This window comes from Pseudomonas sp. GL-B-12, assembly GCF_019955895.1.
GTDB lineage: Bacteria > Pseudomonadota > Gammaproteobacteria > Pseudomonadales > Pseudomonadaceae > Aquipseudomonas.
In genome coordinates, this window is sequence record NZ_JAHBCX010000015.1 from 1 (window position 1) to 57319 (window position 57319).

General features: G+C 60.8%; 54 protein-coding genes (1 of these 54 cut by a window edge). 35 read left to right on the top strand and 19 right to left on the bottom strand.

Annotated elements, in window-relative coordinates; all coding sequences use genetic code 11:
* The first annotated feature begins 149 nt into the window (after positions 1–149).
* The gene (locus KGA85_RS09680) at positions 150–1502 is read left to right on the top strand and encodes a 3-oxoacyl-ACP reductase (protein ID WP_223461720.1); all 1353 of its coding nucleotides are present in this window, start codon (positions 150–152) and stop codon (positions 1500–1502) included.
* 2 nt (positions 1503–1504) lie between these two features.
* Positions 1505–2359, top strand: coding sequence for a MaoC family dehydratase (locus KGA85_RS09685; protein ID WP_223461718.1), 855 nt, complete (start codon positions 1505–1507; stop codon positions 2357–2359).
* A gap of 61 nt (positions 2360–2420) precedes the next feature.
* Here KGA85_RS09685 and KGA85_RS09690 read toward each other — a convergent pair whose 3' ends face one another.
* The 5 genes from KGA85_RS09690 to KGA85_RS09710 all read right to left on the bottom strand — a co-directional run bounded on the left by KGA85_RS09690 (position 2421) and on the right by KGA85_RS09710 (position 5836).
* Positions 2421–2777 (bottom strand): DUF6124 family protein, encoded by a 357-nt coding sequence (locus tag KGA85_RS09690; RefSeq protein WP_223461716.1) that lies wholly within the window; start codon positions 2775–2777, stop codon positions 2421–2423.
* 767 nt (positions 2778–3544) lie between these two features.
* Complete coding sequence (locus KGA85_RS09695; protein ID WP_056725261.1) at positions 3545–4108, bottom strand: DUF4136 domain-containing protein; 564 nt, start codon at positions 4106–4108, stop codon at positions 3545–3547.
* Between the two features lie 55 nt (positions 4109–4163).
* On the bottom strand, positions 4164–4772 hold the full coding sequence (locus tag KGA85_RS09700) for a DUF4136 domain-containing protein (RefSeq protein WP_223533116.1): 609 nt from the start codon (positions 4770–4772) through the stop codon (positions 4164–4166).
* A 12-nt stretch (positions 4773–4784) separates the two neighbouring features.
* Positions 4785–5534, bottom strand: coding sequence for a methyltransferase domain-containing protein (locus tag KGA85_RS09705; RefSeq protein WP_223461712.1), 750 nt, complete (start codon positions 5532–5534; stop codon positions 4785–4787).
* Positions 5534–5836 carry a MazG-like family protein gene (locus KGA85_RS09710; protein WP_223461710.1) on the bottom strand — a complete coding sequence of 101 codons (303 nt, stop codon included), beginning with the start codon at positions 5834–5836 and terminating at the stop codon, positions 5534–5536. Before KGA85_RS09710 ends, KGA85_RS09705 begins: the two co-directional genes overlap by 1 nt.
* A gap of 157 nt (positions 5837–5993) precedes the next feature.
* Here KGA85_RS09710 and KGA85_RS09715 point away from each other — a divergent pair, with 157 nt between their 5' ends.
* Positions 5994–6287 (top strand): hypothetical protein, encoded by a 294-nt coding sequence (locus KGA85_RS09715; protein ID WP_110659980.1) that lies wholly within the window; start codon positions 5994–5996, stop codon positions 6285–6287.
* 177 nt (positions 6288–6464) lie between these two features.
* The gene (locus KGA85_RS09720) at positions 6465–7814 is read left to right on the top strand and encodes an MATE family efflux transporter (protein ID WP_223543080.1); all 1350 of its coding nucleotides are present in this window, start codon (positions 6465–6467) and stop codon (positions 7812–7814) included.
* Positions 7815–7850: 36 nt separating this feature from the next.
* Here the strand turns inward: KGA85_RS09720 and KGA85_RS09725 are convergent, their stop codons facing one another.
* The 6 genes from KGA85_RS09725 to KGA85_RS09750 form a co-directional block, all read right to left on the bottom strand.
* Positions 7851–8663 carry a DUF4123 domain-containing protein gene (locus KGA85_RS09725; protein WP_223533112.1) on the bottom strand — a complete coding sequence of 271 codons (813 nt, stop codon included), beginning with the start codon at positions 8661–8663 and terminating at the stop codon, positions 7851–7853.
* Complete coding sequence (locus KGA85_RS09730; protein WP_223533110.1) at positions 8660–9979, bottom strand: contractile injection system protein, VgrG/Pvc8 family; 1320 nt, start codon at positions 9977–9979, stop codon at positions 8660–8662. Before KGA85_RS09730 ends, KGA85_RS09725 begins: the two co-directional genes overlap by 4 nt.
* Before the next feature lie 233 nt (positions 9980–10212).
* Complete coding sequence (gene speA / locus KGA85_RS09735) at positions 10213–12126, bottom strand: arginine decarboxylase (RefSeq protein WP_223461702.1); 1914 nt, start codon at positions 12124–12126, stop codon at positions 10213–10215.
* 219 nt (positions 12127–12345) lie between these two features.
* The gene (locus KGA85_RS09740; protein ID WP_008016777.1) at positions 12346–12717 is read right to left on the bottom strand and encodes a translation initiation factor Sui1; all 372 of its coding nucleotides are present in this window, start codon (positions 12715–12717) and stop codon (positions 12346–12348) included.
* 189 nt (positions 12718–12906) lie between these two features.
* A complete protein-coding gene (locus KGA85_RS09745; protein WP_223461700.1) occupies positions 12907–13464 on the bottom strand; it encodes an NUDIX hydrolase in 558 nt (185 codons plus the stop codon).
* 3 nt (positions 13465–13467) lie between these two features.
* On the bottom strand, positions 13468–14535 hold the full coding sequence (locus tag KGA85_RS09750; protein ID WP_007991285.1) for a DUF2333 family protein: 1068 nt from the start codon (positions 14533–14535) through the stop codon (positions 13468–13470).
* Positions 14536–15020: 485 nt separating this feature from the next.
* On the opposite strand from KGA85_RS09750, the gene gcbA reads away from it, so the two are divergent.
* The 14 genes from gcbA (at position 15021) to KGA85_RS09820 (ending at position 33708) form a co-directional block, all read left to right on the top strand.
* Positions 15021–16691, top strand: a complete 1671-nt coding sequence (gcbA, locus tag KGA85_RS09755; protein WP_223461699.1) for a diguanylate cyclase GcbA — start codon at positions 15021–15023, stop codon at positions 16689–16691.
* Positions 16692–17646: 955 nt separating this feature from the next.
* Complete coding sequence (locus tag KGA85_RS31400) at positions 17647–18690, top strand: methyl-accepting chemotaxis protein (protein ID WP_411741742.1); 1044 nt, start codon at positions 17647–17649, stop codon at positions 18688–18690.
* Positions 18691–18853: 163 nt separating this feature from the next.
* Positions 18854–20599, top strand: a complete 1746-nt coding sequence (locus KGA85_RS09765; protein ID WP_223461695.1) for a protein-disulfide reductase DsbD — start codon at positions 18854–18856, stop codon at positions 20597–20599.
* A gap of 132 nt (positions 20600–20731) precedes the next feature.
* Positions 20732–21187 (top strand): type II 3-dehydroquinate dehydratase, encoded by a 456-nt coding sequence (gene aroQ, locus KGA85_RS09770; RefSeq protein ID WP_007971361.1) that lies wholly within the window; start codon positions 20732–20734, stop codon positions 21185–21187.
* A gap of 24 nt (positions 21188–21211) precedes the next feature.
* Positions 21212–21676: an acetyl-CoA carboxylase biotin carboxyl carrier protein gene (accB, locus tag KGA85_RS09775; protein ID WP_223461693.1), complete on the top strand. Its 465-nt coding sequence runs from the start codon at positions 21212–21214 to the stop codon at positions 21674–21676.
* 17 nt (positions 21677–21693) lie between these two features.
* Positions 21694–23052, top strand: coding sequence for an acetyl-CoA carboxylase biotin carboxylase subunit (accC, locus tag KGA85_RS09780; RefSeq protein ID WP_223461691.1), 1359 nt, complete (start codon positions 21694–21696; stop codon positions 23050–23052).
* A 283-nt stretch (positions 23053–23335) separates the two neighbouring features.
* The gene (gene prmA / locus KGA85_RS09785; RefSeq protein WP_223461689.1) at positions 23336–24214 is read left to right on the top strand and encodes a 50S ribosomal protein L11 methyltransferase; all 879 of its coding nucleotides are present in this window, start codon (positions 23336–23338) and stop codon (positions 24212–24214) included.
* A gap of 30 nt (positions 24215–24244) precedes the next feature.
* Positions 24245–25498 (top strand): DUF3426 domain-containing protein, encoded by a 1254-nt coding sequence (locus KGA85_RS09790; protein WP_223461688.1) that lies wholly within the window; start codon positions 24245–24247, stop codon positions 25496–25498.
* A gap of 184 nt (positions 25499–25682) precedes the next feature.
* On the top strand, positions 25683–26693 hold the full coding sequence (dusB, locus tag KGA85_RS09795) for a tRNA dihydrouridine synthase DusB (RefSeq protein WP_223461686.1): 1011 nt from the start codon (positions 25683–25685) through the stop codon (positions 26691–26693).
* Complete coding sequence (gene fis, locus KGA85_RS09800) at positions 26690–27010, top strand: DNA-binding transcriptional regulator Fis (RefSeq protein ID WP_007907419.1); 321 nt, start codon at positions 26690–26692, stop codon at positions 27008–27010. Before dusB ends, fis begins: the two co-directional genes overlap by 4 nt.
* Before the next feature lie 81 nt (positions 27011–27091).
* On the top strand, positions 27092–28699 hold the full coding sequence (gene purH / locus KGA85_RS09805) for a bifunctional phosphoribosylaminoimidazolecarboxamide formyltransferase/IMP cyclohydrolase (RefSeq protein ID WP_223461684.1): 1608 nt from the start codon (positions 27092–27094) through the stop codon (positions 28697–28699).
* 173 nt (positions 28700–28872) lie between these two features.
* Positions 28873–30168 (top strand): phosphoribosylamine--glycine ligase, encoded by a 1296-nt coding sequence (gene purD, locus KGA85_RS09810; protein WP_223461683.1) that lies wholly within the window; start codon positions 28873–28875, stop codon positions 30166–30168.
* 100 nt (positions 30169–30268) lie between these two features.
* On the top strand, positions 30269–33046 hold the full coding sequence (locus KGA85_RS09815; RefSeq protein WP_223543081.1) for a hybrid sensor histidine kinase/response regulator: 2778 nt from the start codon (positions 30269–30271) through the stop codon (positions 33044–33046).
* Between the two features lie 65 nt (positions 33047–33111).
* On the top strand, positions 33112–33708 hold the full coding sequence (locus KGA85_RS09820; RefSeq protein WP_223533104.1) for a MarC family protein: 597 nt from the start codon (positions 33112–33114) through the stop codon (positions 33706–33708).
* A gap of 18 nt (positions 33709–33726) precedes the next feature.
* Here the strand turns inward: KGA85_RS09820 and KGA85_RS09825 are convergent, their stop codons facing one another.
* The 8 genes from KGA85_RS09825 to cobG form a co-directional block, all read right to left on the bottom strand.
* Positions 33727–33930, bottom strand: a complete 204-nt coding sequence (locus KGA85_RS09825) for a hypothetical protein (protein WP_223543082.1) — start codon at positions 33928–33930, stop codon at positions 33727–33729.
* Between the two features lie 64 nt (positions 33931–33994).
* Positions 33995–34411 carry a hypothetical protein gene (locus tag KGA85_RS09830; RefSeq protein WP_223543083.1) on the bottom strand — a complete coding sequence of 139 codons (417 nt, stop codon included), beginning with the start codon at positions 34409–34411 and terminating at the stop codon, positions 33995–33997.
* Between the two features lie 51 nt (positions 34412–34462).
* Positions 34463–35269: a hypothetical protein gene (locus tag KGA85_RS09835; protein WP_223533102.1), complete on the bottom strand. Its 807-nt coding sequence runs from the start codon at positions 35267–35269 to the stop codon at positions 34463–34465.
* Between the two features lie 151 nt (positions 35270–35420).
* Positions 35421–36188, bottom strand: coding sequence for a hypothetical protein (locus KGA85_RS09840; protein WP_223461675.1), 768 nt, complete (start codon positions 36186–36188; stop codon positions 35421–35423).
* 237 nt (positions 36189–36425) lie between these two features.
* On the bottom strand, positions 36426–38129 hold the full coding sequence (gene cobJ, locus KGA85_RS09845; RefSeq protein WP_223461673.1) for a precorrin-3B C(17)-methyltransferase: 1704 nt from the start codon (positions 38127–38129) through the stop codon (positions 36426–36428).
* Positions 38129–38860 (bottom strand): precorrin-2 C(20)-methyltransferase, encoded by a 732-nt coding sequence (locus tag KGA85_RS09850; protein WP_223461728.1) that lies wholly within the window; start codon positions 38858–38860, stop codon positions 38129–38131. Before KGA85_RS09850 ends, cobJ begins: the two co-directional genes overlap by 1 nt.
* Positions 38860–39486, bottom strand: a complete 627-nt coding sequence (locus tag KGA85_RS09855; protein WP_223461672.1) for a precorrin-8X methylmutase — start codon at positions 39484–39486, stop codon at positions 38860–38862. Before KGA85_RS09855 ends, KGA85_RS09850 begins: the two co-directional genes overlap by 1 nt.
* Positions 39479–40801: a precorrin-3B synthase gene (gene cobG, locus KGA85_RS09860; protein ID WP_223461670.1), complete on the bottom strand. Its 1323-nt coding sequence runs from the start codon at positions 40799–40801 to the stop codon at positions 39479–39481. The genes KGA85_RS09855 and cobG overlap by 8 nt, the downstream gene beginning before the upstream one ends.
* A gap of 168 nt (positions 40802–40969) precedes the next feature.
* On the opposite strand from cobG, the gene cbiE reads away from it, so the two are divergent.
* The 17 genes from cbiE to urtC all read left to right on the top strand — a co-directional run.
* Complete coding sequence (gene cbiE / locus KGA85_RS09865; RefSeq protein ID WP_223461668.1) at positions 40970–42181, top strand: precorrin-6y C5,15-methyltransferase (decarboxylating) subunit CbiE; 1212 nt, start codon at positions 40970–40972, stop codon at positions 42179–42181.
* Positions 42174–43271, top strand: coding sequence for a cobalt-precorrin-5B (C(1))-methyltransferase (locus KGA85_RS09870; RefSeq protein WP_223461666.1), 1098 nt, complete (start codon positions 42174–42176; stop codon positions 43269–43271). Before cbiE ends, KGA85_RS09870 begins: the two co-directional genes overlap by 8 nt.
* On the top strand, positions 43268–43993 hold the full coding sequence (locus KGA85_RS09875) for a cobalt-precorrin-6A reductase (protein ID WP_223461664.1): 726 nt from the start codon (positions 43268–43270) through the stop codon (positions 43991–43993). Before KGA85_RS09870 ends, KGA85_RS09875 begins: the two co-directional genes overlap by 4 nt.
* 56 nt (positions 43994–44049) lie before the next feature.
* Entirely contained in the window at positions 44050–44385 is a 336-nt protein-coding gene (locus KGA85_RS09880) for a type II toxin-antitoxin system RelE/ParE family toxin (protein WP_223461662.1), read from the top strand.
* Positions 44386–44389: 4 nt separating this feature from the next.
* The gene (locus KGA85_RS09885) at positions 44390–44713 is read left to right on the top strand and encodes a DNA-binding protein (protein WP_008016808.1); all 324 of its coding nucleotides are present in this window, start codon (positions 44390–44392) and stop codon (positions 44711–44713) included.
* 110 nt (positions 44714–44823) lie between these two features.
* Positions 44824–45222, top strand: a complete 399-nt coding sequence (locus KGA85_RS09890; RefSeq protein WP_223461661.1) for a DUF2946 domain-containing protein — start codon at positions 44824–44826, stop codon at positions 45220–45222.
* Positions 45223–45269: 47 nt separating this feature from the next.
* Positions 45270–45749, top strand: coding sequence for a copper chaperone PCu(A)C (locus KGA85_RS09895; RefSeq protein WP_223461659.1), 480 nt, complete (start codon positions 45270–45272; stop codon positions 45747–45749).
* A gap of 21 nt (positions 45750–45770) precedes the next feature.
* Complete coding sequence (locus tag KGA85_RS09900) at positions 45771–46208, top strand: DUF2946 domain-containing protein (protein WP_223461657.1); 438 nt, start codon at positions 45771–45773, stop codon at positions 46206–46208.
* Between the two features lie 108 nt (positions 46209–46316).
* Positions 46317–48434: a TonB-dependent copper receptor gene (locus KGA85_RS09905; RefSeq protein ID WP_223461655.1), complete on the top strand. Its 2118-nt coding sequence runs from the start codon at positions 46317–46319 to the stop codon at positions 48432–48434.
* Positions 48435–48544: 110 nt separating this feature from the next.
* Positions 48545–49924 (top strand): PepSY-associated TM helix domain-containing protein, encoded by a 1380-nt coding sequence (locus KGA85_RS09910; RefSeq protein WP_223461653.1) that lies wholly within the window; start codon positions 48545–48547, stop codon positions 49922–49924.
* Between the two features lie 180 nt (positions 49925–50104).
* Positions 50105–50893 (top strand): ABC transporter ATP-binding protein, encoded by a 789-nt coding sequence (locus tag KGA85_RS09915; protein WP_223461652.1) that lies wholly within the window; start codon positions 50105–50107, stop codon positions 50891–50893.
* Positions 50890–51849, top strand: a complete 960-nt coding sequence (locus KGA85_RS09920) for an ABC transporter substrate-binding protein (RefSeq protein WP_223461651.1) — start codon at positions 50890–50892, stop codon at positions 51847–51849. Before KGA85_RS09915 ends, KGA85_RS09920 begins: the two co-directional genes overlap by 4 nt.
* Positions 51846–52856, top strand: coding sequence for a FecCD family ABC transporter permease (locus KGA85_RS09925; RefSeq protein WP_223535104.1), 1011 nt, complete (start codon positions 51846–51848; stop codon positions 52854–52856). The genes KGA85_RS09920 and KGA85_RS09925 overlap by 4 nt, the downstream gene beginning before the upstream one ends.
* A gap of 198 nt (positions 52857–53054) precedes the next feature.
* A complete protein-coding gene (locus KGA85_RS09930) occupies positions 53055–53477 on the top strand; it encodes a hypothetical protein (protein ID WP_223461647.1) in 423 nt (140 codons plus the stop codon).
* Between the two features lie 343 nt (positions 53478–53820).
* Complete coding sequence (urtA, locus tag KGA85_RS09935; RefSeq protein ID WP_223461645.1) at positions 53821–55086, top strand: urea ABC transporter substrate-binding protein; 1266 nt, start codon at positions 53821–53823, stop codon at positions 55084–55086.
* A gap of 188 nt (positions 55087–55274) precedes the next feature.
* Entirely contained in the window at positions 55275–56777 is a 1503-nt protein-coding gene (gene urtB / locus KGA85_RS09940) for an urea ABC transporter permease subunit UrtB (protein ID WP_223461643.1), read from the top strand.
* Positions 56777–57319, top strand: the 5' portion of a protein-coding gene (gene urtC / locus KGA85_RS09945; protein WP_223543084.1) for an urea ABC transporter permease subunit UrtC. Its footprint extends 537 nt past the window's final position; the window shows 543 of its 1080 coding nt (coding positions 1–543); its start codon is at positions 56777–56779; its stop codon lies beyond the right edge, outside the window. The genes urtB and urtC overlap by 1 nt, the downstream gene beginning before the upstream one ends.

Below are 57319 nucleotides of genomic sequence, written 5' to 3' on the forward strand. Positions count from 1 at the left end.
GTCAGCTACATTGATGGCGACTGACTTATCGCCATCGCGAGCAGGCTCGCTCCTACACTGTAACCAAGCGTAGGCCTTATCTCGTGGATCGAACGACTGATCGCCATTCATGGTCCACACTTTGAACCCCAGCTTTCGGAGCGCGTTCCATGTCTGACCGCTATATCGACTTCGCCAATTCGTCCATCGGCCATCGCCTGGTCGGCGCCCTGGGGTTGCCGGTACCGAGCAGACTGGAGCGCTGGCAAGCGGGCCGGTTGCGACCTGTAGAAGGCGCACTGCTGATCGGTGGCGGGCCGTTGGCGGAACACGTCAGCGCCTTTGCCAACCGCCTGACCGACGCGATCTACAGCTACGGCACCGAGCCTTCGCTGGCCACGGCCTGGATTCCCGGCCACGGACCGAAACTCAAGGCCGTGGTGTTCGACGCCAGTGACCTGCTGCACACCGATCAGCTCAAGCAACTGCGTGAGTTCTTCCAGCCACTGATGAAAAACCTCGAACACTGTGCGCATCTGGTGATTCTCGGGCGTGATCCGCAAACCCTGCGCGACCCGTTCGCCGCCAGTGCCCAGCGGGCCCTGGAAGGTTTCAGCCGTTCGCTGGCCAAGGAGTTGCGCAGCGGTGGCACCCTGCAATTGATCTACGTCGGCGAAGGTGCCGAGGCGCAGCTGGAAGGCCCGCTGCGTTTTTTCCTCTCACCGAAAAGCGCCTTCGTGTCCGGGCAGGTCATTCGCTTGAATCCGTGCGCGACGCCAGTCACCGACTGGACGCGCCCGCTCGCCGGGCGCAAGGCACTGGTCACCGGCGCAGCACGCGGTATCGGTGCCGCCATCGCAGAAACCCTGGCCCGCGATGGTGCCGACGTCATTCTGCTCGACGTGCCGCCGGCCAAAACCGATCTCGAAGCCCTCGCCGCGCGCCTCGACGGGCGCAGCATCACCCTCGACATCTGCGCCGAAGACGCCGCCGCGCAGTTGATCGAACAGCTGCCCGACGGCCTCGACATCGTGGTGCACAACGCCGGCATCACCCGGGATAAAACCCTGGCCAACATGACCCCGGAATTCTGGGACGCGGTGCTGGCAGTCAACCTCAACGCGCCGCAAGTGCTGACCAAAGCCCTGCTCGACAACGGCACCCTGCACGACAACGGCCGGGTGATCCTGCTAGCGTCCATCAGCGGCATCGCCGGCAATCGCGGGCAAACCAATTACGCGGCGAGCAAGGCCGGGCTCATTGGCCTGGCGCAAGCCTGGGCGCCGCTGCTCCACGAGCGCGGCATCAGCATCAACGCCGTGGCGCCGGGTTTCATCGAAACGCAGATGACCGCGCGCATTCCCTTCGGCCTGCGCGAAGCCGGACGCCGCATGAGCGCCCTCGGCCAGGGCGGCCTGCCGCAGGACGTCGCCGAGACCGTGGCCTGGCTCGCGCAACCGGGCACCGGCGCGTTCACCGGGCAAGCGTTGCGCGTGTGTGGGCAAAACGTTCTGGGGGCTTAAGGATGATCACCGACTGGCACACACTCAACCGCGAACCCAGCCTGCCGGGGTTGTACGCACGAGCGGCGACACGGCGAAAAATCACCGGCAGCCGCCTGCCCGATTCGGGTTTGCGTTGCTGGGTCGAAGTCGACCCCAAGCGCCTGGCGGCTTATCGCAAGGTCTGTGGTTTCGCCGACAACGGCCTGCTGCCGCCGACTTACCCGCACATCCTCGGGTTTGCCTTGCAGATGCAATTGCTCACGGCCAGGGACTTCCCGTTCCCGCTGCTGGGCCTGATCCACCTGAGCAATCGCATTCGTGTACTGCGCCCCATGGGCGGGGTGAGTCGGGTGCGCGTCAGCGTGCAAGTGCAGAACCTGCAACCCCACGCCAAAGGCGCGACGTTCGATCTGCTGACCAGCCTCGACGATCAGTTGGGCCCGTTGTGGGCAGCAGAAAGCAGGATGCTCTGTCGCGGCGTCAAACTCGAGGGCGAACCGCTCGAAGAGCAAATGGAAACCAGTCTGGCCTTGATCGAGATCGAACACTGGAAAGCGCCCTCGGACATCGGCCGGCAATACGCCAAGGTGTCCGGCGACTACAACCCGATTCACTTCAGCGCGGCCAGCGCCCGGCTCTTCGGTTTCCCGACCGCAATCGCTCATGGCCTGTGGAACAAGGCACGCACGCTGGCTGCGCTGGCCGGGCACCTGCCGACAGCGAATGTCGAGATCGCAGTGCAGTTCAAGAAGCCGGTACGGTTACCCAGTGAGGTGACGTTGCTGGCCAGTGCGCCGGGACCGAGCGGGGAACTGCAATTGGTGGGTGCCGGGGATCTTGAGCATATGGTCGGGCACTGGCGGCCGGTTGCCTGATCCTGATAAAGCCGATGTCTGTGGCGAGGGAGATTGCTCCCTCGCCACAAAAGCTGCGTGGTCAGTCTTGCGGATCGAGATTGTCCAGCGCCCGGTTCACCGCCAGCTCACCCAGCATGATCACCTGCGCAATCCCCAGCATCGTATTGCGCTGCGAGCCTTCCAGAAACCCCGCGAAATCACTCGCCATCACACTCGCCGACGCCAGTGATTCACAAGCGTGGGCCAGCAGGGTCTCGGTGTCGATGTCCGGGGCAATGACGAACATCGTGCTGGGCTTGTGGGTGACTGGTTGCATGGGTGGATTGAGGTAGTGATCGAGGGCGCGGTCGGCGGCTTCGTGGAGTTTGTTTGAGTGGGGGGATTGATAGGGGGAAACGTCGTCGGTTTCGGGTGGATTTGGGGTGGGTTTGAACATGGTGAAGCTCCATTCTTGAATTTGGAGTTCGCCATCACTGCGACCAAGCAGAAGGGTGGCGAACCGTACGCAGGTTGGTCGACCAGGGAATGGAAACCCGGCAGGGCCTGGGCCCTCCCACGCACAGCTCGCCATTAAGCAAGCACAAAAATGCCGCTCGCGCGGCACTGTGCGCCATTCTAAACCCGGGCGACCAAACCCGATCACTGATTTTGCAGCGACAGACAAAGGCTAGAGATCGCGCTTCCGACGGACAACCTGAAAAACATGTCGGAGGTTTCCTCGGGACTTGAGGAAAACTACACAGGGTTGGTCGGCTGACAGGCCGCCATCGCGAGCAAGCTCGCACACAGAAGAGCAAAGGCAGAGCGGCGCACACCCGCTGCTCCTCACCACTCATCAGGCCGAGCGTTAGCTCGCCTGCAGCTTTTGATCTTGATCCACCCGCCCCCTCGGGAGGCTGAGTGGAGGTGTTCATCCGGGGATGGGCGCGCAGCGCCGTTCGACGCAGTCGAACTCATTGCATGTAGGTCGTCGCGAAGCAGACCGGAGGGCAATGCCCCCGGATGAATACCGGAGCGAAGGAACCCCGAGCCTCAGCGAGGGGCCGTACGTTCGGGGCGAGACCTTTTGGTTCCTTTTGGGGCGTTTGCCAAAAGGGACTCGCCGTAAGGGCGAAACCATAAGCCGCCGTTACCGCAGCAACGGATATGTACACCATCCAAAAAACCCCCGTGAGAGCACAGGGGTTGAGAAGCCAGCTGATTCTAGGATGCATGCGGTGGATAGTTGGCCAATATCCGCGTGACCGTTTCCCAGATCGCATCACGACGATCCGTCGGGTTCGGCGTGCGGCTAAGTATCTGCTCGTCACTGCCGCGCCACACCAGTTTGCCGTCCTTGCCATCGAGCAGGTCGATCTGAATGGTCGCCACTTTGTAGCTGACATTGCGGGTTTCGTTGTACATCGGTGCGCCGTAGTAGCCATACCACGGGTTACCCCAGCCGCCGCCGTAATTGGTGGTCACCTGTTGCTGCCGCTCTTCGACAATCAGGTAGGTCTGCACATTCAAGTCACCCTTGGCACCTGCGGCGGCCGGACGCAGACCGCGCTGATCCAGTTGATCGGCAACCGCCTGACGGACGCGCTGTTCGGTCAGGTCGCTCTTGATCCGTGGATCATCGGGACGGTATTGCAGGGCGGGTTCTTTCCAGGTCCAGCTGCGATAGGCAGCAAAGTCGCGGCTGGCGTCGAAGTCATGATTGACCTGGTTGGCGGCGCAGGCACTGAGCAGCGCGGCCACTGCCAGTAAAACAAAACGGCGGAACATGATGATTCTCCGGTTGAAGACATGATCCTGTGGAATGCTTCTTATCTACAAGAAGCTAACTAGGAGGATACGCCGACATTGCCTTTTCCACAGCCTCCCGTATGGCATCGGCCCTCTCGCTTTCGCTGCCCCGGTTGCCGGTTTCAGCACTGGAGCTCCATATCGGCTGACCGCTTTTGGCGTCAAACATGTCCACCTGCACGACCACGACCTGCTCCTGATAGGTACGGATGATCGGCACGGTGGCATATCCGCCATATCCAGGGCCGTAGCCGTTGTAGCCACCATAACCGCCGCCGTAATAGTCGTCCCGAACCTGACGCAAGCGGGTTTCCATCCGCAGGTCGGCGCTGACAAACAGGTCCGCCGGACGATTGTCATGCAGCGGACGCAAACCCCGCTGATCCAGCGCATTGCTGACCGCTTCGGCGATCTGCGCCGAGTCGGCCCAGGCGGTGCCCGGTGGCAGATGCCCATTGAGCCACGCCCAACTGCGGTAGCGTCCATAGTCACGGGGGGCTGCCGGGTAAGCGCTGCGGTCAAAGGTGTTGGCGGCCTGGGGTGGCGCCGGTGGCAAGGGGTTGGATGTGGCGACATAAGGGTTGCTGCCCTGACAAGCGGCCAGCCCCAGGCAGAACACCAGTACACCTGAATGATTTTTCATTGCGTGCTCCGATCAGACAGGCCGACAGATCCAGTGCAAGTAACGCCCAAGCCCGGCAAAGCTTGGATGACGACGGTGGGCCAGTTCCATTTCCAGCAGGTCCGCCAGCTCGGCGCGGGCCTGGAATTCCACCGGCATGTAATCGTGAAAAACCCGCACTCCACTCTGTATTTCGACCTGCCACAGACCTTCAAGTTGCGCCGCCAGCTCGCGCGGATCAAGGGGCTGTTGCGGGGTCAGGCTCTGCTTTTCGCCGGCCATGTCGTTCTTGCGCATCTTGCGGAAATGGCCCTTGAGCAAGTTGCGATAAATCAGCGCGTCACGGTTGTAGAACGCCAGGGATAGCCAGCCGTCGGCCTTGGTCAGTTGATGCAGCACCGGCAGGATGGCGTGGGGTTCGGCCAGCCACTCCAGCACCGCATGGCACAGCACCAGGTCGTAGGGTTCGGTGAGCTGCCCGAGCAGTTCCTGCCAGGGTGCCTGAATGAACGTGGCGCTCTGCCCGGCTTCGGCAAAACGTTGGCGGGCGCCTTCAAGCATCGGCTCGGCCGGCTCGGCGAGGGTCACCTGATGGCCGCGCTGGGCCAGCCACAACGACATGTGGCCAAGGCCGGCGCCGATGTCCAGCACACGCAGCGGCCGGTCGGGCAAGGTTTCGGCCAGATCGGCCTGCAACACCGCCAGACGGATCGCCCCTTTGGCACCGCCGTAGATTTTTTCGGCGAAACGGGTCGCCAGTTGATCGAAATGACGGTCGCTCATCAGCTGAACCTCCGTTCGCTGTCCGCCAGTTTGCTGCGCACCACGGCGTCCATGTCCAGGCCCAGCTCGCTGCACAACAACAAAAGATAAAGCACGATGTCACCGACTTCCTGCCCGGCGTGAGCGAGTTTGTCCGCCGGCAACTGGCGTGACTGGTCTTCGGTCAGCCACTGGAAAATTTCCACCAGCTCGGACATTTCCACACTCGCGGCCATGGCCAGGTTTTTCGGGCTGTGAAATTGCTGCCAGTCATTGCGGTCACGGATGGCGTGCAGGCGTTCGGTCAGTTCAACAAGGTTCATCGGGCTCTCCTGAAGGCGTATAGCTTCGGGGGGATCACAGGTGAAGGCAAGGGGCAGAAGATGCATGCTCATCTGTGCAACCCTCTATGCTTGTGGGAACTCGGCAGCATGATCGACAGCCCAAGACTCAATTCTCTTTAATCAGGACGTTCACTCCATGCAGGTAGAAGGTTTTTCCGAATGGCTCGGCCAGGTACTCGGCTCGATCATCCGCTTCATCGTTGATGGCCTCAGCGGGCTGTTCAATCTGTTGAGCAACGCCAGCAGCAATTTTGTCGAAGGCCTGTCCCAGGCGCTGGGCATGGATACCTCGGTCGTCAGCATCGTGACCTTGATCCTCGGGCTGATACTGCTGTGGTCGGCGATCCGCGCCTTTCTCAATGCGTCGTTCATCATGGGGATCATCTGGTTAATGCTGGGTCTGTGGTTGCTCAGCTGGATTATCCACTGACACCACACAAATCACTGTGGGAGCGAGCCTGCTCCGGGCGGCGTTCCGACGATGATGCCGGCACATACAACATATGAGTGTCTGCCACACCGCTATCGCGAGCAGGCTCGCTCCCACAATTGATCGCGGCTTGCCCTTGATGTGCCGCTACAATGCCCGCTCCCCCAAGGAGCCTGCATGTCCAACCTGACCGCCGACTGGCGCGACCGCCCTACCCATCGCCGGGTCTGGGCACTCGCTGCGCCGATGATTCTTTCGAACATTTCCGTACCGCTGGTGGCATTGGTCGACAGCACCGTCATCGGTCACCTGCCCCACGCCCATCAACTCGGCGCCGTTGCGGTCGGGGCCAGCCTGTACACCTTCCTCGCCTGGGCCATGGGCTTTCTGCGCATGGGCTCCACCGGGTTCGCAGCCCAGGCGGCCGGACGCGGCGATGGCGCGGCCTTGCGGCAGATTCTGTTGCAAGGCCTGCTGCTCGCCATCGGCCTGGCCGTGGTCCTGGGTGCGGTGGGTATGCCGTTGAGCGGGGTCGCGTTGCACTTCATGCAACCGTCGGCGGAGCTAGATCAACTGACCCGCGAGTTCTTCCATACCCGCCTGTTCGGCCTGCCGGCGGCGCTCGCCAGTTATGCACTGGTCGGCTGGTTTCTCGGCACCCAGAATGCCCGGGCGCCCCTGGCGATTCTGCTGAGCACCAACCTGGTCAACATTGCTCTGAACCTGTGGTTCGTCCTCGGCCTGGAATGGGGCGTGGTCGGTGCGGCCCGGGCCTCGGTGATTGCCGAATGGACCGGTGCACTGATCGGCTTGCTGATGACGCGCAAAGCCCTGCGCGCCTACCCCGGGCACATCGTCTGGGCGGCATTGGCGCTGTGGCAGAGTTGGCGACCATTGCTGGCGGTCAACCGCGACATCTTCATCCGCAGCCTGGCGCTGCAATCGGTGTTTTTCCTGATCACGGTGCAAGGCACACGGCTTGGCGACGCCACGGTGGCCGCCAACGCTCTTTTGCTCAATGGCCTGCTGCTGACCGCCCACGCCCTCGATGGCCTGGCCCACGCCGTCGAAGCCCTGTGCGGACATGCTCTTGGCGCCCGTGACCGCGATGCCCTGCGCCGTTCATTGGTGGTGGCTGTTGGCTGGTCGTTGCTGGCAAGCCTGGGCTTTGCCGCGTTGTTTCTATTCGCCGGGCATCTGTTCATCGAGATGCAGACCGACATTCAGAGTGTGCGTGACACCGCGTTCGTCTACCTACCCTATCTCGCCGTACTGCCGCTGATTGCCGTCTGGAGTTACCTGCTCGACGGCCTGTTCATCGGCGCCACCCGCGCCCGGGAAATGCGCAACGGCATGCTGCTGACCGTGACGCTGGTGCTGCCCTTCGGTTGGTTACTGCAAGGCGGAGGCAACCATGGCCTGTGGATAACCTTCATGTTGTTCATGCTGCTGCGCAGTCTGACCCTCGGCATGATCGCCTGGCGCCTGCGCCGTAACGATGGATGGTTCGCCGGCAGTACTCACTGAACGGGCGAGACCCCGACAAACGCCGAGACCTCTTCATCAATTTCGACCTCTTGGCCAGGGTCGGTCGTTCTGCCACAGGTGACGCAGGTTATCGAGGCGCTCCTGTTGAGTCCCGCCCGGCAACGGCTGCACGGGCACGGCGTCGGGATACTGCAAGCGTAGCCATATCCAGCCATCAAGCACCGGGCGCTCGCTGAAACCCAGCGCCACCCCCTCCTGCACATGGTCCCACAGGCGGGGGAAATCGGCACCGGTGGATCGGTTCCAGCGCCAGGCATGCTGCTCGAGCAGGCAGGTTTGCAGTTTTCCTTGTTGCCCGGCGCTGAGGCTTTCCTCGACTGCCAAAGGGCTGATCGCCAGCCCCGGGTTGGACAAGCGCTGCCAGCCCTCACATCCCATCGCGCGGTCGGCCCAACTACCGCCGAACCAGCGCAACTGGTGGATGGGCCCTAGCCAGCGACTCAGTTCAACAGCATCGCAGGCATCGAAAAAATAGCTGGCCGTGATTGGGTTGTAGTAACTCAAAAGAGCCCGGTGCAGGCCAAGCGTGACTGTGAGCATGCGCCGCAAATGCGCCAGCAACGACGAAGCGCCTGCCTCGCTGACCATCAACAATCCGGGCCAGCGTTGTCCGTCGACGAGGCATAAATCGGCCAGTGCCGGGCAGGTGCGCAGATCGACCAGGAGCGGTCCCTGCTCATGCAACACATGCCACTCCGTACCCTCGAACAACCCGTACCACCGGGCTTGCGCAAACATCTGCCGAAGTGTGACACCCGCTTGCGGCGTGCCCGGCACATCCAGCAACAACCACTGCGGGGGTGCCTCGGGCGTGCGTGTGGTGCTCATGCTCCAGAGCTCTGGCCAAGCTTCGTCACCAGACGACAGGTGCACAACGCCTGTGAGCAATGGTTGAAGCTGCCACCGCCGGGCAGCAGACACAACACCAGTAATGGCTCTCCCGAGCGCAACCATTGCTCCAGACCCTCATCATGGGCACAGATGGGCTGTGGGGTGTCGGCGTCCGTCACCTCGATCGTTGCCGGTGCATGCAGCACCCCGGTTATCTGCGGTTGATCGGGATCGCCCTCGATAAAACTCACCACCAGCTCGGTTCCTTCGCGCAATGGCGAGAACGTAGCGGCCTGCAACTGCCTGGCCAGGGGCAGCCAACAATGACTGGGCGTCGCCCCTTCGCCCTGATAAAGCCAGTCGAATTGCACCGGTACCGGCCTTGCCGGGTCGGGGCTTGGTTCATCGACCTCGACGACCCACGCCCGTTGCAGGCTATGCATCTGTGGTTTGACCGTCGCACAGGGTGGCTCGAAGGGTGCCCGCCAGTGCAGGGCACGGACCTGATTGTGGTAAGGCGTCGGCGTATCCTGGCGGCCCCAATGCTCGACGCGGGTCAGCAGCCAGAGCCGATTGCAATCGGCAACCGGATGACCGGACAGCGGCATCAGCCGACCGCTGCGCAAGGTCGCCAGGTCCGTGCGGCATTCGGCACACTGCGCCGCTGTCCCACCGCAGCGCTGACGTTCGAACTGCCGCACCGCCGGCCGATCGCCCTCGCTGCGAAATACCGCAGGTTCGCCGGTTGGAAAATGCTGCTGGTCATCCCCAAACACAACACAGTGCCCGCGGGCGAGGTGTTCGAAGTGGTAGTGAAGTCGTTCCTCGGCGCACAGTCGCTGGAGAAATTGCAGGTCTGACTCGCAATATTGCGTGCAAAAATCCCGGGGAGGGTATTCGCCGCCCAGTTCCAGGCGTCGATCCTTGCCGGTAATACCGTGCTCCTTGAGCACCTGGTCAAGGATTTGCGGCACGGAACGGGCACTGAAGATTCGTTGGCTGAAGCGCTGGGCCAGACAAGCCAGTTTTGGCCCCAGGCGCACCTGGCAGAGTCGGGTTCCCGAGACATGATCACGCTGGACGAGTTCATGCAATTGTCCATGCACGTGGCATCCGGCTGGCCCGAAATGCAGGGAGGCCGGGCGGTACAGCAAACTGGCAAGGTCAAGCACCGGGTCATCGATCAGCAGTTCCAGGTCGAATACGAACGGCTCGCTGATGGCTTCACTGCCGGTAAAGGCCAAGACCTCAAAGGGGTCGGGAAGACCAGCTACATCCAGACGAAATGGAGGCTCGTTGACTGGATCGAACATCGGCGATTCTCTACAGGAGGGGCGGTCGGGGATTCTCGCTGAGAGACATGGCCGAGTAGAGTGCCGAAGTACAACTTAGGAAATGACCTACGCGAAAAGAAGACCACATCGCTTGGATAGCCCGGTCTGTGGGTCATTTCGCTTGAAAAAGAAGAAGCGCCGCACCAGGCCATCTGAGTTTTCCGCAACGTACGGAGAATTTTCAGACAACCTGATGTGCGCGGCGCCTTACCTCAAGAAGACAGGTAAGACGAACGGGTCAGCCCCAGACGCAAGGCATCGAGGAACTGCGTGCGCTCGGTGGCGCTGATGCGGGCACTGGCGCACTTGTCGCGGTAGTGAGTCATCAGCTCCTCCGGCGACAAGTGCACGTAGCGCAGCATGTCTTCGATGGTGTCATGGGTTTCGATACCGGCGTGGTACACGCTGCCATCGGCGTTCTGGTAGATGTTCACCGAGTCGGTGTCACCGAACAGGTTGTGCATGTCGCCAAGAATTTCCTGGTAGGCACCGACCAGGAACACACCCAGCAAGTAGTCCTCACCTTCGTTCAGCGCGTGCACCGGCAAACTGGTTTCGATGCTCTGCTCGTCGACGTACTGGTTGATCTTGCCGTCGGAGTCACAGGTCAGGTCTTGCAGTACCGCACGACGCAGCGGCTCTTCGTCGAGACGGTGCAGCGGGATGATCGGCAGGACCTGGTCGATGGCCCAGGTGTCCGGCAGGCTCTGGAACACCGAGAAGTTGCAGATGTACTTGTCGGCCAGTTTGTCGTTGAGTTCGTCCAGCACCTGACGGTGGGAACGCTGGCGCGCCTTCAACGAGTTGTGCAGGCGACGGCAAACGGCAAAGTAGCATTGCTCGGCCAGGGCTTTCTCGGCCAGGGTCAGCTTGCCGTCGGCGTACTGGGAGGCAATATCACTCATGTAGTGCGTGGCGCGCCAGTAGGTTTCGGTAACCATCTCGATGTCGGTCGGGCCCAGCAGGTCCACCAGCCACTGCACGGTTTCCGGCAGCGCTTCCTTGTTCTCGATCTGTGGCACGTCGTCGTTGTGTTTCTCGACGTCAGTCACCTGGATCACCAGCATGGCGTGGTGCGCGGTCAGGGAACGGCCGCTTTCGGAGAAGATGTTCGGGTGCGGCAGGCTCTGCGCATCGCAGAATTCCTTGAGCATCCCGACCACGACGCCGGCATAGTCGTCCATGTCGTAGTTGATCGAACTGGCGTTACGCGAGTGCGTACCGTCGTAGTCCACGCCCAGGCCACCGCCGACGTCGATGTGGTCCACCGGCAGGCCGAGGTTGCGCAATTCGCCGTAATAACGGATCGCTTCCTTGAAGCCGTGCTGGTAGTCCGCGAGGTTGGCGATCTGCGAACCCATGTGGAAGTGCAGCAGGCGGATGCCCTGGTCCAGGCCCGCCGCGCGGAAACGCTCGACCACCGACAGCAGTTGTGCCGCCGACAGGCCGAACTTGGATTTCTCGCCGCCGGTGTCCGCCCACTTGCTCGAGGCCAGGGACGACAGGCGCACGCGCAGGCCTACCTGAGGCTTGACCTTGAGCGAGTTGGCTTCTTCGATCACCAGGCCGACTTCGGATTCTTTCTCGATCACGATGAACACGTTGTGGCCGAGTTTCTGGCCCATCAACGCCAGGCGAATGAACTCGCGGTCCTTGTAGCCGTTGCAGACGATGGTGCCGCCCTTCGGCGCCAGCGCCAGCACCGCCAGCAACTCAGGCTTGGAGCCGGCTTCCAGGCCGATGGAAACGTTCTGGGTGGCGATGATGTTCTCGATCACCGCTTCTTGCTGGTTGACCTTGATCGGGTACAGCGCGGTGTACTTGCTCTGGTATTCCAGACGCTCGATGTTCGAATCGAACGCGCCGGTCAGCTGACGCACGCGGTCTTGCAGGATGTCCGGGAAACGGACCAGCAACGGCAAGGACAGGCCGCTTTTGCGCAGCTGGTCGACTTGCTCGTACAGGTCGATAGGCGAGCTGCTCGGACCGTTCGGACGAACTTCGACGCGACCGGCGTCATTGATCGCGAAATACCCGGCCCCCCAATGGCGAATCCCGTAAACACTGCGGCTGTCCGCAACTGTCCATTGGCTGCCATCGTCTTTGCGTGTGCGTCGTACGGACATCGAAGTCCCCTATAAAGAAGTCATAGTGCGTCGCCTGGGTTCAGGCCGGCGCAGTCTAAAGAATGAAAATGACGGTTCGTCAACGAGGCTGTAGACCCCGCCGACCGCAGTGAGTTTAGAAACCGGTCATGAACAGGCTCTGTGAAAACCATGGTGACGACGCCAGACCTGAATGCCATCAGGACCGGATCAAGCCGCGGGTGGTTTTCACAGAGGCTGCTAGCCGCCGGACTTCTTCGCTTTGAAACCGAGCTTGATCAGTTCTGCCAAGAGTAGCTCGACATGATCGCCCTGGATTTCGATGACACCGTCTTTCAACGCACCACCGGTACCGCAACGTTTCTTCAACGTTGTGCCCAGTTCCTTGAGCGCGTCTTCAGCCAACGGCACGCCGGTGATGGTGGTCACCGTCTTGCCGCCACGGCCCTTGCTTTCGCGACGCACGCGCGCGATGCCGTCGCCGGCCGGGATAACGGTCTGTTTGCAGATGCAGGCGTCCACCGGTTTACTGCATTCCGGGCAATGACGACCTGCGTCGGTGGAAAATACCAGGCCGCCCAGGGCGGCGAAGGATGCGGCTTTTTTGGCCACCGGCAATCCTCTTCGGAGGACAAAGACTGGTCGCAGCACTTGGGAAGGCTATCGACCGCGAAGCCCCACTCAGGCAGGGGCAGCGCTACTGAGCCGGATGTCCCTACTAAAGGAGCGCCGGTTCAGTTTGAAAAGGTCGCGCAGTGTAACGGCAAAAACGCCGATTGCTAAGAGCCAATCGGCGCCAATTTATAGCTGTTTTGCGACGTCGATCCGGCGTGAACGCAAATAGCGCTTCAACGCGGCCAGAGAGTCCGGGCAATAAGGCTTTTGCTCGATTTCCAGCATGACCTGATCGATGGGGATAAAGCGCGCTTCGAGTACCTCTTCCGGTTGCAGGATCAATGGGCCGTCCCACACCGCCGAGAACGCCGAACACCAGAGGCGATTGCCGGTGTCCTCGAAGAAAAAGTGGTCATGGGCGGTCAGTTCCACACCACTCACTCCCAGTTCTTCCTCCAGTTCCCTGGCCGCCGATTCGGCGTAGGTTTCACTGGCGAGCACCATGCCGCCCGCCGCCACGTCCCAGAAACCGGGATAGATTGCCTTGCTCAGGGTGCGCCGGTGCACGCACAACTCGCCAGCGGAGTTGAACAACATGATGTAGGTGCCGCGCCCGATCAGCCCGCGCTCGCGCAAATCGGAGCGGACCAGGGCGCCGAGCAGGTTGTCCTGCTCGTCGACCCAGGCGATCTGTTCGGCATCGGAGGCCGCACGGTGCGCGGCTTCCCTTGCGTTATCGACCATGACTCAGCCCTGATTGAGCAATTGACGCAAATCGATCACCGCCGCGTTGGCCCGGGAAATGTAGTTGGCCATGACCAGCGAGTGGTTGGCCAGTACGCCGAAGCCGCTGCCGTTGAGGATCATCGGGCTCCACACCGGCTCCTGCGACGCTTCCAGTTCACGAATGATCTGGCGCACGCTGACCGTGGCGTTCTTCTTGGCCAGCACATCGGCGAAGTCGACTTCGATGGCGCGCAGCAAGTGCGACAAGGCCCAGGCCTGGCCGCGAGCCTCGTAGAACACGTTGTCGATCTGTAGCCATGGCGTTTCGACGATTTCTTCATCGACTTGCGGCGCCACACCCGGTGTCACGACCTCGGTCTTCAACGCAGTGTTGAGCTTGACCCGGCCGACACTGGCCGACAGCCGTTGCGACAGCGAACCCAGACGGGTGCCAACATCACCCAGCCAGTTGTTCAGGTTGTCGGCGCGGGCATAGAACAACGCGCTCTTCTGGTTCGGATCGGACAGGCGCGCCTGATAGCGGCTCAGGGAATTGATGCCTTCCTGGTACTCGGACTCACTGGACGGCAGCACCCAGCTCTTGTTGTCGAAGTTGAAACGCGGCTCGGCCTTGGCCAGGTCGGCGTCTTCGGCGGACTGCGACTGCGAACGGGCGAAGTCTTTACGCAGTGCCCGGCTCAGGTCGCGGACCTGCACCAGTACGCCATATTCCCAGCTCGGCATGTTGTCCATCCACAGGCCAGGCGGGAATCGGTCGTTGGAAATATAGCCGCCCGGCTTGGTCAGCAAGGTGCCGGCGACGGTCTTGAGGGTTTCCACCGTGGTGTAGCCGACGACCATCTGCTTGCCTTCTTTCTCGGCCGCCAGTTGGGCGGTTTGCTGGACCGGGAACAGCGCCGGCTCCTGGCTCCAGTACCAGCCCAGGACACTCGCCACCAACAGGTAGATGCCCAGCAGAGTGGCCAGCGCCCGGCTGAACAACAGACCGCCCAGATAACTGCGGGTCTCCGACTTCGGTTCAGCGGCACGTTCAGGCGCACTGCCTGTGCGGTTCTTCCAGTCCAGCATGGCGATATCCTTTCAAGCTCTTGAGTTCAACGGTTCGACCACAACCATACAACAACGTGCCTTGGCCCGGCACCCGCCATTGCATCGATGCGGAAAATTACCGGGCTTGCGGATGAAAAGTGTTCCTGCCCACCCGACGACGCTGCGGTCCTCACCCCCCCTACTAATGGTTTGGATTGCCACACTAAGGGGATCCCCGACACTCTGAAATCCAAAAAACCGGGCCGATCGGCACTGGCAAAAAATCATGAATGGCCTAAATTCAGTCACTCGCCCATTCCCACCCACGCCCGCCAAGTGCCCTGATTCAAGCACTTCGCCCCCTGCATGCCGCGACTTCAACGACTCGAATCAGACCACCAGGTCACAAACTGAATGAAGTCGCCTTGCAGATTATTGACGTACAGCACTCATGCAATGGAAAAGTGGTGCTAGCATAGAGCCACCACTCGACCTCAGTGTGCACCCTAACTAGTAGTCAGGTTATGACCGAGCCAGAAGACCCCAGCCGCGAGCGCCTCAAGCACCACTTTGCCCAGCGGGTAATTCATCAGGCTCGCCAGATTCTTGAGATATGGCAGCGCCTGCAACGCAGTGAGTGGTCCACCGCCGACCTTTCGGAACTGAGCGAGGCCAATTTGCGCCTGCTGCGTTTCGCCGAGCGTTTCGAACAACCGGAACACATGCGACTGGCACGCCACATCGGCCAGTCTCTGGAGGCGGTCGACGCCAATCGCGGACGCCTGAGCAGCGGCCTGATCACCGACCTCAATCGCTTGATGCAGCGCCTGTCCCGCACCGGCCTGCGCCATGGTGACCAACTCGATCAAACCTTCCTGCCGCCGCTGCGCAAGCCCATCTACGTGATGCTGCAGGATCACGACCGAGCCGAGCGCCTGGCCAAGCAACTGGAATTCTTCGGCCTCAGCGCCCAGTCCCTGGACAGCGTAGATGCGTTTCGCTCATCGATGGTCGAGCGCTTGCCGGCGGCGATTGTCATGGATGTGGATTTCAGTGGCGCCGGTGTCGGCCTGAAACTCGCCGCCGAAGCCCAGGAAGGCCTGGACCATCAGTTGCCGCTGCTGTTCTTCAGCCTGCACGAAACCGATACCCCGACCCGCCTGGCCGCCGTGCGTGCCGGCGGCCAGGAGTTCCTCACCGGCACCCTCGAAGCATCGAGCCTGATGGAGAAAATCGAAGTCCTGACCTGCGTTGCCCAGTACGAGCCCTATAAAGTGCTGATCATCGACGACTCCCGCGCCCAGGCCCTGCACACCGAGCGCCTGCTCAACAGCGCCGGGATCGTCACCCGCACCTTGATCGAGCCGATCCAGGCCATGGCCGAACTGGCGGATTTCCAGCCGGACCTGATCATCCTCGACATGTACATGCCGGCCTGCACGGGTACGGAACTGGCCAAGGTCATTCGCCATAACGACCGTTACGTCAGCGTGCCGATCATTTACCTGTCGGCCGAAGACGACCTGGACAAGCAGCTCGACGCCATGAGCGAAGGCGGCGACGACTTCCTGACCAAACCGATCAAGCCCCGGCACCTGATCACCACCGTGCGCAACCGCGCGGCGCGGGCACGCAACCTCAAGGCACGGATGGTCCGCGACAGCCTCACCGGCCTGTACAACCACACGCATATCCTGCAATTGCTCGAAGACTGCTCGTTCCGCGCTCGCCGCGAAAGCAGGCCGCTGAGCTTTGCCATGCTCGACATCGACCATTTCAAACGGGTCAATGACAGCCACGGCCACCCCATGGGTGACCGGGTGATCAAGAGCCTGGCGCTGTTTCTCAAACAACGCCTGCGCAAAACCGATTTCATCGGTCGATACGGCGGCGAAGAATTCGCCATCGTCATGCCCGACACCGACCTCGAAGCGGCCTGGAACGTACTGGATGAAATTCGTCAACGCTTTGCCGAAATCCACTACCCCGCCCAGCCGCAGGATCTGCGGTGCACCTTCAGCGCCGGAGTGGTCGAGCTGTGCGAAGACTCTGACAGCCTGTTGATGGCCAGTCAGGCAGACGAGGCGCTGTACCGCGCCAAACACGGTGGACGCAACCGCGTCCAGGCGGCACTGACGTCAAAGCAAAGTGCCACTTTTTCACCTCAATCGACCCATTCGGTCATAACCCTGTAACAGAAACGCAATAACTTCAGGCACTTACCATTTCTGCCGCTGGTAGTCCGTAATGCGCCTGAAGCTGCTGACCAATCTCAATACCCTCCTTCTGGTGGCCGTGTGCGTGGCCCTCGGCGCTACGCTGTGGTGGTCGCAGAAAGCCCTTGAGCGTCCGTACCTATTAATGGAGCGCTACCTGGGCCTGTCGCAGCAATTTCAGAATGAAGTCGCCCGCAGCGTCGAGGATTACCTGGGCAGCGGCGACGCACTGCGCCAGAGCAGTGCCGCCCAAGGCATCGTCAGCCTGCAAAAAGAACTCGGCGAATTGCCACCGGCCCTGGCCGAGACGTTGCGCCCCAGCCTGTCGACTCTTGAACAATTCAGCAAAACCGACCTGCTGGCCGCCGGCAAACTGGCCGGCGATCCGCAGGCCTTGCTGCTGCAGTCCGAGCGCGAACTGGGTGCCAGTCTCGATCAGCTCAGCCAGTACGCCAGTGGCAATGCGGCTTACCTGACACCACTGCTCACCGCATCGCAGCACCTGGGTAAATTGTCCCTGGCCCGGGACAAACTGGTCAGCAGCGGCCGCAGTGAACTGGCCGCCGATGTCGAACGCGAAGTCGCCAATATCCGCACCCAGGCCGAGAAAATCGACGCCCTGCCGTTGCTGGGCGTAACCACCAGCAGCGAGTCGAACACCGATGATTTCGCCTCGATGATGGGCCTTGAGAACAAGGAAAAAACCGTCGCCGAAGATGCCGGCGTCGGCCTCAAGCGCGAGCTCAACAGCCTGCTCACCCGCTACCCGGCTGAGCTCTCGCGCACCCGCGATCAAATCCAGAAACGCGCCGATCTCAGCGCGGCGACCCACCTGAAAATCACCGATGTGCAACAGGCCATTGCCGGGCTGGAACCGGTGGTGCGCGCCCAGCACGGGCAGATCCAGGGTGAAGTGCGGCTGATGCAAGGCGTGATGATCGGCTTGATTCTGTTGATCGCACTGCTGATCGACACCCTGCAGCGCAAACTGGCCCGGACCCTGACCAACCTCGCCCCGGCGCTCTCCACTTGGGCCGAAGGTGACTTCAGCCGCGACATTCAACTGGGCAACACCAACCGCGAATTGCATGACATTGAAGCCTCCCTCAACCGCTTGCGCGCCTATCTGGTGGACCTGGTGGGGACCATTCGTCGCAACGCCGAGCAGGTGGCCGGCAGCAGCCGCACCCTCGCCGACCTGAGCAACGACCTGCATGACGGTGCCGAGCATCAGGCCGGGGACACGGCACTGATCCGCGACTCCCTCAGCGAACTGGAGGCGACCATCCAACAAGTCGCCGGCGATGCCAGCCAGGCCGCCGACGCCAGCCGCCACGCTGGCCTGGCCGTAGAGCACGGGCAGAAAGTCATCGGCCTGAGTCTCACCGGCCTGCATGCGCTAGTGAATGAGGTGCAAGGCAATGCGCAAATGATCGAACACCTGGCCGAAGAGTCGGCCACCATCGGCGGCGTGTTGACGGTGATCCGCTCGATTGCCGACCAGACCAACCTGCTGGCCTTGAACGCGGCCATCGAGGCGGCCCGGGCCGGGGAAATGGGCCGAGGCTTTGCGGTGGTGGCCGAAGAGGTGCGCTCACTGGCGCAACGTACCGCCGGGGCCACGGCAGAAATCCAGACGCTGATTGCAGGGCTGCAAACTGCCGCGCGGCAATCGGTGGAAGGCATGCGCGCCCAGGTCGAACACGCCGAAGCCACCGCCAGCCAGGCCCAGGCCGCTGATGGCGCGCTGGATAAAATCGTCGGAGCGATCCAGACCATTTCCGACACGGCGGTACGCATCGCCGATGTCACGGCCCAGCAAAGCGGCGCTGTCAGCGAGATCCGTGACCACAGTGAGCGGATTCATCAGTTGGGTGGGGATAACCTGCTGCGCATTGGCGAAGGCCGTGAGCAGGGAGAAAATCTTCTGGTGCTGGGTGGTCGATTGCATACAGCCGTTCAGGCTTTTCGCGTCTGACAGACCGCCATCGCGAGCAAGCTCGCTCCCACAGGGTCGTGCGCGGTCATTGTGGGAGCGAGCTTGCTCGCGATGACGTCAGTTCACTTACCACACATCCTTGGCTCTGCACACCGAACGACTGTCCGCTATCATCCCCCCAATTCCGATACGCGAGATCGTCATGCGCCGTTTGCTCTGCCTGCTGTTTTTAGTGTTCGCCCTGCCGGCCAGCGCCACTGGCTTGCTGGAGAACCGACCCAGCTCAAGCCTGGGCTCGATCAACAACAGCGCCGACTTCCTGCCGGTGCGCGAAGCTTTCCAGCTGAGCCTCGTAGAAAGCACGCCGCAATCGATCAAGCTGCGTTTCGTCGCCACCGAAGGTTATTACCTCTACCGTCACCGCTTTCAATTTCGCGCCGACCCGGCCGATGTGGTCCTCGGCGCGGCGAAACTGCCCGACGGTCAGAAAAAGCACGATGAATACTTCGGCGATGTCGAGGTCTACCACGGCATTCTCGACGTCGAGTTTCCGCGCACCGACCAACGCGCCTTCACCCTGGTCGTGACCTATCAGGGATGCGCCGACAAAGGCCTGTGCTATCCGCCGGAAACCGAGCGCCTGAGCATCGACGGCAGCGGCGCTCCAGCGACGGCTTATCCATGGAACTGGCGCGAACTGGCGTTGTTTTTCCTCGCAGGCCTGGGCCTGACGTTCACGCCATGCGTGCTGCCCATGCTGCCGATCCTGTCGGGCGTGGTACTGCGCGGTCAGATCGGTGGCTGGCGCGGTTTCAATCTGTCACTGGCCTATGTGCTGCCGATGGCCGCCTGCTTTGCCCTGCTCGGTGCACTGATGGGCCTGTTCGGTGCCCAGCTCAACCTACAGGCGCGACTGCAATCGGCCTGGGTGCTGGTGCCGTTCGCGATGTTTTTCGCCGTGTTTGCGCTGGCGATGTTCGGCGTCTTCGAATTAAAACTACCGCACGCCATCAGCAGCCGCCTGGACAGCATCGCCGGTCGCACCAAAGGCGGGTCACTGTGGGGCGCCGCAGTGTTGGGCGTGGTCTCCAGCTTGCTGGTTTCACCCTGTGTTTCGGCGCCATTGGCCGGGGCGCTGCTGTACATCAGCGCCAGTGGCGATGCGCTGGGCGGCGGCTTGAAACTGTTCATGCTCGGTCTCGGCATGGGTGCACCGCTGTTGCTGGTGGCCACTGGTGGCGCAGCCTGGTTGCCGAAAAGCGGTCCGTGGCTGGTCTACGTGAAAAACGCGATTGGCGTGTTGTTGCTCGGGTTGGCCGTCGCGCTGCTCAGCCGCGTCTTGCCGGGTCAGGTCACCTTGCTGTTGATCGGTTTGTTGGCCGGCGGCGTCGGCTTGTTCATGGGTGCGCTGGAGTTCGTCTATAAACCACCGCGCAAACGCCTGGGCCAATTGCTCGGTATGTTCCTGCTGTTTTACGCACTGGCCTGCTGGTATGGCGCCTTCAGCGGCCAGACCGACCCGTTCAACCCGATCGGCCAGCCCCGTATCGTTGCCAACAGCGGCCCCGCGCCAAACACCAGCACCTGGCAAACCGTCAGCACGCCGGCCGATCTGGACCGCGCACTCGCCGACGCACGCTCATCCGGCACACCGCTGCTGCTCGACTGGTACGCCGACTGGTGCATCAGCTGCAAAGTCATCGAACATGAGGTGCTGGACGACCCTGTCGTCATCGAACGCCTCAAGGGTTACCGGCTGATCCGCTTCGACATCACCGCCAGCAACGCCGAGCAACGCGCCCTGCTCGACCGCTACCAGTTGTTCGGCCCCCCGGCCCTGATGTTTTTCGGCAAGGACGGCGTCGAACGCGCCGATGTGCGGGTGATCGGCGAGATCAACGCCAAAGACTTCGCCGAACGTGTTGCCAGGGCGAATGACCATATTTAATCAAGCAGTCATATATTTCGCGCAAACATCGGTCATCGTGCTGGCTATTGCAGAGAACTGGACAGTCACAAAGGCTTTGCGGCATAGTCGCCGGGTTCTGACAATCGCTCACAGATAACATAGGAACCGCCGATGGCGACGTTACTCGTTCTGCACGGACCCAACCTGAACCTGCTCGGCACTCGTGAACCGGGCACCTACGGCGCCACGACGCTGGCGCAGATCAACCAGGACCTGGAACGCCGTGCCCGCGAAGCCGGTCACCATTTGCTGCACCTGCAAAGCAACGCCGAGTACGAATTGATCGACCGCATCCACGCTGCCCGCAGCGAAGGCGTGGACTTCATTTTGATCAACCCAGCAGCTTTTACACATACAAGTGTCGCATTACGTGACGCGCTGCTGGCGGTGAGCATCCCATTCATCGAAGTGCATTTGTCTAACGTGCACAAACGCGAACCTTTCCGCCATCACTCTTACTTCTCCGACGTAGCGGTGGGAGTGATCTGCGGCCTTGGCGCCAGCGGTTATCGACTGGCCCTGGAGGCCGCCCTGGAACAGCTTGAACAACAAGTTAACCGCCCCTGACCGACCCTTGGGAGTTGATGATTCATGGATATCCGTAAAGTTAAGAAACTGATCGAATTGCTGGAAGAGTCCGGCATCGACGAGCTCGAGATCAAGGAAGGCGAAGAGTCCGTACGCATCAGCCGTCATAGCAAGACCCCGGCTCAGCAGTACTACGCACCAGCTCCAATGCATGCTCCGGTTGCCGCGCCTGTCGCTGCCGCCGCTCCGGCTGCCGCTGCCGCACCTGCTGCTCCGGCCGCGCCAGCACTGAACGGCACCGTTGCCCGTTCGCCGATGGTCGGTACTTTCTATCGCAAGTCTTCGCCAACCTCGCCGTCCTTCGTGGAAGTCGGCCAGACCGTGAAGAAAGGCGACACCCTGTGCATCGTTGAAGCCATGAAGATGATGAACCACATCGAAGCTGAAACCAGCGGTGTGATCGAATCCATCCTCGTCGAAGACGGCCAGCCGGTTGAGTACGACCAACCGCTGTTCACCATCGTTTGAACCGCGGAGAGCCTTTGATGACTGCGAAGTTGGAAAAAGTTCTGATCGCCAACCGCGGTGAGATCGCCCTGCGGATCCTGCGCGCCTGCAAAGAGATGGGCATCAAGACCGTCGCCGTTTACTCCAAGGCTGACAAGGAACTGATGCACCTGGGCCTGGCAGACGAATCCGTCTGCATCGGTCCGGCATCGGCCGCCCACTCCTACCTGCACATTCCGGCAATCATTGCCGCGGCCGAAGTGACTGGCGCCACCGCCATTCACCCTGGCTACGGTTTCCTTGCGGAAAACGCAGACTTCGCCGAACAGGTCGAGAAATCCGGCTTCGCGTTCATTGGCCCGAAAGCCGACACCATTCGCCTGATGGGCGACAAGGTATCGGCCAAGCACGCCATGATCGCTGCCGGCGTACCGACTGTTCCGGGTTCTGACGGCCCGCTGCCGGAAGACGAAGAAACCGCTCTGCGCATTGGTCGCGAAGTCGGTTACCCGGTGATCATCAAGGCCGCTGGCGGCGGCGGTGGTCGCGGGATGCGCGTTGTGCACAAGGAAGAAGACCTGATTTCCTCGGCCAAACTGACCCGCTCCGAAGCTGGTGCGGCGTTCGGCAACCCGATGGTCTATCTGGAAAAATTCCTGACCAACCCACGTCACGTGGAAGTCCAGGTACTTTCCGATGGCCAGGGCCAGGCTATCCATCTGGGCGACCGCGACTGCTCGCTGCAACGTCGTCACCAGAAGGTTCTTGAAGAAGCGCCGGCACCGGGCATCGACGAAAACGCACGCGAGGAAGTACTCGCACGCTGCGTCAAGGCTTGCATCGATATCGGCTACCGTGGCGCCGGCACTTTCGAGTTCCTGTACGAGAACGGCCGTTTCTACTTCATCGAGATGAACACTCGTGTCCAGGTAGAGCACCCTGTATCGGAAATGGTCACCGGCATCGACATCGTCAAGGAGATGCTCAGCATCGCCGCCGGCAACAAGCTGTCGTTCACCCAGGATGACGTGGTCATCCGCGGTCACGCGCTGGAATGCCGGATCAACGCCGAAGACCCGAAAACCTTCATGCCGAGCCCGGGCACGGTCAAGCATTTCCACGCACCTGGCGGCAACGGCGTTCGCGTCGACTCGCACCTGTACAGTGGTTATGCCGTTCCACCGAACTACGATTCGTTGATCGGCAAGCTGATCACCTACGGCGCAACCCGCGACGAAGCCATGGCGCGCATGCGCAATGCGCTGGACGAAATCGTGGTCGACGGGATCAAGACCAACATCCCGCTGCACCGCGACCTGACCCGCGATGAAGGCTTCTGCAAAGGGGGCGTGAACATTCACTACCTCGAGCACAAGCTGGCTGGCGAGAAGCACTAAGCTTCGACCCCATCGACAAAGCCGCCTTCGGGCGGCTTTGTTGTTTCTGGAAGTAACTCAAATCCCATTGTGGGAGCGGGCTTGACTCGCGAAAGCGGCGTATCAGCCAAACATTAATTAACTGACACTCCCTCTTCGCGAGCAAGCCCGCTCCCACAGGGCCCTGCTTCGCTCAACATCTGCGCAGCTAATGCAGCTCCCACAAAAGCCGCACTCTCGCGTAAACTTGCGCCCTTCTCGCAGCCCGCTAGGCTGCAATCAATATTTTTCAAAGGTGCCCGCCATGCCTTGGCTGCAAGTACGTCTCGCCATCAGCCCAGAACAAGCCGAAACCTATGAAGACGCTTTCCTTGAAGTGGGCGCCGTGTCGGTGACCTTCATGGACGCCGAAGATCAGCCGATCTTCGAGCCGGAACTCAACACCACGCCGCTGTGGTCGCACACGCACCTGCTGGCCCTGTTCGAAGGTGGCACCGAGCCAGGCCCGGTATTGGCCCATCTGGAGCTGTTGACCGGCAGCCCGCTGCCCGAGCACCACAGCGAAGTGATCGAAGATCAGGACTGGGAACGCAGCTGGATGGACGGTTTCCAGCCAATGCAATTCGGCCAGCGCCTGTGGATCGTGCCGAGCTGGCACGCCGCGCCGGAACCGGATGCCGTGAATCTGCTGCTGGACCCGGGCCTGGCGTTCGGCACCGGCACTCACCCGACCACCGCGCTGTGCCTGGAATGGCTCGACGGTCAGGACCTGAAAGACTGCAACGTGCTGGACTTTGGCTGCGGCTCGGGGATTCTGGCGATTGCCGCCCTGCTGCTGGGCGCGAAAGAAGCAGTCGGCACCGATATCGACGTGCAGGCACTGGAAGCCTCGCGCGACAATGCCGGGCGTAACAACATCGCCGAACACCTGTTCCCGCTGTACCTGCCGCAAGACCTGCCGCAGGTGCAGGCCGACGTACTGGTGGCCAACATTCTCGCCGGCCCGCTGGTTTCCCTGGCGCCGCAGTTGTCCGGCCTGGTCAAGTCGGGCGGGCGCCTGGCGCTGTCGGGCATCCTCGCCGAACAGGGCGATGAAGTCGCTGCGGCCTACGCCAAAGACTTCGATCTGGACCCGATCGCCAATCGCGATGGCTGGGTGCGCATCACTGGCCGTCGGCGCTAGAATGGCCGCCTGCATAATCCGGATCGCCGCATGACCGATAGCTTCGTCACTCAGTGCCCGCATTGCCAAACCAGCTTCCGCGTCAGCCATGCCCAGTTGAGCATGGCGCGCGGGGTGGTTCGTTGCGGCTCCTGCCTGCAGGTGTTCAATGCCGCCAGGCAGTTGATTGAGCAGGCCGGCAAGGAATCACCGGTCACGATACCGCTCCCGCCTGTGCAGCCCGAGGAATCCCTTGAGTCATCACCGCCGCGCGCCATCAGCCAAAAGCAATGGAGCGCGACCGAACTGGACCTGGACAGCCTCGACCTCGACGAAGAGCTCGCCCGGCTCGAACAGCGGGAAATCCAGCCGACCACCGAGTTCGGTCGCCATCGCGACGACTCGCTGAGCGCCCGTCGCGATAGCACCGGGCAGGATGACGAGGAGCCTTGGTCCGACAGCCTGTTCAGTGCGTCGGCGGCCGATCGCGCACAAGTCGACGAACCGCTCGACAGCCTTGAAACACCAGAGCCGACGGTCGAACCGAGCAAAACCTCGCGCACCGAACCTTCGCTATCCCTGGAGCCGGTTGATCTCGACGACGAGCAGCAACCACCCCAGCTGCGCCTGAACGACCCGCTCGATGCACCGCTGAGCCACGAACGCCTGTCGGCCGCCGACGAGAACGAAATCGACGACGACCTGCCCTCGATCGAACCGCTGCGCAAGCGACGCGAACGCAGCAAGCCGGGCGTGCGTGCCGAAGTGCTGCAAGACCTGACCGACGACCCGCTGCAACTGGACTGGCAAAAACGCCGCTCGCCCTGGGGTCGACGGCTGTTGTGGTTGCTGCTGGTGCTGATTGCCGCTGGCGCCCTCGCCGGCCAATACATCGCCTACCATTTCGACGAACTGGCGCGACAGGACCAGTATCGCCCGTGGTTCCAGCAACTGTGCCCGCAAATCGGCTGCACCGTGCCCTCCAAGGTCGATATCGCGAAAATCAAGAGCAGCAACCTGGTGGTGCGCAGCCATCCCGAATTCAATGGCGCCCTGGTGGTCGATGCGATCATCTATAACCGCGCGCCCTTCTCCCAGCCCTTCCCGCTGCTGGAACTGCGCTTCGCCGACCTCAATGGCCACCTGATCGCCAGTCGCCGCTTCAAACCCGGCGAGTACCTCAATGGCGATCTCGAAGGCATGGCCGAAATGCCTCCGCAAACACCTATCCACATTGCCCTGGACATTCTCGACCCTGGTGCCAAGGCCGTGAACTACAGTTTGAGCTTTCACTCTCCGGAGTGAAACACCTCATCGTTCCGGGATTAACGTCGGTTTTCTGACTCCCCCTGGCAAACCAAACCACGGGTAATAACAGAATAACTGTTCAGAATTTGTTCAATTCAGCCTTTATCCAGTCATCGAGAGCGGGTATCATGCCAACCCTTTTTCGAACTCTCATGATCCGGCCCCACAACAGGGAAGTCCTATGTCGGCGGTACGCATCGGCCCATACACATTACATAACAGCTTGATTCTCGCCCCCATGGCGGGAGTCACCGACCAGCCCTTTCGTCAGCTGTGCAAGCGTTTGGGCGCGGGACTGGTCGTCTCGGAAATGGTCACCAGCGACATGAGTTTGTGGAACACCCGCAAGTCGCGCATGCGCATGATCCACGAAGGCGATCCCGAGCCACGCTCGGTACAGATCGCCGGTGGCGACGCGCAGATGCTGGCGGACGCCGCCCGTGCCAACGTTGAAATGGGCGCGCAGATTATTGATATCAACATGGGCTGTCCGGCAAAGAAAGTCTGCAACAAGGCTGCCGGTTCCGCCCTGTTGAAGGATGAAACCCTGGTAACCGAGATCCTGCAGGCCGTCGTGGCTGCGGTCGATGTGCCGGTTACCCTGAAGATCCGGACCGGTTGGGACCGGGACAACAAGAACGGCCTGACAGTGGCGAAGATCGCCGAGCAGGCAGGCATTACGGCGCTGGCGGTGCATGGCCGCACCCGCGCCGACCTGTACACCGGTGAAGCCGAGTACGACACCATTGCCGCGATCAAGCAGGCGGTGTCGATTCCGGTCTTCGCCAATGGCGATATCGATTCGCCGGAAAAGGCCCGGTACGTGCTCGACGCGACCGGTGCCGATGGCCTGTTGATTGGCCGGGCTGCCCAGGGGCGGCCGTGGATTTTTCGTGAGATCGACCATTTCCTGCGTACCGGCGAGAAACTCCCGGCACCGGAACTGATCGAGGTGGAACGCATTCTGCTAGAGCATCTGGCTGCCCTGCACGCCTTCTATGGCGATGTCATGGGTGTGCGCATTGCTCGAAAGCATGTGGGCTGGTATCTCGCAACCCTGCCGGGCGCCAGGGAGTTTCGCGCCCACTTCAATCGTTTGGATGGTACGGATACACAATGCGCCAACGTTCAGGCGTTTTTCGCCGAGCGTTACAAGAGCCTGACAGGGGACGGAGAGTGGGTGGCCGCATGACGATGATGACCGAGACTTTAGTGAGTGGAACAACACCCGTGAGCGACAACGTAAATTTGAAACAGCACCTCAATACGCCAAGCGAAGAAGGCCAGACCCTTCGCGGGAGTGTCGAGAAGGCGCTGCACAATTATTTCGCCCACCTTGAGGGCGCTGCCGTCACGGATGTGTACAACCTGGTGCTCTCCGAAGTCGAGGCTCCCCTGCTCGAGTGCGTGATGAATTACGTCAAGGGCAACCAGACCAAGGCCAGCGAGCTGCTCGGGCTGAACCGAGGCACGCTGCGCAAGAAACTCAAGCAGTACGATTTGTTGTAAGCATTCAATCAAACCAGAAAGGCGCCCGCGTAAAACCGGTCGCCTTTTTTGCTGACTCCTTTGCTTTTGATGGAAATTGAGATGACCGACCAGACTACCCGCCTGCCGATCCGCCGCGCCTTGATCAGCGTTTCCGACAAGACCGGGATCCTCGAATTCGCCAAAGAGCTTGAAGCCCTGGGCGTCGAGATCCTTTCCACCGGCGGGACGTTCAAGCTGCTGCAGGACAACGGCGTTGCCGCAGTGGAAGTCGCTGATTACACCGGCTTTGCGGAAATGATGGACGGCCGGGTGAAGACCCTGCACCCGAAAATCCACGGCGGGATCCTCGGTCGTCGCGGTATCGACGACGCCATCATGAACGAGCACGGCATCAAGCCGATCGACCTGGTAGCGGTCAACCTGTACCCGTTCGAAGCCACCATCAGCAAGCCAGGCTGCGACCTGCCGACCGCCATCGAGAACATCGACATCGGCGGCCCGACCATGGTCCGCTCCGCTGCCAAGAACCACAAGGACGTGGCCATCGTGGTCAACGCCAGCGATTACGCCAGCGTCCTGGAAAACCTCAAGGCCGGCGGCCTGACCTACGCCCAGCGTTTCGACCTGATGCTCAAGGCCTTCGAGCACACTGCCGCCTACGACGGCATGATCGCCAACTACATGGGCACCGTGAACCAGGCAGCCGAAACCCTCTCGACCTCCGGCCGCAGCGAATTCCCGCGCACCTTCAACAGCCAGTTCATCAAGGCCCAGGAAATGCGCTACGGCGAGAACCCGCACCAGAGCGCGGCGTTCTACGTTGAAGCCAAGCCTGCCGAAGTCGGCATCGCCACCGCGACCCAACTGCAAGGCAAGGAACTGTCGTACAACAACGTGGCCGACACCGACGCCGCGCTGGAATGCGTGAAGAGCTTCGTCAAGCCGGCTTGCGTGATCGTCAAGCACGCCAACCCGTGCGGCGTGGCTGTCAGCCCTGATGCCGAAGGCGGCATCCGTCAGGCCTACGAACTGGCCTACGCTACCGACACTGAGTCGGCGTTCGGCGGCATCATCGCCTTCAACCGCGAACTGGACGCCGAGACCGCCAAGGCCATCGTCGAGCGTCAGTTCGTCGAAGTGATCATCGCTCCGTCGGTCAGCGAGGAAGCCCGCGCCATCGTCGCCGCCAAAGCCAACGTGCGCCTGCTGGCCTGCGGCGAGTGGTCGGCTGACCGCGCGGCGGCCTGGGACTACAAGCGCGTCAACGGTGGCCTGCTGGTACAGAGCCGCGACATCGGCATGATCGGCGCCGATGACCTGAAAGTGGTGACCAAGCGTGCACCGTCCGAACAGGAAGTCCACGACCTGATCTTCGCCTGGAAAGTCGCCAAGTACGTCAAGTCCAACGCCATCGTCTACGCCAAGAATCGCCAGACCATCGGTGTCGGCGCCGGCCAGATGAGCCGCGTAAACTCCGCGCGAATTGCTGCAATCAAGGCCGAACATGCCGGCTTGCAGGTTCAGGGTGCGGTCATGGCATCCGACGCGTTCTTCCCGTTCCGCGACGGCATCGACAACGCGGCCAAGGCCGGTATCACTGCGGTGATCCAGCCGGGCGGCTCGATGCGTGACAACGAAGTGATAGCCGCTGCCGACGAGGCAGGGATTGCAATGGTGTTCACGGGAATGCGTCATTTCCGACACTGAGTTGCGGCAGCTACAAGCCTCAAGCTGCAAGCTGCAAGAAAGAGCAGACAGATGCCGTTCTTTCTTGCCGGTGCAGCCTTATTAATTCAAAGCCATAAGCTGCAAATAAGAGCCGCACATACTCGCTTTTACTTGCAGCTTGTAGCTTGCAGCTTCTCCGAAGGAGTCTTTCTTTGAATATTTTGATCATTGGCAGCGGTGGCCGTGAACACGCCCTGGCCTGGAAAGTGGCTCAGGATCCGCGTGTGCAGAAGGTATTCGTGGCTCCGGGCAACGCCGGTACCGCCATCGAAGCCAAGTGCGAGAACGTCGCCATCGACGTACTGGCGCTTGAGCAACTGGCAGATTTTGCCGAGAAAAACGTTTCCCTGACCATCGTTGGCCCTGAAGTGCCGCTGGTTGCCGGCGTTGTGGATCTGTTCCGCAGCCGTGGCCTGGATTGCTTCGGTCCGACCGCTGGCGCTGCACAGCTGGAAGGTTCGAAAGCCTTCACCAAGGACTTCCTGGCTCGCCACAAGATCCCGACTGCCGACTACCAGAACTTCACCGAAATCGAGCCAGCCCTGGCTTACCTGCGTGAAAAAGGCGCTCCGATCGTGATCAAGGCCGACGGCCTGGCCGCTGGTAAGGGCGTGATCGTCGCCATGACCCTGGCCGAAGCCGAAGACGCCGTGCGCGACATGCTGGCGGGCAATGCCTTTGGCGATGCGGGTTCGCGCGTAGTCATCGAAGAATTCCTCGACGGCGAAGAAGCCAGCTTCATCGTCATGGTCGACGGCAAGAACGTGCTGCCGATGGCCACCAGCCAGGACCACAAACGCGTCGGCGACGGCGACACCGGTCCAAACACCGGCGGCATGGGTGCTTACTCCCCGGCGCCAGTGGTCACCGCCGAGGTGCACAAGCGTGTCATGGACCTGGTGATCTGGCCGACCGTGCGCGGCATGGCCGAGGAAGGCAACGTCTACACTGGCTTCCTGTACGCAGGCCTGATGATCGACAAGGCTGGTAACCCAAAAGTCATCGAATTCAACTGCCGCTTCGGCGACCCTGAGACCCAACCGGTGATGCTGCGCTTGCAGTCGAGCCTGGTGCTGTTGGTCGAAGCGGCTCTGGCGCAGGCGCTGGACAAGGTCGAAGCGCAATGGGATCCACGTCCGAGCGTCGGTATCGTGCTGGCCGCGGGCGGCTATCCTGGTGACTACGCCAAAGGCGTGGCCATCAATGGCCTGGATGCAGCAGCTGCACTGGAAGGCAAAGTCTTCCACGCCGGTACTGCGCTCAAGGATGGTCAAGTCGTAACGGCCGGCGGTCGGGTACTTTGCGCCACAGCCATGGGCGCCAGCGTCGACGCTGCACAGCAGCAGGCTTACAAACTGGCGGCATCGATTGACTGGGAAGGCTGTTTCTATCGCAAGGACATTGGCTACCGTGCCATTGCCCGCGAGCGTGGCGAAAATCAGGAATAAGGTAAACACCGCGCCAGGCAATGAACACGGTTTATTGCCTGGCTGTTCCGGCGTCGCGCATCGTTATATTCTGGCATCAACCTAACGAAGGGATTTCGCCGTGCGCTGGCTCAGGATTGCCATAAGCTTGACCGTCACTTTGCTGACCTTGCTCTGCATGCTACCGGCCCAGGCCACGCAAGGCAGTGGCTGGGCGGTATTGCTCGACGAACAGGGCGACTTGCAACTGAGCGACATTCGTTCCGCACGTTACGCCAATCAATTCAGCCCCATCGAACTCGACCGCATTACCGCGGCCGAACCCGATGGCGCGCTATGGTTGCGATTCAGGCTCGCACCGGGCAAACACGAACAGTTGCTGCGGGTGTTCGCGCCTGACCTGCGCCAGTTCAGCATGTACGTACTGGACGGCGACAAGCTGATCGATCAATCCAGCACGGGCAACGAACAGCCACAATCCGAGCGACCATTGCCCAGCAGCGACTTCATGCTGGCTCTGCCGCAAAGCGACAACCCCCTCGACGTTTACCTGCGACTGGCCTCCGATCACCAGTTACGGCCCTATATCACCCTGCAATCGGCGATCCTCGCGGCTGCCAACCAGATTCAGACGCTGATCTATGGCCTGCTGTTCGGTTGCATCGCCATGTTGATCCTGCACAATCTCATCCGCTACACCTACACCCGCTCGCACAGTGCCCTCTGGTTGGCGACGTGCGAAGGGCTGTTGATGCTCAGCCTGCTGTTGTTGCTGAACCTCGCCGGTCCCTGGCTGCCGGACTGGCATGCACTGCAAACGCCGGGGGCTTACCTGGCATTGTTAATGACGGCGCCCTGCGGCCTGATGCTTGCCCATCGTTTCTTCTCCCCGCTCGGGCCGCATCCGCTGAACCGGTTGCTGCTCGGCGAGGTCCTGCTCATCACCGCCTGCAGCCTGATGCTGCTGTTCGTCAACACCTTGCCGCTGAACTTCATTACCTATGGCCTGGTGGCCCTTGCAGGCCTGACCATGCTGTTCATCAGCGCCTATCACTGGCAAAAAGGTTATCGCCCGGCTCGCCTCTTCGTGGCGGCCATGGTGGTGTTCAACCTCGGGACACTGGTCATCCTGCCGGCGCTGTTGGGGCTGACCCTGATCGAACCCCATGGCCTGCTCACCACCTTGCTGGTGGTCATCTGCATCAGCGGCCTGCTGATGAGCATTGCATTGAGCGAGCGCCAGCGCCGCATCACCGAAGACCGTTTCAGCATCAGTCGTGACCTGGCGGCCAGCAACGCCGAGATCAACGCCAAGGCCGAGTTCCTGGCGAAGATCAGCCATGAAATCCGCACCCCGATGAACGGCGTCCTCGGCATGACCGAGCTGCTGCTGGGCACACCGCTATCGGTCAAGCAACGCGACTATGTGCAGACGATCCACAGCGCGGGCAACGAGTTGCTGACACTGATCAACGAAATTCTCGACATCTCCAAACTCGAGTCCGGGCAGATCGAGCTGGACGATGTGCAGTTCGACCTCAACGCGCTGATCGAAGACTGCCTGAGCATCTTCCGCGCCAAGGCCGAGCAGCAAAACGTCGAGTTGATCAGCTTCATCCAGCCGCAAGTGCCGCGGGTGATCAGCGGTGACCCGACACGCCTGCGCCAGACGCTGTTGAGCCTGCTTGAAAACGCCCTGAAAAAGACCGATGAAGGCGAAATCCTGATTGTCGTGGCGCTCGACGAGCGCAACACCAAGCCACGCCTGCGTATCGCCGTGCAGGACAGCGGCGAGCCCATGAACGCCGAAGAACGCGACGCCCTGATGCACGCCGAACTGCACAGCCGGCATTTCCTTTCGGCCACCCACCTGGGCGGCAACCTGGGGCTGGTGATTGCCCGCCAGCTGATCCGCTTGATGCAGGGGGAATTCGGGATCAAGAGTGGCAGCAACCAGGGCAGCACCCTGTGGCTGACCCTGCCACTGGACCCGGATCGCCTCGAACACCCGACCTCCGACCTCGACGGTCCGCTGCAAGGTGCGCGGGTATTGGTGGTGGACGACAATGACACCTGTCGCAAGGTGCTGGTGCAGCAATGCAGCGCCTGGGGCCTGAATGTCAGCGCCGCGTCTTCCGGCAAGGAGGCGCTGGCACTGCTGCGCACCAAGGCTCATTTGCGCGATTACTTCGATGTAGTCCTGCTGGACCAGAACATGCCCGGCATGACCGGCATGCAACTGGCGGCCAAGATCAAGGAAGACCCGAGCCTGAACCATGACATCCTGCTGATCATGCTCACCGGCATCAGCAACGCACCGAGCAAGATCATCGCGCGCAACTCCGGGATCAAGCGCATCCTCGCCAAACCAGTGGCCGGCTACACCCTCAAGACCACCCTGGCCGACGAACTGACCCAACGCAACAACGGTCTCGTCGCCACCCACCCAGTGCAAAGCGGCCCGGCCCTGCCGGTCAAGGTCCCCAGCGACTTCCGCATTCTGGTGGCCGAAGACAACAGCATTTCGACCAAGGTGATCCGCGGCATGCTGAGCAAGCTCAACCTGCAACCGGATACCGCCTGCAACGGCGAAGAAGCCTTGCAGGCGATGAAGGCCCAACGCTACGACCTGGTGCTGATGGACTGCGAAATGCCCATCCTCGATGGCTTTTCGGCTACCCAGCAATTACGCGCCTGGGAAGTCAGCAACCAGCGGGGTCGTACCCCTGTGGTGGCGTTGACCGCCCATATCCTTGCCGAACACAAAGAGCGTGCGCGCCAGGCCGGCATGGACGGACACATGGCCAAGCCGGTGGAACTGTCGCAGTTGCGCGAACTGATCGAACACTGGGTCGCCCAGCGTGACCAGCAGAATCGCACAACAACCCAAACCTCCTGAGCCGACAGACTTCGCAACCCCTGATAGACTCCCTCTCGACTTCCCTCGCCAGTGAGCCCGGCACCATGCTCCATGTGTTGTTCAGCGTTTATCTGAAGATGCTGGTGCTCTACAGCCCATTCTTCGTGTTGTCCTGCTTCATCAGCCTGACCCGTGGTTATTCGCGCAAGGAACAGCGTCGGCTGGCCTGGAAAGTAGCGGTCGCCACCCTGGTCTCCAGTGTTCTGTTGTACTTGTTCGGCCGAGTGATTTTCACTGTCTTCGGCATTACCGTGGATGCCTTTCGCATCGGCGCCGGCAGCGTGCTGTTCATCTCGGCGCTGGGCATGGCGCAAGGCAAATCGGCGGTACAGACCGACAACGTGCAGCAGGATGTGACCATCGTCCCGCTGACCATCCCGCTGACAGTCGGCCCCGGCACCATCGGCGCCTTGCTGGTGATGGGCGTGAGCCAGCCGCACTGGGACGACAAGCTCACTGCCATTGTCAGCATTGCGCTGGCCAGTTTTACCGTGGGCGTGGTGCTGTTTTTGTCCGGCCGTATCGAGCGCATTCTTGGCGACCAGGGCTTACAAATAGTCAGCCGGTTGATGGGATTGTTTGTGTGTGCGCTGGCGGCACAGATTATTTTTACCGGGGTCAAAGGCTATCTGATGCCGTGATGGGCTAGCAAGAACACATCAATAAAGTCTTTCGACCTCCTTTTCACGCCGTCCACCGAGAGTGTCGAGCACCCACTTCCTTTTGTACTCGGCATAGTCTTCGCCCAGTTGAGCGACAAAGCATTTCGTTTCAACATCTCCGACAATCTCGCTCAACATGAAACTCTGGTTGAGAAAAACCGGTTCAATGGGTGTACGGGTAGCAAGGTTGATAGTCAGCATTCTCAGGGTTGCAGACTCATCCACCACGCCGGCATGGATCCTGATACGGCTGACAACCGGGGCACTACCGCTCTCCGCCCCCCCCCACTTCTACGGCGTATCGCGTCAACAAATCGAGACCAGGGCTCTGCACTTCAAGACTCAAGGCGTGTTGCAGCAAAAGATCCAATGCCCTGCACTCATCGAGCGCCAACAAAGGCGCCAGCCGCTTCCTGACAAAGCTCTCGAACGTTACGCTTTTATCCACAGAGGACGAAAAAAAACCATCCCCGACCCGGCCCGATTCTTTATAGAGAAGAAACTTCAATGCCTCGGTACACCTGGCATTCCACGCGTTGAAGTCCTTGAATTCCGGGTAACTCTTGGTCGAGGTCAATTGTGCATAGAGAAATGAAGAAAGGATATCTTCGCGCACCGACGCCGACAGCGATGATGAAATGACCAATAAGCTCCCTGCATTAACATAACCACTACTACTCATATTGCACACTCCGTAAAAGGTCAGGTGCATCGCACCTGACCAGACTGGAAATCAGATACCAAACTCCATTTCCAGGCGCTTATCGACAGCTTCATAGAACCTGTTGGCTGCATCCTCCTTCTTCTCGGTATAGTCATCGGCATGGATGCTGAAAACACCCTTGGATTGAAACAACCTGCCAGATGAGGAGGTCTTGTCAAAGAAAGCGATCTTGGTATTTCCGGACGTGGTGTAATAACTGATAGCGCTCATCACCAGGCTGACTTCACCATCGCTATCCTGTGCACAGCTTGCGAGACCGAAGTTTGCGCCATCGCCTTTCTTGCCGTTATTTTCATAGAGTTTCAATGCTTCTTTATTGGCCTGCAGACCTTCGATTGCCTTTTCCACCCCCAGCTTCAGGATAGGTCCGAGGCCGCCGCCAAGACCGCCTATCATTGATTTGGCAATGTCCAGCACCAGATTGGACATTAGCAGGCCGCTCGCCGACTCCTGGTAATTGATCGTCGGGTTGCCGAACATGGTCCAGCCCATGACCTGCATCCCTTTAAGCATGTGTTCCCAGCGTTGAACCTGATCTTGCTCGTTGGGAAACTTGATCTGCGCAGACAGGTCGGCGAACAAAAAGGTTCGCTTTATGATTGTTTTGTTGCGGCGGCTCACGCCCTCGGGAAAGGAAATCATCGTGGAATTGAGAATCGCTGCATTCAACTTATCGGTATCAATAACCCCGTCGACGGCACGGCGAACACGTCTACCGGCTTGCTGCTGAATAACAGGCAAAGTTTCTTTCAGGCTTTCCTCGATAAATTCCAGGCATTGCGCCTCGCTCATTTCTACCGCAGTAATATTAGTCATTTCGAATATCCATATAATATATTAAAAGGGCCAATCCCGACCCGAAACCAAAGTTAATCAAATCACAACCGAGTGTCAATACTTGCCAAACTTTAAACTACACACAACAAATCACCAACACCATTACTTACAAAATAGCGGTAATACATTTTCAAAGCCTTAACTCGATTTCGGCCATATCGCTTTCCTCGAGGACAGCCTCCAACTCCTGTTTCGTTTCCGCATAAGCGTTTCTGTCGAGATAAAAGCTTCGGTAATTATGCTGCAACTCGGCCTCACCCTTCTGCCAACTGACAAACAGGAAACTCTCGGTTTTTCGCTTGACGTTCAACCGCGCGTGATTAAGTTCCATCGTCAGTATTCCCTTACTATCACGCCCTGCTGGTGCAACTTGAAAGGATTTGCCGTACAGCGTCGCTCCGGCATAAGCCGTCAGCCCACGAGAGTCAGATCCCAGCGCCTTGAAAGCCGCTATAGTGTTGGTCAGCATGGGTTCGTTACCCAGTTGCCGAACCGTTTCAATCATTTTCGCGGAAACCGTACTGGACAGATCCCTATAAACCTTTTCACCAGGATGTCGATCCGAATACCATCCAAAATGATTAAGCGTTCTCGCGTAGCGATTCAGCCAATCGCCAAGACCAAGTGCCTCATTTTCGTATGTATCACACACCAAACTGGCAATCTTGATGCTGTTCTTGATTTCTTTCTTTTCTTCCCTGCTCAAGCCTGCCATACAGCCCAGCAGTGTTCTGCCAATCAGCATCGCACTTTGCGCACGATCATCATATGCCCAGACGTCATCGCCAACGGCAAACCTCCTGACCCTGCCTGAACGCTGGACACGCAGAAAGCTCATATTCCGAACAAACTCAAGGCGTTGTTCAAGACTAGGGATAACAGCAAAATCAAAGTCCATATTTAATGTTCTCCACTAACACATATTGCACACCCTATCGAAACAAAGAAACTCCCGACATACAAGAAACACTCGCCAAGAAACTGTTATCAACAGGCACATCACACAATATCAAAACAGCCACTCATAGATACTTTCAATATTTAAACTTATATTTCCAGCAAAAACTCCACAAACCAGAAACTTGTTCATGCAGGATACTTCACAAAAAAAACGCCTCCAAAGAGGCGTCTTGATTCAGGAAGCGGGTTTGTCGCCATACCAACGCGGCGTGTAGACCCATTCGCCCCCCTCAGGACGAGGGAAAGAGCAGGTGGTGGACGAGCCGATCAGCACCATGGTGCGCATGTCGACCTGATCCGGGGTCAACTGCCCCAGCGTCGTAACGCGCAATGTCTGGCCCGGACGACCAATGTCCCGACCCAGGACCACTGGTGTTTCAGGCGCGCGGTGCTCGGCGACTATCTCTAACGCCCTCCCTAACTGCCACGGCCGTGAACGCGAGATCGGGTTGTAGAAGGCCAGGGCCAGGTCGGCTTGCGCGGCCAGGTCCAGGCGTTTCTCGATGATTGCCCATGGCTTGAGGTTATCCGACAGCGACAGCACGCAGAAGTCATGCCCCAGCGGCGCACCCGCCTGGGCGGCTGTCGCCAGCGAGGCGGAAACCCCCGGCAAAATCTCGAGATCGACGTTGTGCCAATGGACGTCGGTGGATTCGTGCAGCGCTTCCAGCACCGCCGCAGCCATGGCGAAAACCCCCGGATCTCCTGAAGAAACCACCACCACCGAACGCCCTTGGGCCGCCAGTTCGAAAGCGTGACGGGCGCGCTGCATCTCTTCGCGGTTGTCGGTGCAATGCAGCACCTGATCGGCGCGAAACGGCCCGGCCATGCGCACGTAGGTTTCGTAACCCAGCACGTCGGTTGCCCGGGCCAGTTCAGCCTTCACTGCCGGCACCATCAGCTCAGCAGCGCCCGGCCCGAGGCCGATCACCGCCAGCCGTCCACGCGGGCGGCCGATCTGCAACGGGTCCAGCGGCTGCTCTGCCACCGCAATGGCAACGGTGTCGCTACCAAGCATGGAAACGGGCTGGCCAATGGCAGTACGCAGACGTTCGCCAAGCGCCTTCTCAGCTCCGGCAAAACGCAGCGGCACACCCAGTTCAAGCGCCGCCTCGTGCAACCCCGAACTGGCCATTTCGGTGTCGGCGCCCAACAGGCAAGCCAGCGACTGCACGGCGATTTTCGCCTGATGCAAAGCTTCGCGCACCGCCCCCGCGATGTTCACCAGGCCAGCATCTACAGCGACCACCACATTGCGCGGGTAGATCAACAACTCGTTGGCCGCGGGTGCCCGTTCGGCATGACTGACATGTACCGCCAGTCGGGCCTGTGCATCTTCAGGCAATTGCGCCTGCGCCAGCCACGGCGCCTCGCCTTCGATACGCACGGTTTCGCCCGCGAGCAAATCGGAAACGAACCGCTTACCCAGCTCCAGATCGCCAAGGGCATAGCCGCTGGGCGGGTTGAGCAGGCACGTGCCGAAACGCAACTCGCCGCTGGTGGTGATCGCCGCCGCGACTCCAAGTGCGGCGGCAATCTCCCGCGCCATCACATTCACCCCGCCGAGCCCGCCCAGCAGTGGAACCACGGCGCTGCCGTCTTCGGCCACCGCCAATACTGGTGGCTCGGCGCCCTTTTCCAGCAACAAGGGCGCCAGCGTGCGGATCACGATCCCCGCCGCGCACAGGGCAATGATCGGTGTGCCCTGTTGATAGAGCTCGCGCAGGGTCGCGCCGAACTCGTGATAGACCCGATCCGCGCCTTCGACCCGTTCGGCCAGGCCATGGATCAGGGCTTCGGGGTACACCTGCTGAATGCTGCGTGCGGTAGCGAGGCTGCCATTGCCGAGAATGACAATCGCCGGAACTGGACGGGTCATCAGCCTTGCCACCTTTCGCCGGGAACGATGATCAACGAGAAGTATGGCGAAGACATCGGCTCGACCTGATCCAGCGGCACGATCTTCTGATTGGCCATGGTCGCGCGCTCGACATACAACGCGCGCTCGGCCAGGCCGAGTTCTTCCAGCACCTGGCGAACCTTGGGAAAGTTGCGCCCCAGTTTCATGATCACCGCCGCATCGGCATCGGCCAGGCGACGCTTGAGTTCGTCGGGCGGCAGCACACCGGACAACACCGACAGACTCTGATTGCGATACACCAGCGGCGCACCGAGCACCGAGGCCCCGCCGAGCATCGAGCACACACCGGGCACGACTTCAGCCTGATAACGTTCGGCGAGCCGGTCGTGCAGGTACATGTAGGAGCCGTAGAAGAACGGATCGCCTTCACAAATCACCGCCACGTCGCGACCCGCATCAAGATGCGTCGCCAGTTCATCGGCGGCGTCATCGTAAAAGTCGCTGATCACTTGCTCGTAGGACAGCGGTGCCGGCAAGGCTTCGGTAGTCACCGGGTACACCAGCGGCAACAGATTCTGTGCGTCTTGCAGATGCGCCTCGATGATGCCGAAGGCATTGCCCTTTTTACCCTTGGCGACGAAGTACGCCACCACCGGCGATTCGCGCAGCAGGCGCAGGGCCTTGACGGTAATCAGTTCCGGATCACCGGGACCGACGCCGAGGCCGATCAAACGTCCAGGTTGCTGCATCATTCGATCTCCGTGGCGAGAGCATTGACGGCGGCGGCGGCCATGGCGCTACCGCCCAGGCGACCCTGCATGATGACAAAAGGCACGCCACGGCTGTCGGCTGCCAGCGCGGCCTTGGATTCGGCGGCACCGACGAAGCCCACTGGAAAACCGAGGATCAGCGCCGGTTTCGGTGCGCCGGCATCGAGCATTTCCAGCAGGTAAAACAGCGCCGTCGGGGCGTTGCCGATGACCACCACGCTGCCTTCGAGGTACGGGCGCCACAGTTCCAGCGCAGCGGCTGAGCGGGTGTTACCCAATTCACGGGCCAGTTCCGGAACGCTCTCGTCGCGCAAGGTGCAGATCACCGGATTGTTCGCCGGCAACCGCGCGCGGGTCACGCCTTCGGAGACCATCCGCGCATCGCACAAAATCGGCGCGCCGGCCGCCAGCGCATCACGCCCGGCCTTGCCCGCCCCTTCGGAAAACTGCAAACCGTCGATGGCCTCGACCATGCCGCAGGCGTGAATCACACGGACCGCGAGTTTCTCCAGATCGCCCGGGATTCGGTCGAGGTTGGCCTCGGCGCGAATGATCGCGAAGGAGTTGCGATAGATCTCCTGACCGTCGCGGATGTAATCAAGCATCAAGGGGGCTCCGTGAGCGGGCGTCGAGCAGGGCCGCGACCGCTTCAATAGTAAGGTTGCGTGCGTGCAGTGCGCCGAAGCCCGGCTGCGCTGCATCGCGAAAATAGAGATCGTAGTGACCGTGGGCGACGGCCAGTAATGTGACAGGCGCCGTATGCGCGGCGGCGCAGGAACGCGGGCAACCGCTCAGGTGTATATTCAGCGCCGGTCCATGGCGGTGCAGCAGTGTGGCCAGTTGCAGGGCATCACCCTTGGTCTCGGCCAACCCCTTGGCGCAACCGCTGGAACCGGTGCAGGCGATCAGCCGGGACAATGGCTGACCGGCTTCACAGGACAAGCCCAAGCGTTGCAAACGCCCCATGACTTCGGCGGCGCTGTCCAAGCGGATATTGGGCAGCAGCAGGCTTTGCCAGGGTGTGAAGCGCAGACTGGAATCACCGAACTCGCGTGCCAGTTGTGCCACCCCCCGCAGCATCGCCGGATCGAGCCGCCCCAGCGGCGGCACGCCCCCCACATAGACGACACCGGACTCGGCCTGGGGATGGGCGCCCATGTGCAAATCACTGCAACCGGAAAGCCGCTGCCAACCGACAACAGCTTGCATCGGTACTCGCTCAGCCAGCCGAAGCAGAACATCCTCGACCGAATACTCGGCCAGCAAATGACGCATCCGCGTCTGCTCGGGGCGCGCCAGATCAAGGAACAACTCAAGGACCGCAACCACCAGCGCGTACCCGTCAGCCAGTGCAACCGACCCGGCGGGGCTGTCCGTCGGGCATCCCGCCAGACCAAATGCCAGCCGTTGCTCGCCGTCTTGCTCAAACGCCGAGAGCCACAGGTCATGGGGATGTTCGAGCATCGCCAGGTCTTCACCGCCATCGAGTTGCACGGCGAACTTGGCGCTGAGGTCGTGGAACGCTTCGTGGTTTTGCAATGTGGCGAGGATCTGCCCGGCCAGCGGGCGAGTGTCGAACAGCATGCGCCGATCGATCCCGGCGCCGGGGCTGAGCATCAGGTTGCGCACATCGTCGCCAGCCGCCGTACGCGGCCCCAGATCGGCGGCCAGCAGGCTGTCGATCAACGCCGATTGCTCGTTGCCGATGCCGCGGATCTGCAGGTTGGCCCGGTTGGTCGCCTCGATCGCTCCGCTGGCGAAACACTCGGCCGCAGCCGCCACGGCCTCGGCCTGGACGCTACTGATCGAACCGCCGTTCAACTTGATCCGGCAGATACCGCCATCCAGTGCCGGCACGATACGCAGCAACCCCGGGCAGGCCGAGGGGCGTAAGGCAGTGGACAGCGGAAGTTCGTTCAAGGCGGACCCGTTCAGGTGGCGAGGCGATTCACGGCGAAAGTGCGCGGTATTATGCCTGCTTTACTTCGCTGCATGAAAAGACTCCGGTCGGGAAGAGAAGGCAGTCAGCTCAAGGAACCCGCGCTATCATGCCGCCCAACAACGTTGAACGCGTGATAGAGGAATGGCATGACACCCTGGCTGACGGTAGTGGGCATCGGCGAAGACGGATTCAAGGGCCTGGGCAAGAACGCCCGGCATGCGCTGTTGCGCGCTTCGAAAATCTTCGGCGGCCAGCGGCACCTGGAGTTGCTCCCGCCGTGCATACGCGGCGAGCGCCAGCCGTGGCCGAGCCCCTTCTGCCTTGAGTCGCTGCTGTCGCACCGTGGCGAACCCGTTTGCGTGCTGGCCAGTGGCGATCCGATGTTCTTCGGCGTCGGCGCCAGCCTCGCCCGGCAACTCCCCGCAACCGAGATGCTGACGCTTCCCGCACCGTCCTCCTGCTCACTGGCCGCGGCGCGAATGGGTTGGCCCTTGCAGGAAGTGGTCACGTTGTCAGTGGTTGCCCGCCCCGTCACTGCACTCAGCGCGCAATTGTTCAGTGGCGTGCGCTTGCTGGTGTTGAGTAACGACGGCAGCAGCCCCGCCGCCATCGCCGCACTGCTGCGTGAACGTGGTTTCGGTCTGAGCCGGTTAACTGTGCTCGAACATTTGGGCGGTGAAGCAGAGCGGCGTATCGACGGCATCGCCAATGACTGGACCGATCCTGTGATCGCGGACCTGAACCTGATCGCCATCGACTGCATTGTTGAACCAAGCGCACAGCGCCTGTCACGACTGGCCGGGTTGCCGGACTCGGCGTTCAAGCACGACGGCCAACTGACCAAACGCGATGTGCGCGCCATCACCCTCGCGCGCCTGGCCCCGATCCCCGGCGAACTGTTGTGGGACGTCGGCGCCGGCAGTGGCTCGATCGGCATCGAATGGATGCGCGCTCACCCCAGCTGCCGCGCACTGGCCATCGAGGCGGATGCGGGCCGACAAGCGTTGATCGAAGATAACCGCGACGCCCTCGGCGTTCCCGGCCTGCAACTGGTTCGCGGCAGCGCGCCGCAAGCATTGGCCGGGCTGGAGCGGCCGGATGCGATTTTCATCGGCGGCGGTGTCACCCGCGAGAGTGTGCTCGATACCTGTTGGGCCGAACTCAAGCCCGGTGGCCGGCTGATTGCCAACGCAGTCACCCTGCAAAGTGAAATGACCCTGATGGCCTGGCGCGAGCAACATGGCGGGGAGTTGACTCGCATTCATATCGCGCAAGCACAACCGCTGGGCGACTTCGACACCTGGCGCCAGGCCTTGCCGATTACCTTGCTGGACGTGACAAAACCCTTCGATGCGTGACGAAACCGCCGAACAACCTGCCCCCCTGCGCAGCGGCCTGACCACCGGCAGTTGCGCCACGGCCACCAGCCTCGCCGCCGCGCGTCTGCTGCTGGCTGGCACATCGACCGATGCGGTGGAAATCGTGTTGCCCAAGGGCAAACAGGTGCAGATGCGCCTGGAGTTCTGCCGCCTCACCGAGGACGGCGCCGAAGCGGGAACCCTCAAGGACGCCGGTGACGATCCGGACGTGACCCACGGTGCGCTGCTCTACTCCCAGGTGCGCCTGAGCGCCGAACCGGGGACTCGCTTCAAGGCCGGTCGCGGCGTCGGCACAGTGACCCGGCCCGGGCTGGTGCTGGGTGTCGGCGAGCCCGCGATCAACCCGGTGCCACGCAAAATGATCAGCGACCACTTGGCCCGACTGGCCGACGAACTCGGCTACAGCGGCGGTTTCGAGGTCACGGTCAACGTCGAGAACGGCGAGGCACTGGCACTGAAGACCATGAATCCGCGCCTGGGCATACTTGGCGGCCTGTCGATTCTCGGCACCAGTGGCATCGTCCGGCCGTTTTCCTGTGCGGCCTACATCGCCTCGATCCACCAGGGCATCGACGTGGCGAAAACCAACGGTTACCTGCACATCGCCGCCTGTACCGGCAACGCCAGCGAAGACACCATGCGCCGGGTCTACAACCTGCCGGAAATCGCCCTGATCGAAATGGGCGACTTCGTTGGCGCCGTGCTCAAGCACCTGCGCAAAGTACCGGTGGATAAACTCAGCCTGTGCGGTGGTTTCGGCAAGATCAGTAAACTGGCGGCCGGGCACATGGATTTGCACAGTCGTCATTCGAGCATTGACCTGCCGCAACTGGCGCTATGGGCGGCGCAGGTCGGCGCCGATGCGGCGTTGCAGCAGAATATCCGCGAGGCCAACACCAGCCAGCAGGCACTGGCCATGGCCGCCGCAGCCGGGGTCGCCCTGGGTGATGCAGTCTGTCAGCACGCCTTGGACTTTGCCCGCAGCGTGGTGCCGGCGCAGGTTCAGGTGGAAGTCTTTGCCATCGATCGCCAGGGCAGGATCGTTGGCCATGCGGGAGCATTTCAATGAAGCGCATCCTGTTGCTCGGCGGCGTGACTGAAGCCATGACCATTGCCCGCACGCTGGGACCGCAGCATATCTACAGCCTGGCCGGTGTCGGTCGGGTGCCGACGGATCTGCAATGCCAGGTTCGCGTCGGCGGCTACGGCGGTGCCGAGGGTCTGGCGCAATTCATTGGCGATGAAGGCATCGAGCTGCTGCTCGACGCCACTCACCCCTACGCCGCCCAGATCAGCCAGAACGCCGCGACCGCCGCGCGCTTGAGCGGCATTCCCTGCTGGGCGTTACGGCGTCCGGCCTGGCAAGCCCAGGCGGGTGATGACTGGCGGAAAGTCAGCGATTGGGCCGAACTGATCGACGCCCTGAAGCCCTTCCGTCGACCGCTGTTCACCCTCGGCCGCGAGCCCCTGCAACACCTGGACGAAATTCCTGCGGAGCAATTCTGGACCCTGCGCGCACTGGATGTATATCCGGGCAACGATCGCTGCGAGGTGATCGGCGCACGGGGACCCTTCCTGATCGACGATGAACGTGAGTTGTTCGAACGGCGAAACATCGACGTGCTGATCAGCAAGAACAGCGGCAGCACGGCGACCGAGCCGAAGCTGGAAGTCGCGCGTGAGCGTGGTGTGCCGGTGATTGTCTTGAAGCGGCCAGTGTTGCCGGGGGTTGATCGGGAGTTCCTGACACCTGAGGAAACACTTGGCGCGTTGTCGGTCTTCGTTCATTAGGTCAGGATCATTGGCTTGCATGATAAGTAACCTATTTGTTACCATCAGGGCCGCCTGTGATCACGCTCGAAGAATACGTACAGGACAACGAAACCAGCCCATTTGGTCGCTGGTTTTCCAACTTGAATGCGCAGGCCGCGCTTAAGGTATCCACCGCGCTGCTGCGCCTCGAGTTAGGAAACACATCAAACATCAAGTGGTTCGACGGGCTCGGCGAGTACCGGATAAATTGGGGCCCGGGCTATAGAATCTATCTCGTTCAAGAGGGGAAACACCTGATCATCCTTTTTGGTGGCGGTGACAAGTCCACACAAAAAACCGACATCAAACAGGCGAAAGTACTGATAGCCGAGTTTCGATCTCGAAAAAAGACTGAACGACACCGGAGATAACATCATGGCGCTCACCCGAAGCTACAAACACACCATTGCCGAGCGTGCCCAACGTGATCCCGAGTTCGCCCAGGCACTGCTGGATGAGGCTGCTACTCTGTTTCTTAACGGCGAACCCGAAATGGCGCGGATCATCCTTCGCGACCTCATCAACGCCACCGTTGGTTTTGAAGAACTGGCAAAGGAAACGGCAAAGCCCAGCAAAAGCCTCCATCGAATGTTGTCCGCCAAAGGCAACCCAAGCATGGACAACCTGGCTGCAATATTCGCCGTAATTCGCGCTACGCTTGGAGTAGAAATACAAGTACATGCGGTACGTGCGCACTGAGCTAACGTCTTTTTGCTGCGACACCAAACCGCACGCCGCCTTTTTACTTATTGGCCCTGATCAGGCTAAATAACCCGCGCCTGATCGCCCACCCAAACGGATTTTGTCCCATGTCCCGACAACGGCTCGCAATTGCCTGGATAGCCTGCTTCGCAGTGCTGTTCAACATGCTCGCCATGCCGATGTCCGGAGCGATGGCACAAACGGCTAATTCACCTGCCGAACAGTTGTTGTGGGGCAGTTTCTGCAGTTCCAGCGGCACCAGGATGGTGGCGATTTCCATCGGGGACCTTGAACAGAAAGCCCCGCAAAGCGACGATCATTCCAACATGCAGCATTGCTGGTGCTGCTCCGGTTCTGCGCCATTGGTGGCGTTGCCGGGGCATTCGCCACAGCTGTATTTCGCGCACTTCGAATCCAACCGAAGCCTGCCCGCCACCTCCCTCGAAAGCCCGTCACCGCGCCAGCAATGGCCGAGCCTCAACCCCCGCGCGTCCCCTCTGGTGTGATTTTTTCTCGCAATTGACTGCGTTTTAAATCGTTCCGGAGAACTGCCATGTTGAACAAACTCATCGTTCTGGCTGCGTTGCTGCTGCCTGCCTGCTTTGCCAATGCCCACGAATACAAGGTCGGCACACTGCAAATCGCTCATCCGTGGTCCCAGGAGTTGCCGCCCAATGCGCCCACCGTTGCGGCTTATTTCGTGATCAACAATGAAGGCAAGACCGCTGACCGCCTGCTCAGTGTCGACACCCCCATTGCCGGCGAAGCGCAATTGCATGAGCACGTGATGCAAGGCGACATGATGAAAATGCAGCACGTAACAAGCGTGGAAGTGCCCGCCGGAGGCGAGGTCACTTTCGCGCCGATGGCCTATCACGTGATGTTGCTGGGCCTCAAGGACCGCAGCCTGCTGGTTGACGGCAAGCGCTTCCCCATGACGCTGCACTTCGAGAAGTCCGGTGACGTGACGGTTGAAGTCGCGGTGCAGAAGCAAGGGCCGGACGCCATGCAAGCGCACGTGCACAAGCCGTAATCGCCTGAACTGAAAACGCCCATGCGCCCGCTTAGCGCCAGGTCATCCAGTTCACGCAATCAGGCATTGAGCCTGACACGCGGCAGCTGGATCAGCCTGTTCGCCATGCTGATGATCTTTATCGGTCCGCTGATTTCTCAGTCGATGCCGATGGATTCGCGCGCCATGTCGATGACCATGCCTGTGGGTATGGACATGTCGGCGATGGAGCATGCCGACCATGCCACGCAAGTCACCGCCGAGCATTGCCCGCCAGCCCCGGGGCACCATGTGCTGTGGGAAAAGTGCGGCTATTGCAGCCTGCTGTTCAATTGCCCGGCGCTGACCGGTGGCGTGTCTTTCGCCAACTTCGTCATCCCGCCCGTCAACACCTTCACCACACCCTCTCCGCGCCTGGGCCATGCCTGGCAAACCTTCTTCCCCGGCGCCCGCACCCGCGCCCCGCCCATCGTCGCGTAAACACTCACTTCTGATTTCACACGGTCCGCAAGACCGCCAACGCTCAATCCCACAGGGATTGTGCAGGCTGCCGGCCGTGTCGTTTACGACTGTTCGATGGAAATTGTCATGTCCAGGTTTTCCGCTGTCCCGTGCTTGAGCCCTGCCCAAGCCTCTTATGCCCTGAACGAATCCGGCGTTCGTTTCAGGCACGCCACCGCGATCCTGTGCGGTGCTTTGCTGGCGCCTTCTGCGCTGGCCGATGATCATGCCGGTCACAGTGAAGAACTGAGCCCGACGGTGATTACCGCCGTTGCGCCCAGCTCGCCCTTGACCATCGTCACCAACCCCAAGGACCCGCGCCAACCGGTGCCGGCCAGCGACGGCGCCGATTACCTGAAAACCATCCCGGGCTTCGCCATGGTGCGCAATGGCGGCACCAATGGTGACCCGGTGCTGCGTGGCATGTTCGGCTCGCGGCTGAACATACTCACCAACGGCGGCATGATGCTCGGTGCCTGCCCGGGCCGCATGGACGCTCCGACTTCTTATATCTCGCCGGAAACCTTCGACAAACTCACCGTAATCAAGGGCCCGCAAACCGTGCTGTGGGGACCGGGTTCCTCGGCTGGCACTATCCTGTTCGACCGTGAGCCGGAGCACTTCGGCGAACTCGGCACACGGGTCAACGCCAGCGTGCTGGCCGGCTCCTACGGTCGCTTCGACAAACTGGTGGACGCCGCAGCCGGCGGTCAGTCGGGTTACGTGCGAGTCATCGGAAACACCGCGCACTCCGACGACTACCAGGACGGCAACAACGACACCGTGCCGTCGCGCTATGAAAAATGGAACGGCGACGTGGCCGTCGGCTGGACCCCGAATGCCGACACCTTGCTGGAGTTGACCGCCGGCCGTGGCGATGGTGAAGCCCGCTACGCCGGGCGCAGCATGGACGGTTCGCAGTTCCTGCGCGAAAGCCTCGGCTTGCGTTTCGAGCAGTCCAACATCGGCGACGTATTGGATAAAGTCGAGGCGCAGGTCTACTACAACTACGCCGACCACGTGATGGACAACTACACCCTGCGCACGCCATCCGGCACCGGGATGATGGCAGGCCCCATGGCCTCCAACGTCGACCGCCGCACCCTCGGCGCCCGGGTCAAGGCCACCTGGCGCTGGGCCGATGTGCAGCTTATCAGCGGCATCGACGCGCAGACCAATGAGCATCGCCAGCGCAGCGCCATGGGCGTCGACACCTACAAGGACCTGCCGTACACCAAGGATGCCGACTTCCATAACTACGGTGTGTTCGGCGAACTGACCTGGTACGCCGCCGACCGGAACCGCCTGATCAGCGGCGCACGCCTGGACCGCGCCTCGGCCAAGGATTATCGGCAGACCACCGGCTCGGGCATGATGACCCGCCCGAATCCGACCGCCGACGACACCCGCGCCGATACCCTGCCCAGCGGTTTCATCCGCTACGAGCATGACCTGGCCGACAGCCCGACCACCTTGTATGCCGGTCTCGGTCACACCCAGCGATTCCCGGATTACTGGGAACTGTTTTCACCCAAGTCCGGCCCCGCCGGTTCGGTGAATGCCTTCGATTCGATCAAACCGGAAAAAACCACCCAGCTCGATTTCGGCCTGCAATACAAGACCGAGAACCTCGAAGCCTGGGCCTCGGCTTACGTCGGGCAGGTGCGCGATTACATCCTGTTCAACTACACCCCGACAATGATGGGCATGACCTCGCAAGCCGAAAACATCGACGCGCGAATCATGGGCGGCGAACTGGGCGTCGCTTACAACTTCACCGAGAACTGGAACGCCGACGCGACCCTGGCCTACGCCTGGGGCAAGAACAGCAGCGATGGCAATGCATTGCCGCAGATGCCGCCGTTGGATGCCCGTTTCGGCCTGACCTACAGCGAAGACAACTGGAGCGCCGGCGCACTGTGGAGAGTGGTCGCCGCGCAAAACCGCATCGACCAGAACAAGGGCAACGTGGTCGGCAAGGATTTCGGCAAGACGCCGGGCTTCGGCGTGTTCTCCCTCAACGGTGCCTATCGGATCAACAGCAACTGGAAGGTCAGCAGCGGCGTCGACAACCTGTTCGGCAAGGCTTACGCCGAGCACTTGAACCTGGCCGGCAACGCCGGTTTCGGCTACCCGGCCAATGACCCGCAAGCCATCAAGGAACCGGGGCGAACGCTCTGGACCAAGGTGGACATGAGTTTCTAAAAGCTTCGCGAGCAAGCTCGCTCCTACAGGGGAGCGGGCTTGCCCGCGAACGGTTGCGCAGCAACCGCAAAACAAACAACTAAAAGATCCAGCCAAGCGGAGCACACGTAATGAAACAGCCCAAAGTGAATTTCTACAACCTGGCCTGGCGCTGGCATTTCTATGCCGGATTGTTCGTTGCGCCATTCATGGTGATGCTGGCCTTGACCGGCACCATCTACCTGTTCAAACCGCAGCTCGATTCGCTGATGTACAGCAGCCTGCTCAACGTCCCGGCCGGTCATCACACCGTCCCGGCCGACGACCTGCTGACACGGGTGAAAACAGCTTATCCACAAGGCCAGGTCACCCAGTACCTGCCCCCGGTCAACGCCGAGCGCAGCGCGCAGTTTGTCGTGCTCAACGATGGCAAGGAGCTGAACGTTTTCGTCGACCCTTATCACGGTGACATCCTCGGCGAGCAAGACGCAAAGAAGAACCTGCAAGCCATTGCCCGGTCGATTCACGGCGAGCTGATGATCGGCACCGTTGGCGATCGGCTGATCGAACTGGCCGCCGGCTGGGGCGTGGTGCTGGTGGTGTCGGGCATTTTCCTGTGGTGGCCGCGCGGTCAGGCCGCCGGCATTTTGTGGCCACGCCTGAACAGTCGTGGTCGCATATTGTGGCGTGACCTGCACGCGGTCACCGGGTTCTGGGGCGCGTCCCTGCTGCTGGTGATGCTGCTCAGCGGCATGACCTGGACCGGCTTCTGGGGCAAGCAATACGCCGAAGTGTGGAACGTGTTCCCGGCCGCCATGTGGGATGACGTGCCGAAGTCCGATATCGAGGCGCGCAGCCTCAACACCGCGACCCGCCAGACCGTGCCGTGGGCCATGGAAAACACGCCGATGCCGATGTCCGGCGACCATGCCGAACACATGGCTCACGATGGAGCGTCGGCCGGCCCGGCCTCGCCGTTGATCCGCCTGCAGGACGTACAAAACATCGCCAGCGAACGCAAGGTCGAACCGGGTTACAGCATCACCCTGCCGACCACCGCGACCGGCGTGTTCACCATCGCCGTGTTCGCCGACGACCCACGCAATGACGCCACGCTGCACATCGATCAATACACCGGCAAGGTCCTGGCCGATGTACGTTTCGAGCACTACGGCACCGTCGCCCGTGCCACGGAAATCGGCGTGATGCTGCACGAGGGCAAGATGTTCGGTGTGTTCAATCAGATCGTGGTGTTGCTGATCTGCCTGATGATTTTGCTCAGTGCGGTCAGTGGCGTGGTGATCTGGTGGAAGCGCCGTCCGCAAGGAAAACTCGGCGTGCCGCCGCTGCGTCATGACCTGCCGAAATGGAAAACCGCGATGGTGATCATGTTCGCCCTGGCGGTGGCCTTTCCATTGGTGGGCGCTTCGCTGGTGGTAGTGTGGGTACTGGATCGCCTGCTGCTGTCGCGCTTCACCCGGCAGACTGAGAGCGCCTCATCTTCATCATGAAACAGGTGAGATGCGTGGGGTGAAAGGCACTGTAAACTCCCCCGCGCGTCACCCTCTCGCATTCAGGGTGTCCTTTCGGGCCCCTTCGCGAGCAAGCCCGCTCCCACAGGATTTGCGCAATTCCTGTGGGAGCGGGCTTGCCCGCGAAGGGGCCATCAGCATCACCTCAAGAGCCACTGCATGACCTCGCTGAACCTCACGAACCTCACCTGGTCCCCACTGGGTCACGGCCATTGCGATCACCAATTCCAGCTGTATGACGCCTCGCTACACGTGGCCGCCGGTGAGTTCGTCGGGCTGATCGGCCCCAACGGCAGCGGCAAGACCAGCCTGTTGCGGTGTGCCTGGCGCTTCAATAAACCGGAAAGCGGCGAGGTCAGACTCGATCACCAGAACGTCTGGAAACAATCCTCGCGTTGGTGCGCGCAACGCATCGCCGTGGTGTTGCAGGAGTTCCCTGATGCCTTCGGCCTGACCGTCGAGGAAGTGGTCGCCATGGGCCGCACGCCGCACAAAGGCTTGTTCGATGGCGACACCCTTGAAGACCGCGATCTGATCGATCAGGCCCTGGAATCCGTCGGCCTCAAGGGCTTCGAACACCACGGGTTCACCACTCTCTCCGGTGGTGAAAAACAGCGGGTCATCCTCGCCCGCGCCCTGGCCCAGCAACCACAGTTGCTGATCCTCGACGAGCCGACCAACCACCTCGATCCGCGTTATCAGCTTGAGCTTTTGCAGTTGGTCAAACGCTTGAACATCGGCACCCTGGCGAGCATCCACGACCTCAATCTGGCGGCGGCTTTTTGTGATCGGCTGTACGTGATCAACCATGGTCGTATCGTCGCCAGCGGCACACCGAAAGACGTCCTGACGGCTGCGCTGCTGAGCAATGTGTTCGGCGTCGAAGCGCTGATCGATGAACATCCACTGCACGGCTACCCACGAATCACCTGGATAACCCAACCATGACTTTGCGCTCCCTGCTGCGCTCCTGCCTCTGCCTCGTGATGCTGCTGGGCAGCGCCCAGGCATTGGCCGAAGCCACCCATTACCCGCTGACAATCAAAAGCTGCAACCGCGAGGTGACCTTCAAGCAGGCACCAAAACACGCCCTCAGCCACGACATCAACATGACCCAGATGATGCTCGCCCTCGGCCTCAAACCGCAGATGGCCGGTTACAGCGGCATCAGTGGCTGGAAGGCCGTGACGCCCGAGATGCAGAGCATTCTCGAAGGCCTGCCGGAACTGGCGGCCAAGTATCCGTCGGTGGAAACCCTGCTCAATGCCAACGTCGATTTCTTCTTCGCAGGCTGGGACTACGGCATGCGTATCGGCGGCGATCTCACGCCACAAACCCTGCAACCGCTGGGCATCAATGTGTATGAGCTGAGCGAATCCTGCGCCTTCGTGATGAAGCGCCCATCGGCCAGCCTCGAAGACACCTACAACGACCTGCGCAACCTCGGCAGAATCTTCGACGTGCAGGACCGCGCCAATGCCCTGATCGCCAACATGCAGGCGCAGGTGGCAGACATTGGCAAAGACCTGCCCACGGAAAAACCGCGGGTCTTCCTGTACGACAGCGGCGAAGATCGCGCCATGACTTCGGGGCGCCTGGGCATGCCGCAGGCGCTGATCGACGCCGCTGGCGGGAGCAATGTTCTGGAGGATGTCGACGCGAGCTGGACCCGGGTCAATTGGGAAACCGTGGTCGAACGCAACCCGCAGGTGATCGTGATTGTCGACTACAGCGAAGTCACTGCCGAACAGAAGATTCAATTCCTGCTGAGCAACAAGGCCCTGCAATCGGTGGACGCGATCAAGCACCAGCGCTTCATCGTCATCCCTTACGTGCAGGCCACGCCGGGGATCGATAACGTGCTGGCGGTAGCAACCCTGGCCAAGGGTTTCCACGGCGAATGATCAACCGTCGCTACGCCCTGTTGCTGATCGCCCTCGGTGCGCTGTTGCTGGTGTCGTGCGTGGTGTCCCTGGGTTTCGGCCCGGCACGGGTGCCGCTGGATGTGGTGTGGCGCATCCTGTTACACAAACTGTTCGGTTTCGGTGTGCCGGACTGGAACCCCGGACAAGAACACATCGTCTGGCTGATTCGTGTGCCGCGCATGTTGCTCGGCGCGCTGGTGGGCGCCGGCCTGGCGTTGATCGGCGCGGTGCTGCAAGCGGTCACGCGCAACCCGTTGGCTGACCCGCACCTGCTCGGCGTGACTTCCGGTGCCACACTTGGCGCGGTGATCGTGGTGCTGCATGTCGGCGAAATCGTTGGCCTGCTGACCTTGCCGATCGCGGCATTCATCGGTGCATTGCTGAGCATGCTGGTGGTGCTGATGATCGCCAGTCGTCATGGTCGCCTCGACAGTGACCGCTTGCTGCTGTGCGGCGTGGCGGTGTCGTTCGTGATGATGGCGATTGCCAATTTGCTGCTGTTCATGGGCGACCATCGAGCCAGTTCAGCGGTGATGTTCTGGATGCTCGGCGGGCTCGGGCTAGCACGCTGGGAGTTGCTGGCGGTGCCGACAGCCAGTGTGTTGCTCGGGCTGATTTTGCTGCTGGGCATGGCGCGACCGCTGAATGCACTGATGGCCGGCGAGCAGACAGCGGTGACCCTGGGCCTGAATGCACGCACCATACGCCTGCGGGTGTTTTTGATTGCGTCATTGATGACCGGGGTGCTGGTATCGATCAGCGGCTCGATCGGTTTTGTCGGGCTGATGGTGCCACACATTGCGCGGCGTCTGGTTGGGGCTGAACACCGAAGATTGCTGCCGGTGTGCGTGTTGCTCGGCAGCCTGTTTCTCGTCTGGGTCGACGTCGCCGCCCGGACACTGATTGCCCCCGAAGACTTGCCCATCGGCATTGCCACTGCGGCGATTGGCGGGTTGTTCTTCATCGGCTTGATGCGACGTCGTTAACGCCATATTTAATTAAAAAAGTTTCATGACTGCATTTACGCCTGGAAAAACCTCGTATTGAGTTAACGCTTAACAAGTTAACCATCATGTTCATACTCCGCACTCGCGAGTTCAACTATAAAACGCTCGCGCACTTCAATGACGATTATTCCTACAACTTAATCGCCACAACTCTTACAAGAGCGGAAAGAGGTAAGCATGTTCAAGAAACTCATCGCATCCATTGCACTTGTTTCAGCGCCCGCATGGGCAGTGCAGCCACCCTTTACTGGCGTTGATTATAGTGGCCGGTATCAATGCACCGGAATGGACAGCCATATCGGTCCGTTTGAAGGTGTTGTAGAGATGAAGCTCAATGCCAAACAGAGTACCGGCGAACACGGTGCCTACGGTTTTACGCTGACGTTGCTCGACAACTCCCGGTATGACGGATTTGCTGCCGCCAACTTGAGTTCCCTGGCGATTTACTTTGCCCATACGGATCCGTCACTCAAGGATTACGGCGTTGGAATTGCGAAAATTGCTACAACCCCTGACGGGAAAACTTCATTCACCAAGTACTACTACGGCCCGGAGTACGAAGGTGGCGGACATGGTTTTGAAACCTGCATTAAAAGCTGACTTGATGCGCCGCTGACCTTGTGGGAGCGGGCTTGCTCGCGAAGAGGGTGTGTCAGACAACATAAATGGCAACTGAAACACCGCATTCGTCGGAACGCCGCCCGGAGCAAGCCCGCTCCCACAGTCGATTTTTGTTGCCCACAAAGTCTTCGCCCCAATCTGGCGCAACTCTTCGCACCAACGCGCCAGACGCGATCCTTCATGGTGCGCCAGCAAACCGTTCAACCGCTCTAAAACGACATTTCCCTGCCTTTTGCCGACCGGGCACAGCACTTGCAAAACACACCTTCAGTAGTCCGCATCTGCCAACCAAAAAAACTCATAAGTTCATGGAGATCGCACAATGAAGCGTCGCAGTTTGATCAAGGCTTTCACACTCTCGGCAAGCATCGCCGCGATGGGCATGACCTGGACTGTCCAGGCCGCCGAGACCATCAAGGTCGGTATTCTGCATTCGTTGTCCGGGACCATGGCGATCTCCGAAACGTCGTTGAAAGACATGGCGCTGATGACCATCGACGAGATCAACGCCAAGGGCGGCGTGAACGGCAAGATGCTCGAGCCGGTGGTGGTCGACCCTGCATCGAACTGGCCGCTGTTCGCCGAGAAGGGTCGTCAATTGCTGACCCAGGACAAGGTCGCCGTGGTGTTTGGTTGCTGGACTTCCGTGTCGCGCAAATCGGTACTGCCAGTGTTCGAAGAACTCAACGGCCTGCTGTTCTACCCGGTGCAATACGAAGGCGAAGAAATGTCGCCAAACGTGTTCTACACCGGCGCGGCGCCGAACCAGCAGGCGATCCCTGCCGTTGAATACCTGATGAGCGAAGAGGGCGGCAGCGCCAAGCGCTACTTCCTGCTCGGCACCGACTACGTCTACCCGCGCACCACCAACAAGATCCTGCGTTCGTTCCTGCACTCCAAAGGCGTGGCCGACAAGGACATCGAAGAGGTCTATACCCCGTTCGGTCACAGCGACTACCAGACCATCGTCGCCAACATCAAGAAGTTCTCGGCCGGCGGCAAGACGGCGGTTATCTCCACCGTCAACGGCGACTCCAACGTGCCGTTCTACAAGGAACTGGCGAACCAGGGCCTGAAAGCCACCGACGTTCCGGTCGTGGCGTTCTCGGTCGGCGAAGAAGAACTGCGCGGCATCGACACCAAACCGTTGGTGGGTAACCTGGCGGCGTGGAACTACTTCGAATCGGTGGAGAACCCGGTGAACAAGAAGTTCGTCGACGACTGGAAAGCCTACGCGAAGAAACACAACCTGCCAGGCGCCGACAAGGCGGTGACCAACGACCCGATGGAAGCCACTTACGTCGGTATCCACATGTGGGCGCAATCGGCGGAAAAAGCCAAGTCCACCGACGTCGACAAAGTCCGCGAAGCCCTGGCCGGCCAGACCTTTGCCGCGCCGTCCGGTTACACGCTGACCATGGACAAGACCAATCACCACCTGCACAAGCCAGTGATGATCGGCGAGATCCAGTCTGACGGTCAGTTCAACGTGGTGTGGCAGACCGAAGGACCGATCCGCGCCCAGCCGTGGAGCCCGTTCATCCCCGGCAACGACAAGAAACCGGAATATGCGGTGAAGAGCAACTGAGCCATTGGGCCTGACGATTATTCAGGCCCAACACAACTCCCTGTGGGAGCGGTTTTTGCGGCGAGGGAGCTTGCTCCCGTTGGACTGCGGAGCAGTCCTTTTTTGGGGCCGCTTCGCGTCCCAGCGGGAGCAAGCTCCCTCGCCACAAAAGCCAGCCTTCACATTTAGTCCGAGCAAGGCGACTCTCTATGCCCACTGCCCTCTACCGCTTCCTCCTCGCCATCGCACTCTTGCTGCCTATGGCCACTCACGCCGGTGACGCCGAAGACTTCGTCGTCGCCAATCCCGTGCAGCAAGCCAGGCTGTTGGAAGCCTGGGCCGCGCAACCCGACCCGGCCCGTATCGAACTGATCAACGCCCTGCAACAAGGTGAATTGACCATCGACGGCCAACCTAAAACCCTGCGCCTGAACAACCGCCTGCGAGGTCTGATCGACACGGCCCTGGCCAGTCATCAATTGCTCGCCACCGATGCCAAACTCCGTCTGACCGCCGCGCAGCAACTACAGAAAAGCGCCAAGCCGGCGCAGTTGAAATTCCTCGACCAACAACTGGCGGGCGAGAAGGACGAGAGCGTTCATGCCGCACTGAGCCTCGCCCTGGCCAACCTGCAATTGGTGGATGCCGACCCGGCTGTACGGCTGGCCGCTGTGCGCTTGCTCGGCGAAACAGGTGATCCGCTAGCCCGCACCCGCCTCGAAGGCTTGCTCGATCCTGGCGTTGAGGCTGATGCCAATGTACGCACTGCGGCCGAAACCAGCCTCGCTCAAGTCAAACGCAAACTGCTGGTCGGCGAGATGCTCGGTCAGGCATTCAGCGGCATGTCCCTGGGCTCGATACTGCTGCTCGCCGCCTTGGGACTCGCGATCACCTTCGGCCTGCTCGGCGTGATCAACATGGCCCACGGCGAGATGCTGATGCTCGGCGCCTACTCGACCTATGTGGTGCAACTGATGTTCCAGCGCTTCGCGCCGCAGGCCATCGAGTTCTATCCGCTGATCGCGCTGCCGGTGGCGTTTTTCGTCACCGCGGCCATCGGCATGGCGCTGGAGCGCACGGTGATTCGCCACCTCTACGGCCGTCCGCTGGAAACCCTGCTCGCCACCTGGGGCATCAGCCTGATGCTGATTCAACTGGTTCGCCTGGTGTTCGGCGCGCAGAACGTCGAAGTGGCCAACCCGGCGTGGCTGTCGGGCGGCATTCAAGTGCTGCCGAACCTGGTGCTGCCGTACAACCGCATCGTCATCATTGCCTTTGCGTTGTTTGTGGTGGTGTTGACCTGGCTACTGCTGAACAAGACTCGACTCGGCCTGAATGTTCGCGCCGTCACGCAGAACCGCAACATGGCCGACTGCTGCGGCGTACCCACCGGGCGCGTGGACATGCTCGCCTTTGGCCTCGGTTCGGGCATCGCCGGCCTCGGTGGCGTGGCCCTGAGCCAGATCGGCAACGTCGGCCCGGACCTCGGCCAGAGCTACATCATCGACTCGTTCCTGGTGGTCGTGCTCGGCGGTGTCGGTCAGTTGGCCGGTAGCGTGCTGGCGGCGTTTGGCCTGGGGATCGCCAACAAGATTCTCGAACCGCAGATCGGTGCCGTGCTCGGCAAGATCCTCATCCTCGCGTTGATCATTCTGTTCATCCAGAAACGTCCGCAAGGCCTCTTCGCACTCAAAGGACGGGTGATCGACTGATGAACCAGCCCCTGCTCGTTACCGCGACCCAAAAAGCCGGCCCTAAAGTCTCGATTGCCGTCGGTGCAGTGATCCTCGTTTTGCTGTTGGCGCTACCGCTACTGTCGTTGTTACCGGTGGACAGCACGCTGCATGTTTCGGCTTACACACTGACGCTGGTGGGCAAGATTCTTTGCTACGCCATCGTCGCACTGGCGCTCGATCTGGTGTGGGGTTACGCCGGCCTCCTGTCCTTGGGGCACGGTCTGTTCTTCGCCCTCGGTGGCTATGCCATGGGCATGTACCTGATGCGCCAGGCCTCGGGCGATGGCTTGCCGGCGTTCATGACCTTCCTGTCGTGGACCGAAATGCCGTGGTTCTGGACCGGCACCAGCAGCTTCCTCTGGACCCTGTGCCTGGTGGTATTGGCGCCGGGGTTGTTGGCGTTGGTGTTCGGCTTCTTCGCCTTCCGTTCGCGGATCAAGGGCGTGTATTTCTCGATCATGACCCAGGCCCTGACCTTCGCCGGCATGTTGTTGTTCTTCCGCAACGAAACCGGCTTC

What these genes read in the sequence shown, in the direction of transcription:
- KGA85_RS09695 (WP_056725261.1), bottom strand. Translation starts at nt 4,108, where the DNA reads ATGTTCCGCCGTTTTGTTTTACTGGCAGTGGCCGCGCTGCTCAGTGCC.
- KGA85_RS09900 (WP_223461657.1), top strand. Translation starts at nt 45,771, where the DNA reads ATGCGCCCGCTTAGCGCCAGGTCATCCAGTTCACGCAATCAGGCATTG.
- KGA85_RS09920 (WP_223461651.1), top strand. Translation starts at nt 50,890, where the DNA reads ATGACTTTGCGCTCCCTGCTGCGCTCCTGCCTCTGCCTCGTGATGCTG.
- KGA85_RS09705 (WP_223461712.1), bottom strand. Translation starts at nt 5,534, where the DNA reads ATGAGCGACCGTCATTTCGATCAACTGGCGACCCGTTTCGCCGAAAAA.
- KGA85_RS09730 (WP_223533110.1), bottom strand. Translation starts at nt 9,979, where the DNA reads ATGTTCGATCCAGTCAACGAGCCTCCATTTCGTCTGGATGTAGCTGGT.
- KGA85_RS09830 (WP_223543083.1), bottom strand. Translation starts at nt 34,411, where the DNA reads ATGAGTAGTAGTGGTTATGTTAATGCAGGGAGCTTATTGGTCATTTCA.
- KGA85_RS09925 (WP_223535104.1), top strand. Translation starts at nt 51,846, where the DNA reads ATGATCAACCGTCGCTACGCCCTGTTGCTGATCGCCCTCGGTGCGCTG.
- KGA85_RS31400 (WP_411741742.1), top strand. Translation starts at nt 17,647, where the DNA reads ATGATCGGCTTGATTCTGTTGATCGCACTGCTGATCGACACCCTGCAG.
- KGA85_RS09790 (WP_223461688.1), top strand. Translation starts at nt 24,245, where the DNA reads ATGACCGATAGCTTCGTCACTCAGTGCCCGCATTGCCAAACCAGCTTC.
- fis (WP_007907419.1), top strand. Translation starts at nt 26,690, where the DNA reads ATGACGATGATGACCGAGACTTTAGTGAGTGGAACAACACCCGTGAGC.
- KGA85_RS09685 (WP_223461718.1), top strand. Translation starts at nt 1,505, where the DNA reads ATGATCACCGACTGGCACACACTCAACCGCGAACCCAGCCTGCCGGGG.
- accC (WP_223461691.1), top strand. Translation starts at nt 21,694, where the DNA reads ATGACTGCGAAGTTGGAAAAAGTTCTGATCGCCAACCGCGGTGAGATC.
- KGA85_RS09850 (WP_223461728.1), bottom strand. Translation starts at nt 38,860, where the DNA reads ATGCAGCAACCTGGACGTTTGATCGGCCTCGGCGTCGGTCCCGGTGAT.
- gcbA (WP_223461699.1), top strand. Translation starts at nt 15,021, where the DNA reads ATGACCGAGCCAGAAGACCCCAGCCGCGAGCGCCTCAAGCACCACTTT.
- KGA85_RS09930 (WP_223461647.1), top strand. Translation starts at nt 53,055, where the DNA reads ATGTTCAAGAAACTCATCGCATCCATTGCACTTGTTTCAGCGCCCGCA.
- KGA85_RS09765 (WP_223461695.1), top strand. Translation starts at nt 18,854, where the DNA reads ATGCGCCGTTTGCTCTGCCTGCTGTTTTTAGTGTTCGCCCTGCCGGCC.
- KGA85_RS09915 (WP_223461652.1), top strand. Translation starts at nt 50,105, where the DNA reads ATGACCTCGCTGAACCTCACGAACCTCACCTGGTCCCCACTGGGTCAC.
- KGA85_RS09840 (WP_223461675.1), bottom strand. Translation starts at nt 36,188, where the DNA reads ATGGACTTTGATTTTGCTGTTATCCCTAGTCTTGAACAACGCCTTGAG.
- KGA85_RS09750 (WP_007991285.1), bottom strand. Translation starts at nt 14,535, where the DNA reads ATGCTGGACTGGAAGAACCGCACAGGCAGTGCGCCTGAACGTGCCGCT.
- KGA85_RS09870 (WP_223461666.1), top strand. Translation starts at nt 42,174, where the DNA reads ATGCGTGACGAAACCGCCGAACAACCTGCCCCCCTGCGCAGCGGCCTG.
- KGA85_RS09895 (WP_223461659.1), top strand. Translation starts at nt 45,270, where the DNA reads ATGTTGAACAAACTCATCGTTCTGGCTGCGTTGCTGCTGCCTGCCTGC.
- purH (WP_223461684.1), top strand. Translation starts at nt 27,092, where the DNA reads ATGACCGACCAGACTACCCGCCTGCCGATCCGCCGCGCCTTGATCAGC.
- cobJ (WP_223461673.1), bottom strand. Translation starts at nt 38,129, where the DNA reads ATGACCCGTCCAGTTCCGGCGATTGTCATTCTCGGCAATGGCAGCCTC.
- KGA85_RS09890 (WP_223461661.1), top strand. Translation starts at nt 44,824, where the DNA reads ATGTCCCGACAACGGCTCGCAATTGCCTGGATAGCCTGCTTCGCAGTG.
- KGA85_RS09905 (WP_223461655.1), top strand. Translation starts at nt 46,317, where the DNA reads ATGTCCAGGTTTTCCGCTGTCCCGTGCTTGAGCCCTGCCCAAGCCTCT.
- dusB (WP_223461686.1), top strand. Translation starts at nt 25,683, where the DNA reads ATGTCGGCGGTACGCATCGGCCCATACACATTACATAACAGCTTGATT.
- KGA85_RS09835 (WP_223533102.1), bottom strand. Translation starts at nt 35,269, where the DNA reads ATGACTAATATTACTGCGGTAGAAATGAGCGAGGCGCAATGCCTGGAA.
- KGA85_RS09825 (WP_223543082.1), bottom strand. Translation starts at nt 33,930, where the DNA reads ATGCTGACTATCAACCTTGCTACCCGTACACCCATTGAACCGGTTTTT.
- KGA85_RS09725 (WP_223533112.1), bottom strand. Translation starts at nt 8,663, where the DNA reads ATGAGCACCACACGCACGCCCGAGGCACCCCCGCAGTGGTTGTTGCTG.
- KGA85_RS09745 (WP_223461700.1), bottom strand. Translation starts at nt 13,464, where the DNA reads ATGGTCGATAACGCAAGGGAAGCCGCGCACCGTGCGGCCTCCGATGCC.
- KGA85_RS09910 (WP_223461653.1), top strand. Translation starts at nt 48,545, where the DNA reads ATGAAACAGCCCAAAGTGAATTTCTACAACCTGGCCTGGCGCTGGCAT.
- prmA (WP_223461689.1), top strand. Translation starts at nt 23,336, where the DNA reads ATGCCTTGGCTGCAAGTACGTCTCGCCATCAGCCCAGAACAAGCCGAA.
- accB (WP_223461693.1), top strand. Translation starts at nt 21,212, where the DNA reads ATGGATATCCGTAAAGTTAAGAAACTGATCGAATTGCTGGAAGAGTCC.
- KGA85_RS09690 (WP_223461716.1), bottom strand. Translation starts at nt 2,777, where the DNA reads ATGTTCAAACCCACCCCAAATCCACCCGAAACCGACGACGTTTCCCCC.
- KGA85_RS09875 (WP_223461664.1), top strand. Translation starts at nt 43,268, where the DNA reads ATGAAGCGCATCCTGTTGCTCGGCGGCGTGACTGAAGCCATGACCATT.
- KGA85_RS09680 (WP_223461720.1), top strand. Translation starts at nt 150, where the DNA reads ATGTCTGACCGCTATATCGACTTCGCCAATTCGTCCATCGGCCATCGC.
- KGA85_RS09700 (WP_223533116.1), bottom strand. Translation starts at nt 4,772, where the DNA reads ATGAAAAATCATTCAGGTGTACTGGTGTTCTGCCTGGGGCTGGCCGCT.
- urtB (WP_223461643.1), top strand. Translation starts at nt 55,275, where the DNA reads ATGCCCACTGCCCTCTACCGCTTCCTCCTCGCCATCGCACTCTTGCTG.
- urtA (WP_223461645.1), top strand. Translation starts at nt 53,821, where the DNA reads ATGAAGCGTCGCAGTTTGATCAAGGCTTTCACACTCTCGGCAAGCATC.
- KGA85_RS09720 (WP_223543080.1), top strand. Translation starts at nt 6,465, where the DNA reads ATGTCCAACCTGACCGCCGACTGGCGCGACCGCCCTACCCATCGCCGG.
- aroQ (WP_007971361.1), top strand. Translation starts at nt 20,732, where the DNA reads ATGGCGACGTTACTCGTTCTGCACGGACCCAACCTGAACCTGCTCGGC.
- KGA85_RS09710 (WP_223461710.1), bottom strand. Translation starts at nt 5,836, where the DNA reads ATGAACCTTGTTGAACTGACCGAACGCCTGCACGCCATCCGTGACCGC.
- speA (WP_223461702.1), bottom strand. Translation starts at nt 12,126, where the DNA reads ATGTCCGTACGACGCACACGCAAAGACGATGGCAGCCAATGGACAGTT.
- KGA85_RS09820 (WP_223533104.1), top strand. Translation starts at nt 33,112, where the DNA reads ATGCTCCATGTGTTGTTCAGCGTTTATCTGAAGATGCTGGTGCTCTAC.
- KGA85_RS09855 (WP_223461672.1), bottom strand. Translation starts at nt 39,486, where the DNA reads ATGCTTGATTACATCCGCGACGGTCAGGAGATCTATCGCAACTCCTTC.
- cbiE (WP_223461668.1), top strand. Translation starts at nt 40,970, where the DNA reads ATGACACCCTGGCTGACGGTAGTGGGCATCGGCGAAGACGGATTCAAG.
- KGA85_RS09715 (WP_110659980.1), top strand. Translation starts at nt 5,994, where the DNA reads ATGCAGGTAGAAGGTTTTTCCGAATGGCTCGGCCAGGTACTCGGCTCG.
- KGA85_RS09885 (WP_008016808.1), top strand. Translation starts at nt 44,390, where the DNA reads ATGGCGCTCACCCGAAGCTACAAACACACCATTGCCGAGCGTGCCCAA.